At 69.4% G+C, this 55,567-nt stretch carries 55 protein-coding genes and 2 pseudogenes (1 of these 57 only partly in view); 20 read left to right on the top strand and 37 right to left on the bottom strand.

Going from position 1 to position 55,567, the window contains the following annotated elements; all coding sequences use genetic code 11:
* Positions 1 to 186: 186 nt before the first annotated feature.
* A pseudogene (gene aac(6') / locus ACFWZH_RS08385) lies at positions 187 to 654 on the bottom strand (aminoglycoside 6'-N-acetyltransferase); the annotation flags it as partial.
* Positions 655 to 1,456: 802 nt separating this feature from the next.
* On the opposite strand from aac(6'), the gene ACFWZH_RS08380 reads away from it, so the two are divergent.
* The 5 genes from ACFWZH_RS08380 (at position 1,457) to ACFWZH_RS08360 (ending at position 5,887) form a co-directional block, all read left to right on the top strand.
* Positions 1,457 to 2,725, top strand: coding sequence for an ABC transporter substrate-binding protein (locus ACFWZH_RS08380; protein ID WP_384427022.1), 1,269 nt, complete (start codon positions 1,457 to 1,459; stop codon positions 2,723 to 2,725).
* A 5-nt stretch (positions 2,726 to 2,730) separates the two neighbouring features.
* Positions 2,731 to 3,684, top strand: a complete 954-nt coding sequence (locus ACFWZH_RS08375; protein ID WP_384427020.1) for a carbohydrate ABC transporter permease — start codon at positions 2,731 to 2,733, stop codon at positions 3,682 to 3,684.
* Between the two features lie 50 nt (positions 3,685 to 3,734).
* The gene (locus ACFWZH_RS08370) at positions 3,735 to 4,571 is read left to right on the top strand and encodes a carbohydrate ABC transporter permease (RefSeq protein ID WP_384427018.1); all 837 of its coding nucleotides are present in this window, start codon (positions 3,735 to 3,737) and stop codon (positions 4,569 to 4,571) included.
* 37 nt (positions 4,572 to 4,608) lie between these two features.
* The gene (locus ACFWZH_RS08365; RefSeq protein ID WP_384427016.1) at positions 4,609 to 4,749 is read left to right on the top strand and encodes a hypothetical protein; all 141 of its coding nucleotides are present in this window, start codon (positions 4,609 to 4,611) and stop codon (positions 4,747 to 4,749) included.
* A 151-nt stretch (positions 4,750 to 4,900) separates the two neighbouring features.
* The gene (locus tag ACFWZH_RS08360) at positions 4,901 to 5,887 is read left to right on the top strand and encodes a TauD/TfdA dioxygenase family protein (protein WP_384427014.1); all 987 of its coding nucleotides are present in this window, start codon (positions 4,901 to 4,903) and stop codon (positions 5,885 to 5,887) included.
* Positions 5,888 to 5,990: 103 nt separating this feature from the next.
* Here ACFWZH_RS08360 and ACFWZH_RS08355 read toward each other — a convergent pair whose 3' ends face one another.
* Complete coding sequence (locus tag ACFWZH_RS08355; protein ID WP_384427012.1) at positions 5,991 to 6,827, bottom strand: ArsR/SmtB family transcription factor; 837 nt, start codon at positions 6,825 to 6,827, stop codon at positions 5,991 to 5,993.
* Positions 6,828 to 7,573: 746 nt separating this feature from the next.
* Between ACFWZH_RS08355 and ACFWZH_RS08350 the strand changes: the two genes are divergently transcribed.
* Positions 7,574 to 7,855: a DUF6355 family natural product biosynthesis protein gene (locus ACFWZH_RS08350; RefSeq protein WP_384427010.1), complete on the top strand. Its 282-nt coding sequence runs from the start codon at positions 7,574 to 7,576 to the stop codon at positions 7,853 to 7,855.
* A gap of 165 nt (positions 7,856 to 8,020) precedes the next feature.
* On the opposite strand, the gene ACFWZH_RS08345 is transcribed toward ACFWZH_RS08350, so the two are convergent.
* The 20 genes and pseudogenes from ACFWZH_RS08345 to ACFWZH_RS08250 form a co-directional block, all read right to left on the bottom strand.
* Entirely contained in the window at positions 8,021 to 9,256 is a 1,236-nt protein-coding gene (locus tag ACFWZH_RS08345) for a tyrosine-type recombinase/integrase (RefSeq protein WP_384427008.1), read from the bottom strand.
* A 78-nt stretch (positions 9,257 to 9,334) separates the two neighbouring features.
* Positions 9,335 to 9,523, bottom strand: coding sequence for a helix-turn-helix domain-containing protein (locus ACFWZH_RS08340; protein ID WP_384427006.1), 189 nt, complete (start codon positions 9,521 to 9,523; stop codon positions 9,335 to 9,337).
* A 5-nt stretch (positions 9,524 to 9,528) separates the two neighbouring features.
* A pseudogene (locus ACFWZH_RS08335) lies at positions 9,529 to 9,654 on the bottom strand (excisionase); the annotation flags it as partial.
* A gap of 245 nt (positions 9,655 to 9,899) precedes the next feature.
* Positions 9,900 to 11,279 (bottom strand): phage/plasmid primase, P4 family, encoded by a 1,380-nt coding sequence (locus ACFWZH_RS08330; RefSeq protein WP_384427004.1) that lies wholly within the window; start codon positions 11,277 to 11,279, stop codon positions 9,900 to 9,902.
* Positions 11,276 to 11,644 (bottom strand): hypothetical protein, encoded by a 369-nt coding sequence (locus ACFWZH_RS08325; RefSeq protein WP_384427002.1) that lies wholly within the window; start codon positions 11,642 to 11,644, stop codon positions 11,276 to 11,278. Before ACFWZH_RS08325 ends, ACFWZH_RS08330 begins: the two co-directional genes overlap by 4 nt.
* Positions 11,641 to 12,534: a bifunctional DNA primase/polymerase gene (locus ACFWZH_RS08320; protein WP_384427000.1), complete on the bottom strand. Its 894-nt coding sequence runs from the start codon at positions 12,532 to 12,534 to the stop codon at positions 11,641 to 11,643. The genes ACFWZH_RS08325 and ACFWZH_RS08320 overlap by 4 nt, the downstream gene beginning before the upstream one ends.
* Positions 12,531 to 13,691 (bottom strand): DNA cytosine methyltransferase, encoded by a 1,161-nt coding sequence (locus ACFWZH_RS08315; protein WP_384426998.1) that lies wholly within the window; start codon positions 13,689 to 13,691, stop codon positions 12,531 to 12,533. Before ACFWZH_RS08315 ends, ACFWZH_RS08320 begins: the two co-directional genes overlap by 4 nt.
* 85 nt (positions 13,692 to 13,776) lie before the next feature.
* Entirely contained in the window at positions 13,777 to 14,064 is a 288-nt protein-coding gene (locus ACFWZH_RS08310; RefSeq protein WP_384426996.1) for a hypothetical protein, read from the bottom strand.
* Complete coding sequence (locus ACFWZH_RS08305) at positions 14,064 to 14,528, bottom strand: hypothetical protein (RefSeq protein ID WP_384426994.1); 465 nt, start codon at positions 14,526 to 14,528, stop codon at positions 14,064 to 14,066. The genes ACFWZH_RS08310 and ACFWZH_RS08305 overlap by 1 nt, the downstream gene beginning before the upstream one ends.
* Before the next feature lie 13 nt (positions 14,529 to 14,541).
* Positions 14,542 to 14,730 (bottom strand): hypothetical protein, encoded by a 189-nt coding sequence (locus ACFWZH_RS08300; protein WP_384426992.1) that lies wholly within the window; start codon positions 14,728 to 14,730, stop codon positions 14,542 to 14,544.
* Complete coding sequence (locus ACFWZH_RS08295; protein WP_384426990.1) at positions 14,721 to 15,011, bottom strand: hypothetical protein; 291 nt, start codon at positions 15,009 to 15,011, stop codon at positions 14,721 to 14,723. Before ACFWZH_RS08295 ends, ACFWZH_RS08300 begins: the two co-directional genes overlap by 10 nt.
* 149 nt (positions 15,012 to 15,160) lie before the next feature.
* Positions 15,161 to 17,242 carry a cell division protein FtsK gene (locus ACFWZH_RS08290; RefSeq protein WP_384426987.1) on the bottom strand — a complete coding sequence of 694 codons (2,082 nt, stop codon included), beginning with the start codon at positions 17,240 to 17,242 and terminating at the stop codon, positions 15,161 to 15,163.
* 90 nt (positions 17,243 to 17,332) lie between these two features.
* Positions 17,333 to 17,518: a DUF6257 family protein gene (locus tag ACFWZH_RS08285; RefSeq protein WP_384426985.1), complete on the bottom strand. Its 186-nt coding sequence runs from the start codon at positions 17,516 to 17,518 to the stop codon at positions 17,333 to 17,335.
* Between the two features lie 80 nt (positions 17,519 to 17,598).
* Positions 17,599 to 17,988, bottom strand: a complete 390-nt coding sequence (locus ACFWZH_RS08280; RefSeq protein WP_384426983.1) for a DUF6251 family protein — start codon at positions 17,986 to 17,988, stop codon at positions 17,599 to 17,601.
* Between the two features lies 1 nt (position 17,989).
* Positions 17,990 to 18,538: a hypothetical protein gene (locus ACFWZH_RS08275; protein WP_384426981.1), complete on the bottom strand. Its 549-nt coding sequence runs from the start codon at positions 18,536 to 18,538 to the stop codon at positions 17,990 to 17,992.
* 11 nt (positions 18,539 to 18,549) lie between these two features.
* On the bottom strand, positions 18,550 to 18,930 hold the full coding sequence (locus tag ACFWZH_RS08270; protein ID WP_384426979.1) for an RRQRL motif-containing zinc-binding protein: 381 nt from the start codon (positions 18,928 to 18,930) through the stop codon (positions 18,550 to 18,552).
* Complete coding sequence (locus ACFWZH_RS08265; protein ID WP_384426977.1) at positions 18,930 to 20,216, bottom strand: hypothetical protein; 1,287 nt, start codon at positions 20,214 to 20,216, stop codon at positions 18,930 to 18,932. Before ACFWZH_RS08265 ends, ACFWZH_RS08270 begins: the two co-directional genes overlap by 1 nt.
* Positions 20,213 to 20,668: a Pycsar system effector family protein gene (locus ACFWZH_RS08260; RefSeq protein WP_384426975.1), complete on the bottom strand. Its 456-nt coding sequence runs from the start codon at positions 20,666 to 20,668 to the stop codon at positions 20,213 to 20,215. The genes ACFWZH_RS08265 and ACFWZH_RS08260 overlap by 4 nt, the downstream gene beginning before the upstream one ends.
* Positions 20,665 to 20,937, bottom strand: a complete 273-nt coding sequence (locus ACFWZH_RS08255) for a DUF6284 family protein (protein WP_384426973.1) — start codon at positions 20,935 to 20,937, stop codon at positions 20,665 to 20,667. Before ACFWZH_RS08255 ends, ACFWZH_RS08260 begins: the two co-directional genes overlap by 4 nt.
* A 206-nt stretch (positions 20,938 to 21,143) precedes the next feature.
* Positions 21,144 to 21,293 (bottom strand): hypothetical protein, encoded by a 150-nt coding sequence (locus ACFWZH_RS08250; RefSeq protein WP_384426971.1) that lies wholly within the window; start codon positions 21,291 to 21,293, stop codon positions 21,144 to 21,146.
* A 769-nt stretch (positions 21,294 to 22,062) separates the two neighbouring features.
* Between ACFWZH_RS08250 and ACFWZH_RS08245 the strand changes: the two genes are divergently transcribed.
* Positions 22,063 to 23,070, top strand: coding sequence for an XRE family transcriptional regulator (locus tag ACFWZH_RS08245; RefSeq protein WP_384426969.1), 1,008 nt, complete (start codon positions 22,063 to 22,065; stop codon positions 23,068 to 23,070).
* Here ACFWZH_RS08245 and ACFWZH_RS08240 read toward each other — a convergent pair.
* On the bottom strand, positions 23,054 to 23,839 hold the full coding sequence (locus ACFWZH_RS08240; protein ID WP_384427331.1) for a GntR family transcriptional regulator: 786 nt from the start codon (positions 23,837 to 23,839) through the stop codon (positions 23,054 to 23,056). The genes ACFWZH_RS08245 and ACFWZH_RS08240 overlap by 17 nt on opposite strands.
* Before the next feature lie 49 nt (positions 23,840 to 23,888).
* Between ACFWZH_RS08240 and ACFWZH_RS08235 the strand changes: the two genes are divergently transcribed.
* Together ACFWZH_RS08235 and ACFWZH_RS08230 are read left to right on the top strand one after the other, a co-directional pair.
* Positions 23,889 to 24,089 (top strand): DUF6233 domain-containing protein, encoded by a 201-nt coding sequence (locus ACFWZH_RS08235; RefSeq protein ID WP_384427329.1) that lies wholly within the window; start codon positions 23,889 to 23,891, stop codon positions 24,087 to 24,089.
* A gap of 123 nt (positions 24,090 to 24,212) precedes the next feature.
* Positions 24,213 to 24,983, top strand: coding sequence for a Ku protein (locus ACFWZH_RS08230; protein ID WP_384426967.1), 771 nt, complete (start codon positions 24,213 to 24,215; stop codon positions 24,981 to 24,983).
* A gap of 24 nt (positions 24,984 to 25,007) precedes the next feature.
* Here ACFWZH_RS08230 and ACFWZH_RS08225 read toward each other — a convergent pair whose 3' ends face one another.
* From ACFWZH_RS08225 to ACFWZH_RS08215, 3 genes are all read right to left on the bottom strand, one after another.
* Positions 25,008 to 27,452, bottom strand: coding sequence for a restriction endonuclease (locus ACFWZH_RS08225; protein WP_384426964.1), 2,445 nt, complete (start codon positions 27,450 to 27,452; stop codon positions 25,008 to 25,010).
* Positions 27,453 to 27,874: 422 nt separating this feature from the next.
* Complete coding sequence (ppdK, locus tag ACFWZH_RS08220; protein WP_384427327.1) at positions 27,875 to 30,817, bottom strand: pyruvate, phosphate dikinase; 2,943 nt, start codon at positions 30,815 to 30,817, stop codon at positions 27,875 to 27,877.
* A gap of 862 nt (positions 30,818 to 31,679) precedes the next feature.
* Positions 31,680 to 33,215, bottom strand: a complete 1,536-nt coding sequence (locus tag ACFWZH_RS08215; protein ID WP_384426962.1) for an MFS transporter — start codon at positions 33,213 to 33,215, stop codon at positions 31,680 to 31,682.
* A 102-nt stretch (positions 33,216 to 33,317) separates the two neighbouring features.
* On the opposite strand from ACFWZH_RS08215, the gene ACFWZH_RS08210 reads away from it, so the two are divergent.
* On the top strand, positions 33,318 to 34,241 hold the full coding sequence (locus tag ACFWZH_RS08210; RefSeq protein ID WP_384426960.1) for a helix-turn-helix transcriptional regulator: 924 nt from the start codon (positions 33,318 to 33,320) through the stop codon (positions 34,239 to 34,241).
* A 51-nt stretch (positions 34,242 to 34,292) separates the two neighbouring features.
* Here ACFWZH_RS08210 and ACFWZH_RS08205 read toward each other — a convergent pair whose 3' ends face one another.
* A complete protein-coding gene (locus tag ACFWZH_RS08205; RefSeq protein ID WP_384427325.1) occupies positions 34,293 to 34,865 on the bottom strand; it encodes a MarR family winged helix-turn-helix transcriptional regulator in 573 nt (190 codons plus the stop codon).
* 505 nt (positions 34,866 to 35,370) lie between these two features.
* The gene (gene dusB / locus ACFWZH_RS08200) at positions 35,371 to 36,498 is read right to left on the bottom strand and encodes a tRNA dihydrouridine synthase DusB (RefSeq protein WP_384426958.1); all 1,128 of its coding nucleotides are present in this window, start codon (positions 36,496 to 36,498) and stop codon (positions 35,371 to 35,373) included.
* A gap of 154 nt (positions 36,499 to 36,652) precedes the next feature.
* Here dusB and ACFWZH_RS08195 point away from each other — a divergent pair, with 154 nt between their 5' ends.
* The gene (locus ACFWZH_RS08195) at positions 36,653 to 38,107 is read left to right on the top strand and encodes a DHA2 family efflux MFS transporter permease subunit (RefSeq protein WP_384426956.1); all 1,455 of its coding nucleotides are present in this window, start codon (positions 36,653 to 36,655) and stop codon (positions 38,105 to 38,107) included.
* Between the two features lie 476 nt (positions 38,108 to 38,583).
* Here ACFWZH_RS08195 and ACFWZH_RS08190 read toward each other — a convergent pair whose 3' ends face one another.
* Complete coding sequence (locus ACFWZH_RS08190) at positions 38,584 to 39,504, bottom strand: helix-turn-helix transcriptional regulator (RefSeq protein WP_384426954.1); 921 nt, start codon at positions 39,502 to 39,504, stop codon at positions 38,584 to 38,586.
* Between the two features lie 101 nt (positions 39,505 to 39,605).
* On the opposite strand from ACFWZH_RS08190, the gene ACFWZH_RS08185 reads away from it, so the two are divergent.
* The 3 genes from ACFWZH_RS08185 (at position 39,606) to ACFWZH_RS08175 (ending at position 42,889) form a co-directional block, all read left to right on the top strand.
* Entirely contained in the window at positions 39,606 to 41,057 is a 1,452-nt protein-coding gene (locus tag ACFWZH_RS08185) for an MFS transporter (RefSeq protein ID WP_384426952.1), read from the top strand.
* A 153-nt stretch (positions 41,058 to 41,210) separates the two neighbouring features.
* Complete coding sequence (locus ACFWZH_RS08180; protein WP_384426950.1) at positions 41,211 to 42,215, top strand: aldo/keto reductase; 1,005 nt, start codon at positions 41,211 to 41,213, stop codon at positions 42,213 to 42,215.
* 92 nt (positions 42,216 to 42,307) lie between these two features.
* Entirely contained in the window at positions 42,308 to 42,889 is a 582-nt protein-coding gene (locus tag ACFWZH_RS08175) for a TetR family transcriptional regulator (protein ID WP_384426948.1), read from the top strand.
* A gap of 178 nt (positions 42,890 to 43,067) precedes the next feature.
* On the opposite strand, the gene ACFWZH_RS08170 is transcribed toward ACFWZH_RS08175, so the two are convergent.
* The 3 genes from ACFWZH_RS08170 to ACFWZH_RS08160 all read right to left on the bottom strand — a co-directional run bounded on the left by ACFWZH_RS08170 (position 43,068) and on the right by ACFWZH_RS08160 (position 46,034).
* A complete protein-coding gene (locus ACFWZH_RS08170) occupies positions 43,068 to 43,961 on the bottom strand; it encodes a D-alanyl-D-alanine carboxypeptidase family protein (RefSeq protein WP_384426946.1) in 894 nt (297 codons plus the stop codon).
* A gap of 199 nt (positions 43,962 to 44,160) precedes the next feature.
* Complete coding sequence (locus ACFWZH_RS08165) at positions 44,161 to 44,799, bottom strand: response regulator (RefSeq protein WP_384427324.1); 639 nt, start codon at positions 44,797 to 44,799, stop codon at positions 44,161 to 44,163.
* Positions 44,800 to 44,807: 8 nt separating this feature from the next.
* Complete coding sequence (locus ACFWZH_RS08160) at positions 44,808 to 46,034, bottom strand: sensor histidine kinase (RefSeq protein ID WP_384426944.1); 1,227 nt, start codon at positions 46,032 to 46,034, stop codon at positions 44,808 to 44,810.
* 176 nt (positions 46,035 to 46,210) lie between these two features.
* Here ACFWZH_RS08160 and ACFWZH_RS08155 point away from each other — a divergent pair, with 176 nt between their 5' ends.
* Positions 46,211 to 46,660, top strand: coding sequence for a hypothetical protein (locus ACFWZH_RS08155; RefSeq protein WP_384426942.1), 450 nt, complete (start codon positions 46,211 to 46,213; stop codon positions 46,658 to 46,660).
* Between the two features lie 118 nt (positions 46,661 to 46,778).
* Here ACFWZH_RS08155 and ACFWZH_RS08150 read toward each other — a convergent pair whose 3' ends face one another.
* Together ACFWZH_RS08150 and ACFWZH_RS08145 are read right to left on the bottom strand one after the other, a co-directional pair.
* Positions 46,779 to 47,597, bottom strand: a complete 819-nt coding sequence (locus ACFWZH_RS08150) for a hypothetical protein (RefSeq protein WP_384426940.1) — start codon at positions 47,595 to 47,597, stop codon at positions 46,779 to 46,781.
* A 384-nt stretch (positions 47,598 to 47,981) separates the two neighbouring features.
* The gene (locus ACFWZH_RS08145; protein ID WP_384426939.1) at positions 47,982 to 49,364 is read right to left on the bottom strand and encodes a glycine--tRNA ligase; all 1,383 of its coding nucleotides are present in this window, start codon (positions 49,362 to 49,364) and stop codon (positions 47,982 to 47,984) included.
* A gap of 212 nt (positions 49,365 to 49,576) precedes the next feature.
* Here ACFWZH_RS08145 and ACFWZH_RS08140 point away from each other — a divergent pair, with 212 nt between their 5' ends.
* The 4 genes from ACFWZH_RS08140 (at position 49,577) to ACFWZH_RS08125 (ending at position 52,889) form a co-directional block, all read left to right on the top strand.
* A complete protein-coding gene (locus ACFWZH_RS08140) occupies positions 49,577 to 50,542 on the top strand; it encodes a metal ABC transporter substrate-binding protein (protein ID WP_384426937.1) in 966 nt (321 codons plus the stop codon).
* 41 nt (positions 50,543 to 50,583) lie between these two features.
* Positions 50,584 to 51,363: a metal ABC transporter ATP-binding protein gene (locus tag ACFWZH_RS08135; RefSeq protein WP_384426935.1), complete on the top strand. Its 780-nt coding sequence runs from the start codon at positions 50,584 to 50,586 to the stop codon at positions 51,361 to 51,363.
* A 13-nt stretch (positions 51,364 to 51,376) separates the two neighbouring features.
* Positions 51,377 to 52,276 (top strand): metal ABC transporter permease, encoded by a 900-nt coding sequence (locus tag ACFWZH_RS08130; RefSeq protein WP_384426933.1) that lies wholly within the window; start codon positions 51,377 to 51,379, stop codon positions 52,274 to 52,276.
* A 184-nt stretch (positions 52,277 to 52,460) separates the two neighbouring features.
* Complete coding sequence (locus ACFWZH_RS08125; protein ID WP_384426931.1) at positions 52,461 to 52,889, top strand: Fur family transcriptional regulator; 429 nt, start codon at positions 52,461 to 52,463, stop codon at positions 52,887 to 52,889.
* A gap of 127 nt (positions 52,890 to 53,016) precedes the next feature.
* Here the strand turns inward: ACFWZH_RS08125 and ACFWZH_RS08120 are convergent, their stop codons facing one another.
* The 3 genes from ACFWZH_RS08120 to ACFWZH_RS08110 form a co-directional block, all read right to left on the bottom strand.
* Entirely contained in the window at positions 53,017 to 53,835 is an 819-nt protein-coding gene (locus ACFWZH_RS08120; RefSeq protein WP_384426929.1) for an isoprenyl transferase, read from the bottom strand.
* Positions 53,836 to 53,945: 110 nt separating this feature from the next.
* Positions 53,946 to 54,692 (bottom strand): DNA repair protein RecO, encoded by a 747-nt coding sequence (gene recO, locus ACFWZH_RS08115; protein WP_384426927.1) that lies wholly within the window; start codon positions 54,690 to 54,692, stop codon positions 53,946 to 53,948.
* 219 nt (positions 54,693 to 54,911) lie between these two features.
* Complete coding sequence (locus ACFWZH_RS08110) at positions 54,912 to 55,124, bottom strand: hypothetical protein (RefSeq protein ID WP_384426924.1); 213 nt, start codon at positions 55,122 to 55,124, stop codon at positions 54,912 to 54,914.
* A 138-nt stretch (positions 55,125 to 55,262) separates the two neighbouring features.
* On the opposite strand from ACFWZH_RS08110, the gene ACFWZH_RS08105 reads away from it, so the two are divergent.
* On the top strand, positions 55,263 to 55,567 hold the beginning of the coding sequence (locus ACFWZH_RS08105; protein ID WP_384426922.1) for a helix-turn-helix domain-containing protein. 529 nt of this gene lie beyond the right edge of the window; 305 of the gene's 834 nt are visible here — the first part of the coding sequence; its start codon is at positions 55,263 to 55,265; the stop codon falls past the right edge of the window.

Raw genomic sequence — 55,567 nt, 5'->3', positions numbered from 1 at the left:
CACCTGCGTCGTGGTGTGCAAGGAGAGCGGGAGGATCTGCCGGCTCCCGATGCGTCCGCCGAGGGATGCGATGGGGCTGTATCGCAAGTTCTACCGGCCGGACACGCTATAGGCCGAGGCGCCGGCACGCCCGGCCTGATCACGCCATCTGACCGGCCCCCAGGCCCGGCTCAGCTCCGCTCAGGTTCAACTCAGCTCATCCGCGATCAGATCCATCAGCAGCCCGTCCGCCCAGCCGCCCGTCCGGTGGTCGCGGCCGTAGGCGCGCATGATGCCGACTGGCTTGAAACCGACCTTGCGGTAGCTGTGGATGGCGGCGGTGTTGGCGGCGGCCGGGTCGATGGTCAGGCGGTGGTGGCCGCGTTCGTGGATCAGCCAGTGGGCGAGGGTGCGTACGGCGTCCGTGCCGAGGCCGCGGCCGTGCAGGGCGGTGGTGAGGAAGATGTCGATGCTCGCGTGGTGGTATTCGGGGTCGGTCTCCTCGTCGTACTGGATCGCCCCGATGACCTCGTCGTCGAGGACGATGGCGAGCATGTCGTCGTAGTCGTCCGGCGCCGACCACCAGGCCGCGACCGCCGGTTCGCGGACGATTCGGTCGAGGGTGGCGACGTCGGCGTCCGTCGTCGGGCGGAGGAGGATCGAGGCTCCGCGTAGCGCGGTGGGCGGAGCCGGGTCTGGTCGGGGTGGCCCGGGGCAGTTGTCGGGGTCACGGACGGGCTCGGTCGCCGCGCCTCCAGCGGGCGGACCAGACGTCATCGTGCTTCCCACCACCGTGACCAAGCCCGCGGGCGAGGCTTCCTGGTCGGAGAGCTGCGAATGCTTCTCGCGCAGGGCCTCGATTTCGGCGGCCAGCACAGCCAGGTCGCGCACATGCGTGTAGTACCTGGCCGCGTACTCGTCGTCGATCGCCGGGAGAACCTTCGCGAACACCGCCGTCAGTCGGCTCAAGCCGTTGCCGCGCTGTTCGTCGAGCGGGCCTTCGAGAACGCCCTGGGCGTAGCCGTAGGCGTCCGCACCCAGCGTCACCAGGTCCTGGTCCCCGATGTCCAGGCCGCGAAATCCCGGCGGGAACGGCATGGCCATGTGCTCGGCCATCATCTGCGAGAGCATGTCGAGCTTCTCTTCGAACATGCGGGAGATCCTGCCGGATCGCACCCGGCGGGCCAAAGCGGATACCGCGAGGCCGGCCATGACCATCGGACAGGCCCTAGGTGACAGACGTGGGGACGGGGACGTAGGGGCTTAGAGGCCCTGGGACGTGAGTGGTTGGTGGGTGGAGGTGGGCATAGATCGCCGGCGGGGGTGGTTCATGGAGATGCAGAGAGACAGCGACGCCGATGCGTGGCAGTAGGTACGCACGGCCGTAGTGAGGCAGCAGTCAGGCCATAGAGGCAGTAGACAGGCAGCAAGCATCAGGCAGCAGACGGCAGTTGCGAGCGGCAGGGGGCGATGCGTCATGGCGGGGATCGACAGACGGCGGGTGCTGGCGGCCGGGGGTGGGGTGGCTCTCGCTGCCGCTTTGGCCACCGCATGCGGTTCCAACACGGGGCGTGGGGGCGGGGGTTCGGGTTCCGGGATCCGTCAGTGGTACCACCAGTACGGGGAGCCGGGGACCGAGCAGGCCGTGAAGCGGTATGCCGCGGCGTACAAGAAGGCGGAGGTGTCGGTGCAGTGGCGGCCGGGGGACTACGACCGGCAGACCGCGGCCGCCTTGCTGACCGACTCGGGGCCCGATGTGTTCGAGGTCAACGGGCCGTTGCTGGATCAGATACAGGGCGGGCAGGTCGTCGATCTGACCGCCGAGGTCGAGCCGGTGAAGGACGACTTCAACCAGGCAGTGCTCGCTCCGAAGATCTGGCAGGACAAGATCTGGGGCATCCCGCAGGTCATCGACATGCAGCTGCTCTACTACCGCAAGAGTGCGCTCAAGGACGCGGGGGTCGAACCGCCGCGGACGGTCGACGAGTTGGTGGATGCCGCGAAGGAGCTCAACGGTAAGGGCGGCGGCAAGAGCAAGGGGCTGTTCCTGGGGAACGACGGTGGGGTGGGGGTGCTCAGCGGGACACCGCTGTTCGCCGCCGGGCTGAGTCTGATCGACGAGGACGGAAAGGTCGGGTTCGACGATCCGGCCGCGGCCAGGGTGCTGGGGAAGATCCGGCAGTTGTACGCGGACAAGTCGTTGCTGCTGGGGGCGCCTACGGACTGGTCCGATCCGGCCGCCTTCATCCAGGGGCTGACCGCGATGCAGTGGTCGGGACTCTGGGCGCTGCCGCAGATCAAGAAGGCGCTGGGGGACGACTTCGGGGTGCTGCCGTTCCCGAAGGACGGCAGCGGAGGGAGACCGGCCGTTCCTGTGGGGGCGTACGGCTCCGCGGTCAGTGCGCGCAGTGCCCGTAAGGCGGAGGCGAAGGCGTTCGCCAAGTGGCTGTGGGTGGAGCGGACCGACTTCCAGCGGGACTTCGCGCTGTCGTACGGGTTCCACATACCGGCGCGGATCTCGTTGGCGAAGAAGGCCGCGGAGCTGCGGGAGGGTGCGGCCGCGGACGCGGTGCGGTACGCGACGGAGTACGGCCACGCCGAGCCGCTGCTGTGGACGACGGCGGACCGTACGACCTATCAGGACGCGCTGAGCCGGATCGTCAAGGACGGCGCCAACCCGGAGAGCGAGCTCAAGGGTGTGGTGCGGAAGGTGAATGCCGAGCTCCAGCGCGTCAAGAAGAAGTAGGGGACGTGCAGGCAAGGGGCAGCGCGGCGGTGGCATTCGGGGAGCGGCTGCTCGGGCCGCAGCGGCGGAATCTGTGGTTCTGGGTGTTCGTCGGGCCGTTCGCGGTCGGGCTGGGACTGTTCACCTATGTGCCGCTGGCGTGGAGCGTCTACCTCAGCTTCTTCGACGCGCACAACACGGTCAGTCCGGCCGGCTCGGACTTCGTCGGGCTGGGCAACTACGGCGCGATGCTGGGCGATGCCGCGTTCCTCGGCAGCCTGGGCACGTTCGTGCTGTTCACCGCCTTCATCGTGCCCGCCACCTACGTGCTCTCGCTCGCGCTGGCGCTGATGGTCAACCGGCTGCGTATCGCCCAGGCCTTCTTCCGGTCGGTGTTCTTCCTGCCGACGGCGTGCTCCTATGTGGTCGCGGCGCTGATATGGAAGCTGTCGATCTTCAACGGGGTGCGGTTCGGGCTGGCCAACACCGTCCTGGGATGGTTCGGCGCCGATCAGACGGCCTGGCTGTCGACCACCGATCCGCCCTGGTACTGGCTGGTCATCGTGACCGTACGGCTGTGGCTGCAGGCCGGGTTCTACATGATCCTGTTCCTGGCCGGACTGCAGCGGATCTCGCCGGGGCTGTACGAGGCGGCCGCGGTGGACGGGGCGCGGCCCGGCTGGCAGACCTTCCGGCACATCACCTTTCCGCAGCTGCGGGCGACGTCCGTGGCGGTGGTGCTACTGCTGGTGATCAACGCGTTCCAGGCGTTCGACGAGTTCTACAACCTGCTGAGCGACGCGCGCGGCTATCCGCCCTACGCCCGGCCGCCGTTGGTCTACCTCTACTACACGGCGCTGGGGCAGGACCAGAACCTCGGGCTGGGGAGTGCGGGTGCGGTGATCCTGGCGCTGATCATCGCGCTGGCGACGGTGGTGCAGGCCCGCTGGTTCGGCCTCGGCCGCAAGGGTGAGGACTGAAGGGTGAGGGCTGAAAGGTGAGGACTGAAGGGGGAGGAGTGAAATCGGGGATGGGCGATGCACTGACCAGGGTGGGACGGGCGCTACGGGTGGTGCTGCTGATCGCGCTGGCACTGCTGTTCCTGGTCCCGTTCTATCTGCTGGTGCGGAACGGGCTGGCGACCGAGCAGGACATCACCGCTCCGCAGTGGACGTTCTTCCCGCACGATCTGCAGTGGTCGAATCTGACCGAGGTCTTCCGGGATCCGAACCTCCCCATGGGGCGGGCGCTGCTCAACTCCACACTGATCGCGGTGTCGACGACGGTCGGTACGGTCGTGCTGGCCTCGCTCGCGGGGTACGGCCTGGCCCGGATTCCGTACCGGCATGCCAACGTCGTCTTCTACGCGATCCTGGGGACGCTCATGGTGCCGGCGGCGGTGACGTTCGTACCGAGCTTTGTGCTGGTCTCCACGCTGGGGTGGATCTCGACGCTGCGCGGGCTGATCATTCCGACGCTGTTCAGCGCCTTCGCGTGCTTCGTCTTCCGGCAGTACTTCCTGGGCTTCCCCAAGGAGCTGGAGGACGCGGCGCGGGTCGACGGGCTCGGCCACTGGCGGACGTACTGGCGCATCGTGGTGCCCAACGCCCGCCCGGTCTTCGCCGCCGTCGGCACGATCGTCTTCATCGGGGCCTGGAACGCGTTCCTGTGGCCGCTGGTGATCGGGCAGGACCAGGAGGCCTGGACGGTGCAGGTGGCGCTGTCCACGTTCACCACCGCACAGAACCTCAATCTGCATGAGCTGTTCGTGGCCGCGGCGGTGTCGATCGTCCCGCTGGTGGTCGTCTTCCTGCTGCTCCAGCGGTACATCGTGGCGGGGGTGGAGCGCAGTGGGATCGACGACTGAGGCGTGGCCGGGCGGCGTATCGGGTACGGTGCGTGGCATGAGCACGCACCTGGACGTCTGTGAGGCGGAGCCGCGCGAACGCGGTCCCCACGGCGAGTGCGCGCCCCGCGGGCTGAGCTTCCTGCGCCGCCGGGGCCGGGTGGGCTCTCCCCCGGTCTGTTGTTCCCGTACGGCCTGACGGTTCGGTACCACCCGCTCGGGCTCCGCAACGGCAGCTGACGGTCCGCCGCGGCCCGTTCGGCCCGGGTACGGCCGCCTGACGGTTCCCTACGGCCGGTACCGGCACTCCCGCCCCGCCGGCCTCCCCCTCGCACCCTGCCGTGCGTGCGATGCCCCACCCCCTCCCTTCCTCGCGCCCTTCCCTCCAGGAGGCCCCGTTGACGCCCCCAGCCATCTCCACCAACCCCGCCCTCCGCCCGCACCGCATCCCCGCCGACGGGCTGTACGAGGGGCCGCGCCTCCTGCGCCGTACGCCCGACGGCTGGGAGGACCGCCCGTACGAGCGCTTCGAGGTGGTGCCGCAGGCCGCCACCATCGGGGCCGAGATCCGTGGGCTGGACCTGTCCCGGCCGCTGCCCGCGGCGCTGCGTACGGAGCTGAACCGGGCCCTGCTGGAGTGGAAGGTACTGTTCTTCCGCGGGCAGCATCTCAAGCCCGCCGCCCAGCGCGAATTCGCCGCCAATTGGGGAGAGTTGGAGACCAATCCGCTCCTGGCGCAGGGGGATTCGAAGGATGTGGTGCGGTTCGACAAGGCCGCCGGCGGGGTCCCCACGTTCGAGAACGTATGGCACACGGATGTCACGTTCCGGGAGCGGCCGGCGCTCGGGGCGGTGTTGCAGCTGCGCGAGGTCCCACCTGCCGGCGGGGACACGATGTGGGCCGATATGGCCGCGGCATACGACAATTTGCCTTCGAAAATCCGGACGCGGATCAATTCCGCGCGTGCGGTGCACGACTATCTTCCGGGCTTCGCACGCTTCTACTCAGAGGCTCAACTGGCCCCATTCCAGGCCGAGTTCCCGCCAGTCGAGCATCCGGTGGTGCGCAGGCACCCGGAGACCGGGCGACGGATGCTGTTCGTCAACACCTCCTTCACCACCCGGATCGTGGGACTGGCCGAGGCCGAGAGCGACCGGCTGCTGCGGATGCTGTTCCAGCAGGCGCACGTACCGGAGTTCCAGGTGCGGTGGCGCTGGCAGGCGGGGGACGTCGCGTTCTGGGACAACCGGGCCACCCAGCACTACGCGGTGAACGACTACGGGGCGCACCGCAGGGTGGCCGAACGGGTCGCCATCGCCGGCGACCGCCCGTACTGACCCGGTGCGCGCCGCCCCACCGCCCGCCGCGCGCCGCGCACGTCGGCCACCCGTACCCCGGCTCGTATCCGGCTCGTACCCGGCTCGTGCGCCGCGCCCGCCGCTACGCCGCGCCCACCCCCTCCGCCGAGCGCGCCCCGCGCAGCAGGGCCGCGCCCAGCGGGGTGAGGGTGTGCAGCACCGCGTTGCCCTGCCGCAGGGTGGTCAGCAGGCCGGCGTCGCGGAGGACGGTCGCGTGCTGGCTGGCCGACGCCAGCGAGACGTCGGCGCGGCGGGCGAGTTCGCTGGTGGTGCAGCCGACGCCGATGCCCTGGAGTATCGCGGAACGGGTCTGGCCGACGAGCCGCCCGAGGGAACGTTCCTGCGCGGCGTTCGGCGTGAGACGGGGCGACTGGTGCTCCACGGGGTAGACCAGGACGGGCGTCAGGTCCGGGTTGTGGAAGGTGACCGGGGTGCGGCGGCAGAAGTACGACGGCAGCAGAAGCAGGCCCCGGCCGTTGAGATGGAGCTCGCGGTCCACCGGGTAGTCGGCCTCCAGGACCGGTGGGCGCCAGCGCATCATCGGCGGCAGCGAGGCGAGCAGACAGTCCGCACCGCCGTCGAGCAGGGCCCGGCCGCGGGCGGCGCGGTCGGCCTCTATGCGGCCCTGGACGCGCGCCCAGTACGGGGCGACCGCCGCCTCGTAATAGCGCTGCAGTACGCCCGCGAGGCGGCCGAGGGCGCGGGTCTCGCCGTCGGCCATCGCCCGTATCCACGCGGGGAGCGGGCGGGTCGTACTGGAGAGCCGGCCGAGCTCGTCGTGGAGCCGGGCGGCCGGCGTCTCGCGCAGCGCGGCGAGCGCGTCGGCCATCCCCAGGAGCCCCTCGGCGGGCGTCAGGAAATCGGGAAAATAGCCGCGCGTGGGCACCAGCGGCGCCAGCAGACGCGCTTCGCCATTCAACCTTCCGCGCGTTTCCGATCGCCATTTGCCGAACGCCGAATCGTCGCGTCTGTCACGTAGTCGATGAAAGCTTAAGACCGTCTCCCACAGTGCGTCCGGGCGCGCCGCAATGCGCACACGGGCCAGATCGAGTCCACTGAAATGGACGCGTAACACCGAACCCCCACCTCTGGTTTCCTCAGTCGGCCCCCGGCACGCCTGAGTATGCACGCCAACACGCGCGGTCACCATGCCCTTTTGGCCAGACTTGAAAAGTGTCGCGCGACCAGGCGGCCGGGCGGAATGCTGTACTCAATTCGACGGCGGCACGAACGGCCCGGATTGCTCGATCCCGTGGGGGGTGATGGGCAAACAACCGGCCGCTCGACGGCCCCGCCGAAGGCCGCCTTCCCGCGCCGACCGGGGTGGCGGCAGCTCCCGAGGGGGGAGTCCGGAGAAAGCGTGGGCGGCACCTCCGCACAGGTGCCGCCCCCGCCCGGGAGCCCCCGGGCCACCGGCCCCTCGGCAGGGCCCGCTGCGGCCAGGTTGCGGACGTTTCCGCACGTCAAACCCTCCCCACTCGACCGAGTGAACTCCCCCACTCGTCCGAGCGAGTTCCGGTGACCACCCCGCGTGGCTGCTGCGACGCTCTCCGCGTGCAGGAGCCAACGCTGCCCGAGCCAACGCTGCCCGAGCCACCGATGCGCCGGCCACCGTGCACAAGCCAACTCTGCTCGAACATCGCGTCCTCAAGAAGGAGTCGACCCGTGAGCGTTCGCCGTTCCCTGCCGGCCGTCCTCGGCGCCGTGGCACTCGTCCTCGGCCTCTCCACCGCCGCCGCACCGTCCGCCGCCGCCGACCCCTGCGGGTTCTACGAGACCGGCAGCGACGCGTTCTACAACCACTGCACGAGCGACGGCTCGCACGTGGTCATCAAAGTGAGGGTGGCGTTGGCCCCGGACTACGAGCGCTGTGTGGGCCCCGGCAGGTCGTGGCTGGGCTCGTCGAGCAGGATCCAGGGCGCGCACTACGTCAACCGCACCTGCTGACCACGGCATGGACCGCGACATGACCACGGCATGACAGCGGGCCCGGGGGCAGCGCGCCCCGGGCCCGCGACCCAGCGCAAGAGCGAGGGCGGCACCTCCGCACAGGGTGTATGGCTGGCTTCCTGACCTGGGAAGCCAGCCATACGTCACGCCCCCAGGGCACTCTCAGGGCACATCGCTCAGGACTGCTTCCATCATGTCGGCCGTCCGATCCGCCTCCGCCTCCCACAGATGCGTGTACACGTTCAGCGTGATCGATGGCTTCGCGTGGCCGAGGCGCATCTGAACCTGCTTCGGCGTCGCCCCGTTCTTGATCAGCACGGAGGCGTAGAAGTGGCGCAGATCGTGAAGCGTAGCGCCCTCGGGGACACGTACCTTGCTGCCGGACTTCGCCAGGTAGGCGTTCGCCCGCTCGATGTTGCGGGCCCACAGCTTCGCCCAGCTTCCGCGCCGGATCGCTCCACCCGTCTCGCTCGTGTACAGCAGCCGAGCATGGCGCCACACGGGCTTACGCGGGTTCGTCCGGTCCTCGATGTGCACGACCTTGGGCGGGTACTCCTTGCGATGCCGCTCGATCTCGTCGACAACAGACTGCCCCTGGGGAACCCCCCTGTAGCTCTGCTTAGTCTTCGGCTCCCCCAGGTACGGCACCCCCTTGTCGGGGCCGATCAACTGCTGCTTGACCGTGACGGTCTTGGCCGGCTCATCGTCTTCCAGGCCGAACAGCTCGCCCTGGCGGAGTCCAGTGGAAGCCGCCTGCCGCACCAGGGCCCGGTACCTCGGGGACGCGGTGACGATCAGCGCCTTTACGGCCTCAGGGTCGAGCGGGTGGATCTCCGGATAGAACACCTCGGGCGGCTTGAGGCCCTCCCACGGGTACTTCGGGATGATGCCCTCTTGGTGGGCCATCTTCAGGATGCTGGTGCAGACGTTCCAGGGCGTCGCGAACGTCGACGGGGCGATGACCGCGAACCGCTCTTTGATCCACTTCTGTCCGTCTGCCCGCTGGATGCTGCCGATCTGCCGGTTGCCGAAAGTCGGGTAGATGTGCAGCCGTAGGGCCCGCTCGACGTTCGTCTCGGTCCGCTCGCGATGTACGGCCATCTCCTGCCAGCGCTCAGCGACTGCCTTGAACTTCTGCTTGCCAAGTTCCCGGTTCACGAACGTGCCGCCGTCGAGTTCGGTCTTCACCTTGGCGGCCCGGGAGTCCGCGGCCGTCCTCTTCTCGAAGTTCTCCTTACACTGCTTGCCGGACAGATCCCGGTAGCGCACCTGCCAGCGCTTCCCAACTCCGTGCTCCGTGCTCGGGTACACGGGCGCTGTCTTGGTGCTGTGTGCTTCGCACGGCTCGGCATCGGCCGGCGGTCGGGCCAGGTGCCAGCGGTCATACACGTCAGCCATCAGTCCCCTTCCCCCCAGAGCAAGCCGAGTCAGCCATGAAGTGGCGTCCCTTCTGATGTGGTTCATTACCGTTTCGGGTCATGCTGCGCATCGGCCTCCGATCTCTTCAGCGTCGTACCTGTCGAGCGCTTCGGCGTCGTACAGAACATGTCGACCGCGCCTGATGAAGCACTGTGGGCCGGTTCCGGCGTAGCGCCAGTAGCGGACAGTCGCGGGCGACGTGCGGTAGCGCTCGGCGACTTCCGCAGTCGTCAAGTACCTCTTCATGACGCCCTTCCGTTGAGAAGCCTGACGAGCTTGGGTGCCTGACCGCCGGCGCGCATGCGGTAGAAGGCGGCGCGGCTCATGTCGATCTCTCCGAGGACTTCGGGAAGCTTGAGCATCTTGGGCTTGGACACGTCACTGTCTCCTTCGACGAACGCTCGGGGCGCCGCTGCTCTCTTTTGAGTTGGAGTGACATTGCTGTGGGTCGCGGCCCATCGCGACCCAAGGCTGTGACCTGCGGTTTTGCCGGGCCTGTGTGCGGCCCATCGCGGCCAAACTTTGAGCAGGGCGGGCCGCGATGGGCCGCGGTTGTCCTGCGGGGAATCCGCAGGACAGCCGTATTGGGCCGCGATGGGCCGCGACCCGACGGATTGTGGAATCAACAACCGCTGAGGGTGATGCCGCTGTAGGTAGCGATCCGCTCGCCGGAGGCGTCGCGTGGGCGGGTGCGGGTGAGCTGTGGGACGACGGAGAGCAGGTTGCGGCCGAATACCTGTTTGGTGCCGGGGCGAACGTTGTTGTCCTCGGCCCACTCCCGCCAGACGGTCCACAGCGCATCCACGGGCACGCTGCACGCCGGGCCGGTGGCGCACCGTTCACGGACGAACGCGGAGGTGGGGGAGGCGGTGTCCTGCATGGTGGCGACTGCTTCGCGGCTGCATGCGGGTTCGGTGATCCGGCCCTTGGCCTCCAGCCGGGCCAGTCCGTCCAGGGCCCAGTTCAAGATGCCGGGCATCTCGGCGACGAGCCGACTGAACAGGGTCGGGTCTTCCTTGCCGAGCCATGACACGGTCATGTTGAGCAGCACGAACCGGCGGGCGATGACGCCGGAGGAGTCGCCGAAGTGCGGCAGTTCGTTGGAGAGGATCACCAGCCGGGTGGGCAGCTTGCCGGTCCACACTTCGCGGTACTTGCGGTCGATGTCGATGGTGTCTTCACCGGAGATCGTCAGCAGTCGCTCGACCACCTGACTGTTGTCGTTGCCGGCCAGCCGAGCATCGGCGATGACCGCCAGCGGCTTGCCCACCAGCGTCGACAGCCCGAAGTTCGTGCCGAGACCGGCGAGGGTGGGCCCGGCGAGGTTCTCCTTGCCGACCAGCTCCTTCAGCACCCGGGCGATGGTCCCCTTACCGGAACGGGACGGGCCGACCATGAGCAGGATCTTCTGCTGGTCGGTGCGGCCGGAGAGCACATAGCCGAACCACTCCTGAAGTGCCTCGATGGCATCGGGGTCGTTGGGCCAGATCTCGTTCAGGAACCAGTGCCAGGTTGGCGCGGTCGCCTGTGGGTCGTAGTCGAAGGGGACGGAGACCAGGTTGAAGAAGCCGGGGCCGTGCGGCAGCAGCTCACGGTCCCGGATGCGCAGGAGCCCGTTCTGGCACGCCACGATCGGGGTGCCGTCCTGCTCGGCGCCGCCCTTGCCGAGCCAGGCTGGGGCGTCCACCTCGGTGGGCAACAGCGTGATGGCGCCGAGCGCGTCGAGCAGGTTGCCGATCTTCTGCTTCGTCGGTGCCCAGTCCCGCAGCTCGGGCTGTCCGTCCTTGCCCGGGGCGCTGAAGGTGGCGTGCTCCAGCCGCCGGTACATCGACGCGCGCATCTGCTGCTCGTCCAGCTCCCGCCAGCAGGTGCCCGTCCAGCGCATCCACGAGCCGCGCCAACGCCGGCACCGCAACTGTCCGTCCTCGGTCTGCCAGCCCGGCAGCAGCCGCCGGGCAACGGCCATGGGGTGGGAGGGGGCGGGCAGCTCCTCGGCCGTCATGCGACATGCCTCCTTTCGATCATGCCGGTGTGGCGGGTGCAGGCCTTCTTGTGCCGGGCGTAGTCCTCAATCAGAGGCACCACGGCGTCGCGGCTCTTGGCTCGGCGCTGGTAGCCGCACGGGCAGGCCGCGGTCACCGAGATGTGCCATTCCGGCTCGGCGACGATGTGCAGCCCGTAGAACACCGGCTCGGCGCCGCGCTGGGTGGCCTGGCGCGGGTCAGGACGAAGGGCATGAACGGACGCCCTGCGGGCGGCGCCCTCCGGCGCACCACTGCCGGACGGGGTGCGCGCCGGTTCGGCGAAGCTGGGCGTGGTGGGGGTGGTGGAGGGGCTCTTAGTGGGGAGATGTGGGCGGGCGGTCATGCCGTCCTCCGGCCGCTGCTGTTGTGCTGGATGGACCAGTTCAAGGCGCTGGTGAGGGCCGAGCGGTACTCGTACGGCTTCTGACCGGCCACTTCCGCCCCCCTACTAAGAGCCACCTCAACCTCCGCGCGCCCGAGGTCGCCGGACGCGACCAGTCGCCCCAGGGCTCGTGCGGCCCGGACCAGGGCCGCATTGCGTCGACCTTCGGGGGCGGAGGCGACGTTCTCTTCCTCGTAGCGCAGCGCAGCGTCGGCGTAGCGCCCAACTCGGCTCGGCGCCACGGCATTTACGACCTTTGCGGGCTTCTGAGGGGGCTTGAGAGCGTCCAGGAGCCATCCGGGCAACGGAAGTACCGGCGCGGTGTCCACGACCGCGTAGGCGCCGCTGTGGACGGCGCTGCCGGGGGCGACCACATATCCGCCCCATGCCCGGGTGTCGATCAGCGGCCCGAGCATGCCGGCAGTGTTCGTCAGCCGGACTCCGGCGGGCGCGGTGAAGTACAGGTGCTGCCCGCCGCTCGCAGTCCGCACTGTACGGGTGGTGGGGACGGGGTGGTCGGTGCGCTCGCAGAGCGCCTGGAAGGTCGTCACGCCGCAAGGCGTGTCCCCATTGCTGTTCGTCTTGGGCATGTCGAGATCGATGACGACCAGCCCGGACGGGCCGGTGGCGATGCCGACGTTGAACGGGCCGTGCGACCAGGCGGCGCGGATGCGGTCGGGGTCGGTGGTGGCGCGCTGCTCCCACTTGCGGTGACCGCCGGCGCAGTCGCCCATGCCGGGGCAGGACGCCTCACCGTGGAGGGCGGGGCGCTTGTCGCCGGGGCGGAGGGGGAAGACCGCCCAGCCGTTGGCGGCGGCCTCCAGCGCGGCGTTGAGCTGTTTCGTGGTCATGCGGCGGTCCTCCATTCGAGGGGTGCGGGGACGTGGGTGTCGAAGAGGGTGTTGTAGGCGTGGTGGGCCTGTTGGGGGACGACGCCGTTGCCGAGGATCTTGAGTTGTTCCTTGCGGGGGATGTCGGGCACGGCGGTGACCCAGCCGGCGGGCAGTCCCATCAGCCACTCCGCGAAGGCCGGCGACAGGCGACGGTTGCCGCGGGTTCCGGGCTCGGTGGGACAGGGCGCCGGACGGCCGGTGACGTGCTCCCAACGGCGGACGGCGGGGCCGTAATCAGTGCCGTCGGAGGCGACCCAGCGTGCGTCGAGGCGCACGGCCTGGCCGGGCAGGTAGTAACGCCCTGCGGTATCACGCTGGTTGGGCCCGCCGTGCGGGCCGTCGGAGGCTTTCGGGGTGGGCAGCAGATTCACCACCACCTCGTTGAGAGGCTGGGAGTTGCGTCCGAGGAGGTTGGAGGCGCCGGACTTCCAGTCCCGGGCCGCGGGCGTGGGCAGCAGCCTCAGCTGCTCGGCGGTGCCGGCAGGCGGGTCACCGCGGTACGCAGGTTCAACCCACCCTTGGGCTTCGGGCTGATGCCGGGGCCGCCAGTGCCGTCGGAGGTGGTGGGGGTCGGCATCAGCGGGATAGGCGACGGCGAACCAGCGGTCGCGCGGGTGTGGGGCGCCGACCTGGGGGTCACCAGCTCGTAGACATGTCCACCGCGCGTCATACCCGAGCGCGGCCAGGTCCGCGGCGACGACGTCCAGCCCCCGGGAGCGGAGCGCCGCCACGTTTTCCAGGAACACGAGGCGCGGTCGAAGCTCGCCCACAGCCTCAGCAACGTTCGTCCAGATGCGCGAGTACTGCCCACGGATTCCGTCCCTTCGTCCAGCGTTGGAGATGTTGCGGCAGGGGAAGCCGGCCCCGATCACGTCCGGCCGGTACACCTCGCGGACCTGCTGCCAGTCGACGCGGGTGATGTCGCCCAGGTTCGGCGCTCCGGGATGACGTGCGGCGAACACCTTCGCCGCGTGAGGGTCGCTCTCGGCGAAGGCGGCGACCAGGCCGCCGGTGCCGGCGCGGATCGCTGCTTCGAGTCCGCCGTAGCCGGCGCACAACGCCAGCAGGCGGGGCGGCGAGTGGGGGACTCGCCGGATGTGGGTGGGTTGAGTCATGCTGGAGACCTCCACAGGTCTGATCAGGACTGGAGACCAGGGCGGGCCGCCTCACGCCAATGACTGCGGCCCGCCCTAGCCATGGCTAGGAGGGAAGTGCTGTGGCGGCGCTTGCGCCCCAGGTGACGGTCATGGCGCAGGGGCTCATGCGCTTGCCGGCACCGGCGTGGATGTCCTCGTGTGCGGCATCGCGGACGGCGTCGCACACCAGCCGGCCGTCCGGGGCGAGCGTCCAGCCGTCGTCGTCGCTCGCGGTCACGTACTCGACTGCTTCTTGGGGGGTGTCGAAGTGAGGGGTGAATCCGTCGGAGTCGGTGGTGCCGCCGCACAGATCACATGCCGCGACGTAGCAGGCAACAAGGCGAGTGGCCATCAGATGTGCTCCCTGCTTGCCCACATGGCGTACTGCTGACGGACGTAGGCACGCGGGTCGTAGCCGCCGGGCGCCTGGTCCAGGTCGAGCAGGTAGGCGGCCGTGCCTTCGGCTACGTCGGTATCCGTGGCGCAGCCGTCTTCGCACAGTGCGATGCGGTCGAAGGCGGCGGCTTTGCGCAGGTAGTACTCACGGCACAGTTCTTCTTCCCAGCCGGCCTCAGCCGCGGTGCGGTTGAGCCAGTCCAGCTCCTCGTCGATGCTCGGCGCGTCCGCGTACGCCTCGTCGGGCGTGGGCCACGTCTGGGCAAAGCCCGGGGCCGCTTCGTAGGTGTCGGCGGCCATGTCGTCCAGCTTCAGGAGCAGTTCGCCGAGCTGGTGGCGGGTGATGTCGCGTGTGACGGGGACGAGCCAGCCTGGGCAGTCCAGTTCCACGGTCACGATCTCGTGATGGTCGAGGGTCATGGCGATGTCCTCCTTAGTGGCCGGTGATGGCGCGGGCGATGGCGGTGGTGAGCTGGTTGATGGTGTGGCGGGCGTCTGTGTTGGCGAGGTAGAAGCCGAAGAGGACGGCGACGACGGCAGCGCCGATGCCGAGGGACTTGTAACGGAGCAGCAGGGCGAGCAGGACGCCGAGGATGACGACGAGGGAGAGCGTTATTGCCACGGCAGGGCCTCCTTGCGGTTGGTGGAGCGCGTGTGGGTGCGGGTGCCGGCGCTGTGGACGCGGCGGGCGTGGTTGTGCAGGCGGCGGCCGAGGCGGAGGCGCTTGCCGTGGGTGCGGCAGCGGCGGCAGGGCTTGCCGCGCTTGACGGCGCCGGTGCGGGTGCGGCGCAGGCGGTAGCCCACCCCGCGGCACTTGTGGCAGGTGCCGAACGGCTGGATGGCGCACAACGCTGCGTAGCTGCCGAGGGCGATGAGCAGCAGTGCGGAGCTAGCGGTGAGCATGAGCGGTCAACTCCCGTTCCGGGGCGGTCTTCGGGGTTGGGCCAGGTCAGGCGCTAGACGCTAGGTGCCTGATCACAGGCCCTTTGGGGTGCTAGCGGGGGTGCTAGACCTAGCAGCGCGGGCTGCTAGGTCTAGCAGTGCTGCTGGGGTCAGGCCGCGGCCCGATCGGCGTCACGGCGAGTGATGGCGGCGGTGATGTCGGCGCGTTCGATGCCGCGCCGGTTCTTGCCTTCGCCGTCGTCGGTCTGGCCCCAGACCTGCCCCGGCTTGATGCCCCAGGGCTTGAGTGCGGCGGTGACGTTCTCGCCCTTCCAGCCCTCGTACGTCTCGGGCCGCAGGTCGACCAGGCGGGCGGCGATGCGCTCGCACCACACGGCCTTCTCGTCGGCCCGGATCACGGCCAGCACATCAGTGAGGATGTCGGCGCCGGCGGTCTTCTCCGGGCCCTTGCCGAGGGCGTGGCCGGTGACGTTGCCGTAGTCCTCCCGCAGCTTCCTGGCGCGGGCCACGACGGTTTCGGCGCCGACGGCGTCGACGAACGCGGAGGCGACGATGCGGGGCTCGTCGCCTTCGCCTGCCATCCAGCAGATGCCGCGGTCGGAGCGGGAGAACATGGTGGCGCGGTAGCCGGCCTTGTACATCGAGGTGCCCAGCACCATGTCGTTGGCGGGCTGGCCCATCACCTTCAGGCAGAACCGCAGGACGGCGTTGGCGGAGATGCCGGTGGGCAGGGACTTGGCGTCCGGGCGCTGGGTGCCGAACATCGCCACCATGCCCAGCGCCGGGCCGCGCTTGGTGATGTCGACGCAGATCGCTTCGATCTCAGGGCCGTACTTCTCGTGCTCGAAGGGGATTTGGCACTCATCCGCCCCGATCACGATCGGGTGCAGGCCCAGCTTCTTGTCGCTGGCCAGCTCCGGGGTCACCTTCGACTCCGGGCACCGCGACCGGGGCAGGGACTTGATCACCTTCGCCCGCCGGCGCAGCTCCTCCCTTAGCTCCCTCAGCGCCTGGACGACGTAGTCGATGTCCTCGTCCTCCTCCCCGGCCCGGTAGCGGTGGCAGACCGGCTCCAGCGCGCCGAAGTCGCCGGTGCCCTTGAAGTCGAAGGCGTAGATCTCGGAGCGCGGATCGAGCGCCGCGATGAGCAGGAGCAGCCGCATCAGGAATGTCTTGCCCATGCGAGGGATGGAGCCGACGACGACCGAGGCGAACATCAGCGTCACGGCCACGTCGCGCATGCGCTGGTCGTTGCCGAAGGTGACCGGCTTGAACAGGTCGACCTGCCCGGACTTCAGCAGGGGCCAGGCGGGTTTGGTGGTCTCGTTCATCGGCTTGTCCCCCACCCACAGGATCAACCGCCCCTCGTGCTCGGTGGGGTCGGGGGAGGGCCACACACAGCCGACCTTGCGGCGCAGGCCGGACGCGAGCGGCTTGCGGGCCTCCATGATGTCCTCCGGCGTCACGCCGTAGGGCAGGTCGAGATCGGCGCGGTAGCCGGGGCCGTCGCGGACGATTTCGCTGGTGAAGCGCATGCCGTTCATCTCGCCGCCCTTCTTGATGGCGGCGGTGATGCGGGCGTTGCCGATGCTCTCCAGCCCCCGCAGCACGATCGTGCCGGTGAGCTTCTGCACCTCGGTCTTGAGCACGGCCGGGCCGACGACGGGGGAGTCCGGCTGCTGGCCGGCCATGCCGAGCAGCAGGACGCCGCCCGCGCCGAAGGCGTAGAGGAGGGCGGGGGCCATGACGTAGAGCCACAGGGCGAAGCCGGTGCCGAAGACCAGCGCGACCAGGGTCACGATCCCGCGCAGGCGTACGCGTCCGGCCCGGAGGCGGGCCAGGCGCATGTACTCCTCCACGTCCTCGGTCTGCACCGCGTAGGCGCGCAGCGGGGCTGCTTCGCGGTCCCAGATCCATCGGTTGGTGGAGGCGATGAACCGGCAGGTGCCGCGCGGGGCCATCAACGCCCAGCGCGCGGCATACACCGGCACGCGAACCCCGTGGAACAGGGAGGCGTAGCCGAGGTTGGCGCCGGTGTGGCGGGCGGCGGCCAGGAAGTCACGGCGGTTGGTCAGCCATCCGGCCAGGACCGGCTTGCGCTTCTCGCTGACCACGCCCGGCTTGGGCAGGTTGGGGTTGTCAACCGCCGGCGGCGCGGCCGGGGTCTCGTCATCGTCGGGGGTGTCCGGTACGGCGCGCAGGTGCGCCGTGGGGGCGGTGGTGTCCGTCATGCTGTACGTCCTGTCTGCGCATCGTGCGGGGATGGGAAAGGCCCGGGGCGGTCGGTTCGCCTGGCAGCCATCGGCCGCCCCGGGGCGTCGTCACTTCGCGGCAGTGCCGCGCTTCTCGCGCTTGCGGGCGCCCTCCAGGACGCCTTCGACCGCCGCTTCCAAGTCGCGCTGGTAGACGTGGTCACCGGCCAGGCCGCGCTTGGCCATGCGGGTGACGTACCAGGCGACCTTGGTCTTCTCGGCGGGGGTGAGCTTGGGCTCGTCGTGCCGTGCCATCGGAGGCTCCCGTCTGGGCCGGGGCTGTCCCGGCTCCCCTTGCCGCCCAACCAGGGCAGTTGGGGCGGCGCGGGCAGCCGTCAGCCGCGCTTGCGACGAGCCTTGGCGAGGTTCTGAGCTGCCGACTTACCGTCCGGGCCGCCGACGGACTTCACGACCGTGCCAACGCCCCACGCGGCGGAGACCAGGACCAGGGCGAGGAACCCCAGCGGGACCGCCGCGGAGGTGAGCAGGGTGACGACCATTGGCCCGAGGAAGACACCGGCGACCACCGCACCGCCCCCGATCCCGGCGCCGAGGGTGACGCGCTGCAGGGTGCGGTCGGGCGGGGCCTGGTGGATGTGCTGCACCACGATGGGCTGCTGGTCGTAGACGGCCGGCGTGCCGATCGGTTCGGGCCGGTAAACGGGCAGATGAGAATCCCGCGGGACGGGAAGTTCGTTGTCGAACTGGTAGCGGCGCGCGGTCATGTCAGCCCTTCCTGCTGGTGGCGTGGAGTTCGTGCGTGTGGCACAGGGCGGGGTCAGGGGCAGCCGGCCGGGCCGCTGCGGAGGTTGCGCAGTCCCGGCAGGTCGCGGGGGCGTCCTCGGAGCCGAGGCAGACGGACAATTCCAGGTCGTCCCACAGGCGGTGCTCCAGGCGGGCGCCGCAGGTGGTGCAGGGCTGGAGCAGCGTCATGACGTATTCGTCGGTGCGCGTCGCGGTGTAGTGCAGGAACGTGTTGCCTCCGAGGTAGGCGACGGCGGTCGGCTGCAACTCGCCCCACACGGGCCGATCCACGCTCGGGTAGCCCTGCCACATCTGCCGGGTTACGACCTGCGCAAGCGTGCCCATGAAGGCGAAGCCGACCATGTCGTGCGCGTCCCGCTCTACCGCGGTCCGCTCGCCCGCTTCATGCTCCCGGCGGGCCTGCTCGCGGGCCGCTTCCTGCTCGGCGAGGTGACGCTTGTGGGCGGCGCTTCGCTCGGCCGCCAGGACGATCAAGTCGGGCAGGACGTTGGGGTTGTCGGTGCTGGTCACTGTCTCTCCCATCAGGTTGCGGGGATGGAGCTGGAGTCGGTGCAGGGCACGCACAGGCCCAAAGAGGTGGGGATGGTGTAGCCGCGGTCGTGTTGGCACCGTGGGCATGTCCGGCGGGCTGCAAGCGCTTTGGCGAGGGCCGCCCGTTTCGCCGGAGTCATCGGCCGGACCGGCTTGGCCTGGTCGGTGCGGTAGAGGTAGGCCGTCAGCGGCTCCCGGCGACGCCGGGGGCGCAGGAGTTGTGCGGCTACGCCTTGTCCGCCGGGGCGGAGTCCGCGGGCGCGGAGTTGGCGGCGGGTGGCGTAGCCGTCGGGGGCGAGCTTCCACGGGTAGGTGGGGATGCCGAACCGTTCGCCCGTGGGGTCGAAGCAGTCGGCCAGGCTCAGCCGCATCACGCAGCCTCAGCGGCTTCGGTGCGTTCAGCCCGCAGGGTGTCCCGCAGCTCCCGTGCCTTGGCTGGTGCGGTGCGCACCGCCTTGCGGATCGCTTCGGCGGTCAGGTCGTCGGTCGGCCAGTCGGCCGTTGCCGATCGAGCCTCGTCGAGCAGCTGCGCAGCGGTCCGCTTGGGTCGAGGCGATCGGGCTGCCTGCGGTACGCGACCCGTCGCCCTGCGGCGCGGCTGCACATCGGCCGCCGCAACCACCCTGACCGGCGGATCGATCGCCTCACGGATGCCCACAGGATCGGGGGCGGGCACGGTCGATTCCGCCTCGATCGGCGCAGGGGCCGTAGGGGTCGATTCCTCCAGCTCAGCGATAGACCGATTTACAGCACTATCGGGCGATTCATCCGCATTCTCAGTGGCCTTAGGCGGCTGCTGGGCTGCCCGCATGCGCACGGCGGAGGCGGCTGCCCGCTTGTGCAGTTCCGGCGTCATGGTCGGCTCATCGCAGCCATGCACGATCGACCACGCCCGCCCCCACGCGTCCTCGGCCGACAGCGCGCCGAACGGGGCGGCGGAGACGAGTCGATTGGCGACGCGACGCACCTTGCGGTGATGGCGACGACGCCGGGAAGCGTGCCGCCGGCGGTCACGATCCTCACTGCTGGCGACTGCTGCGGCGATCGTCGAGACCCATTGCCGAATCTCGAACACCGCCGGCCCCAGGATCGTCACCGCCGCCAGACCGGCGCCGACCGTGGCAGCGTCGGACCGCGTCAGGCCGTGGCCTGCCAGGGAGAGGCCGTAGCCGTAGTTGATGTACGCGGCGAATCCGGCGCACGCCACGACCAGGCAGCGCAGCGTCCAGCGCACCCAGCCGGGCAGGTTGCGCGCATCGGCGTAGGCGACACCGGCCGCCATCACCCACGCCGCACCCTCCAACGCCAGCGGAAGCGGCAGCAGCATCGGGGAGATGCCGACGAAGTGGAGGATCTGCGCGGGCAGGGACGCCAGCCCGGAGGCGAGGACCAGGCCCAGGGTGCCGCGGCGGTAGATGTTCTCCGGCGTCAGCACCGCCGACCGAGCCTCGGCCCGCTCGCGACGGCGTTCCCGCCGCGCGGCCCGATCGGCCTCCCGGTCCTGCCGGGCCTGCTGCCTCAGCCGCGCCGTGCGCTCGTCCGCCGTGCGCTGCCGATCGGCGCGCCGTTCGTCGGCCGCCGCAGCATTCAGCCTGCGCTGCTCGGCCGCGGCAGCCTGGTCGGCGCGTTGCTCTTGGCGGTAGGTGCTCAGGCTCACGACCCACCACCCCACGCGATCACCGCAGCGACCACCAGCAGTCCGCCGGCAACGCACGTCAGGTCGATCGCGCGCTTGAGCCTGCCGAACTTGACCACGGCGATGCGGGACAGGGTGGCGATGTGCGATGGGCGGTCGTCCTCGCTCAGCGCGTCGCGGATCTCGTCCGGGGTCAGGGTGGCCCAGCGCGGGAAGCCCTGCGGCCGGGCCCCTCCGAGGTTGGGCCGGACCGTGTACAGCAGCAGTCCGGCCGCAGCCAGCAGCACCGCCACCCCGACCGCACCGACTCCGATGGCGACGGTGGGCAGGTGGACGCTGGTCGCGGCCGTCCAGGCCCCGGCGAGCATCGCGCCGATGAACGCCAGCAGCAGCGACGCCTTGGTGTCGGTGCGGGCCAGTTCGGTCTTGACCTCCGCGTGGGCGGCGGTCAGCGCGGTGTCCTGGTAGCTCATGCCCCCACCTCCGGCACGAACGCCGTGGCGGAGGTCAGGTTCGCCAGCTCCCGCCGGGCGGCCAGCACACGGCGCCGGGCCCTGCGCAACCGGCGCTTGTCCAGCTCGGACGGCACCCGGTCCAGCAGGGCGATCTGCACATCCAGCAGTTCGACGCCGGCGGAGATGAGCGGCATCTCAGCCTCGATCGCCTTCAGCTCCGCGTCCGTCGGCTCAAGGTCGGGGTGGAGGGTGGTAACACCGTTCTGAACAGGAACGATGATGTTCATTGGGTCGTGGCTCCTTTGGCGAGGAACGGCCTGTCAGCGGCCCCGGGATTGCGCCCCGGGGCCGCACGCCGTTCGGGGGCGGGTCAGGCGGTGGTGATGAGCAGCGCGGCGACCAGCAGCCACAGGTGGTGGAAGGAACTGGTCCAGCGCGTAGGCGCCAGTCCCAGGTGGGCGGCCGTGCGCCTGACAGTGAACGGCCCCTTTGGTTACTTCGGGCCCGTGGTGTAGATCGGCCGCCCGTCAGGGGTCCGGTCCAGCAGGGTCGGGCTCTCGTCCCCGAGGTACACCTTCTGTCCGGAGGGGGTCTCGTCCAGCAGGGTCGGGCGGTCGTCGTTGTCGTCGTAGTAGCGGGTCATGGTTTTCTCCCTCTCTCGCGATAGCGAGATCGTCTGTGGAACCAGCGGGCTTCCGGCTCCCCTCAACCCCGCCCGTACGAGCAGCCCATGGAGGGCGCCCGGACGGGCGGAGGAGGCAACCGGCCGCGGCAGGGCCGCGGTTGCTCCGGATGAACCACGCGTCACCTCGCGGGTGATGCCGTGGGTGGTGCGGAAGAAGTGACGCGATGGGCGTTGCTGCCTGTGCCGGTCCAGCGCGGCAGCGCCCTCGTACTTCGATGCGTCATAGGTGATCTCCTCTCGTATTCGCGCGTTCTCTGGCCGCTTCTCGCACCCTCCCTGGGGATCGCGCTTAGTCCCCCCACGTCTGAGGGGCGCCAGCGAGGCCGATCGCGCAGGCCTCGTCCACTGTTGAGTTGGGAACCAGATCGAAAGTGACGCTCCATCTGGTGCGCACCAGATTGGCATCTGGTGCGCACCAGAGTCAAGGGCTTCGTTATTCCGAGCGGCGGTTGCCCGCCCTGGCGTGTCTCCAGAAGACCGGTCCGGGGTGGGGGGCCGGTAGCCAACAGGCCTTAACCCCAAGCCTGTTAACCCCTGTTGACCTGCGGTGTTGTGGGGCATGCTGGGGTGGTCAGTGAGCGGACCTATCGCCGGGCGGTGGCCTGTGAGTACAGGACTTCGGAATGCGCGGACAGCGCGAGGCTGGTCTCAAGAGCGCCTGGTTCGCGAGATTGAGCAGTACGCCCGACAGCACGTCACGGATGTTGCCTCGAAGGCGAGTTTGCGTGTGTACGTGTCTGAGTGGGAGAACGGCAAGCGCAACATCTCGGACCGCTATGCGGCGATTTTGCGGAAGCTCCTTGGTGTCACCGACAAGGAATTGAGGGGCGGCACGACCGACGTTGCCCCGTCTGGGGCCGACGGGTACGACGAGCTACTGAGCAGGATCGACGCAGCTAGCAGCGTCAGCCAATCCATGGTGAAGGCGTTCAACGACCAGACCGAGCTACTGCGAACCATGGACCGCCAGTTGGGCGCCTCTGCCCTGGTGGACCAAATGACGGGTCACCTCGCAGCCCTCGAAGATGCGCTGAACTTCGCGGTCCTGCCCAGTGCACGGCGGCCTGTTGCGCTTGCGCTGGCGGGAGCGTCGACGCTGGCCGCATGGCAGGCAATCGATGCCGGGGCAGTCGAGCGGGCTTGGCGGCACTACGAAGTTGCGAAGCGGGCAGCACGCGACGCTGATGATCGCATGTACCTCACGCACGCCATGGCAGAGCAGGCGTACGTGCTCTGCGAGGCCGGCCGGCCAGGACTCGGCCTTGAACTGGTCCGGGACGCGCAGCGCACCCTTGGCCGGGATGGCTCTCCCCGTTTCCGTGCCTGGCTATACGCCGCGGAAGCAGAATTGTGCGTCCATGCAGGACTGCCTGATGACTGCCGACGGGCGCTCGACGCTGCTGCCTCTAGTCTCCCGCCTGGCCAGGAGGCCCGCGATCCCGAGATGCTGAGCATCTTCCTCAACGAGGCTCACCTAGCCCGATGGCGCGGCAACGCACTTGCCCTGCTCGGTGATGAGGATGCTGTGCGTAGCCTGTACGGCGCCCTGGAAGTGGCCGATTCTTCCTTCGTGCGAGCGCAGGCGGGGCTCCATGCCGACCTCGTACAGGCTCACTTGGCGCGAGCCGAGTACGAGGAGGCGAACACCCACCTGAGGCAAGCGAGGCTGTTGGCGAGTCGCACGGGCTCCGTGCGCCAACGTCGTCGCATCGACCTCCTCAGCGCGCGGCTGTAGCTCCCTGCGTGCTGCGGCTGGCCTGGATGTGGAGCAGAGCGACGAGCGTGCCGGAGCCCATCAGCTCGCCACGAGCCATCAGGTTCGGAATGTCGGTCAGAGGTACCCACGCGATGTGGCCGGCTTCTTCAAGATCCGTCGGGTCGCCAACATGCTCAGCTCCCTGTCCCACAAAAATCTCGTGAGGAGAGTCGACCATGCCGACCATGGGCTGATAGGTGACGACGTGCTCGACTGATTTCGGCCGCCAACCCGTTTCCTCCACGACTTCCCGTACCGCCGTTTCCGCGGGGTCTTCTCCGGCATCCACGATGCCGCCCGGCAGCTCCCATCCCCACTGCTGCGGGACGAAGCGGTACCGGTACATCATCAGCACGCGGTCCTGATCGTCCAGAACCGCAGTCACGGCGACATGGTTGAGCTTCACCACGTGATGTTCGAAGCGCTCCATGCCGGGCGGCTCCACATCCCAGAGCTGGAGTTTGACCCAACGATTGTCGTAGACATCGCGCTCACCATGAATACGCCAGGGCTCCAGCCCCTCAGGAGTCTTGATAACGGCACTGGGCACTCGATACGAGCTACGGCCGCGAACCTCCAAGGCGCCCTCTGCCACGAGGCGGGCCAGCACTTGCCGGAGTGCCGTCCGCCCAATGCCGAGTTCATCCACGAGCGTGCGCTCTGACGGCATCTTGTCGCCCGGGGCGTACTCGCCTGAGGCGAGCCGTGCACGAATCGTCTCGTAGACCTTGGCTGTCTTTGGCCCCATCCGCAGAGCACTCTCCCTCGTGAGGTGGTGCGCACCAGCGTAGCGGGCCATCCCCCCTCCCCCACCGGACTGGGTTGTACAGCTCAGCATCGGCGGCGAAGGGCAACCCATCGCTGTACACGTCGGCGGATGCCGAAGCGCCGGCCGACGCGCTCGCCCCATCAGCCGGGACCAAGCCATGCGCGCCGTTACCGAAGGGGGGGAGCCGTGCGCCCTATGTCGTCCTGACACCGAGCTTGGGCTTCTCTGAGCTCGTCGGCTAGCCCGCCTAGAGCAGCGCGCCGCCCGCCCGGCGCATAGTGGCCCGCGCTGCGACAGTGGCGGACCGGCGGGAGGCTGGAGATATGGTCACCAGCTTGCCGCCCAGAGCAGTGTGGACCGGGGCGATCACATTCGGTCTGGTCGTACTGCCCTGCCGCCTCTATGCGGCAACCGAGGAGCACCCGGTCCGGCTCAGGGAGATCCACAAGGCCGACAACGGGCCCATCCGCCACCGGAGAGTGTGCGAGATCGACGGCAGGAGGTTCCCTACGAAGATGTGGGCCGCGGACATGAACTCGCTGGTGCCGGTGTGGTGCCCTTGTCGGAGAGGGACCTGGAGCGGCTGCCACTGCCGACCCGCCACCAAGTCAACGTCCTGGGCTTCGTGCCGGCCGACGACATCAACCCCATCCGGTTCGCCAAGCCCTACTTTGTCGCGCCGGACGGCGAGACCGCCCAACACGCCTACACCCTGCTCGCCGCAGCCCTCACCCGGTCCGAAGCCGTCGCTGTCTGCAAGGTGGCCATCCGCACGCGCGAGCGCCTGGCCGCGCTCCGACCCCGACACAGCACGCTCATCCTGCACACGCTGCTGTGGCCAGACGAGATACGCGAACCCCACGGACTGGCACCCACGACGCCAGTGACCGAGCGGGAACTCCGCCTCGCAGTCCAGCTGATCGGCGAACTAGCCGGAGTGGACACTGACGAACTGCACGACCAGTACCGCGAGGCTCTGGAACAGCTCATCGACGCCAAGACCGCCGGCGGACAGCTTGAGCCCCCGCGCACGCCACAGCCGACCGAGAATCTGCTCGCGGTCCTAGAGGAATCCGTACGGTCGGCACGCCATGGACCGGGCGGCGGCCACAGGACGTCCTGAGAGTCGCGTCGAAGCCCCGATGGTTCACCCGCCAGCCCCCTGCGCACCCCCGCCATCCGTCAACGGATAACCCAAAGAGCGAAAAAGCGCTTCGATCCCCCCTGTTGACATTTTGCGGTCCACTTGCTCATTTCTTTGAATTCCCCTCGGTGAAGCCACTTCATCTTCGAGCGAATCAGGATCACCCTCGTAAATCGATCCATGATTCTTGAGAACTCTCCGCGACTCCAGCAAGGAACATTCGAAGAGATCCTCGAGATCGTCAAGATTTTGCATCCAATTAGAGTTGTACGGGTCATCCTCGATCCGAGAGCTAAATTCCTCATCGAACGCCTCCAGGTGAAAAATGGAAGCGGCTGCCTCATGGAACCCGAGATCCTTAAACAAGTATGGGGACTCTATTATGACACCGACGAGATCGAACCAGTACTCGCTTGGCCCGAATACCCGCAGAGCCTCCGCGTCCCAGGCACCCCATGCCTCTCGGATTGCACCGCGCAATACTTCAATATGCCCAGACCAGGGGCCTGAGAACTCCCTATACCGTGTCAAGCTGCGAAACTTGCCATAAATCTGCTCGACTGCATCCATGGACTCATGGAAAGAACCCATGTCCGTATCCGTTAGCAGTTCCATGAGTTTGCCGATGTTGGACTCAAACCAGCCGTCAAGACCAAAGTCGCCGACCTCTTTAGCAGCATAGCGGTCCGCGTGATAAACAACCATTTCGATGAAGGTCGAAAAAAGGTCAACAAAGGCGTCGGTAGGAAACGTGAGGACACCCCTTGGGACGACATCAACCCCCTCAAGTCGCCTATCCCACATCGCACGCATGGCGATCAAAAGCGGCTGGGCACACTCGTCCATAGAAGTCCGCAATGAATCATCTTCCACGGAAAAAAGAGAAGGTTGGTACTCAAGCTCCGGCGCCCTTCCTCGCTCGCAAAGGATTTTTAGATCCTCGAAGGAACATACGTGTTTAATCAAGTCAAGACAGACGAGTGGTTCGCGCGCAAGCAGCCGGACTAGAAAATCTCGCTGACTTGGGTCAGCAAGCGCCAACACGTCATACCCGTTCGTATATGAGCGCTCAATCCACGTGCCAACGAGCCGCCCAATCGCATTCCCAAATTCGGTGGGCGAGTAGTCCTGGAGACGCTGAGTCAATGTCTCACGCCTCACCCCCTGCGAGTCCGACACAGCAAGGGTAGACAGAAGTAGCTGCTCAAGGGGGGAGAACGTATTGAACGACGTTTGCCAAACCTGTTGCGGGTCGTCCAGTGCTTCGTGGAGTTCATTGATCAACTGACGCCCTGAGGTGAAATGACGCCTAGCTGTAACAAGCTCAACTATGCGGGGTGAATAGTTTTGATGGCCGGATACGCCACTCCACCAGTCACCATTAGCCAGCTCGCGCCTAGCACGCTCATCCACAACCGCGACATTGACGTGATTGAAGAGAATCCTCGACTTCACCTCAGACGTAAGCCGCTCCACAGCGATGACCGAATTCGGCATATGCTCAAGCACCATTTTCGTGGCATCACTGAAGCGCCGCGTGTCGTGCAGCACCTGCGATCGGCTGGTTACCACAGCAACCTTGCCTCTAGTTTGAGCTCCATTCGCGGTGGAGTTCTTTTCCAGAATCGTCGTCAGGAACTCTGCAAAGTCTTTGTCATAGTGACTAGTAGCATGGTCGTGCAGTCGAGTTTGCCCCCACGCGTCATCGAAGAAGAATATAGTAGGAGTATCGTCTTCGAGCCATTCCCACCAACTGTCCACCGTTCGGGGGTCGACGATTACTCGATACCCTCGCCTCCACCACTGCAAAATTAGATATTCTGCGACAGCGGTCTTACCAGCTCCGGGCGAACCGGCAATAAGTACGACACCCCTGGATTCCAGTGCCCTATCAGCCCGGTCGCAGACCTCATGGTGGACGAAGCGAAGGTAATTCTGCTGGATGCGCCGGGCTCTCGACTGCCCTCGAAGGAAAACACCTCCGGCAAGCATTTGCTTAATCGCTAACGAGGACTTGATCCATAGCTTAAAGTGCCGACGCTCTAACTCGGGGTGCAACGCAAGAAGCGCGTTAAGCCACCCCCTACCGTGGACCTCAACCGTCGCGGCACACCCGGAAAATCCGGACCGCAGCTCCTCTTCCACACCTGGGGTGATGTCGGCCGATGTAATGAATATGTACCGCTGAATGGGATCCTTGAATTTTGACAGCTTATCGCGTTCTTTTGCTGCCAAGCTCTTCAGCTTGGCGCGCGAGGCATCTGGCGTATGCTTGCACTGAGCAATGTGAAGCGAGCCGTCTTTACGGGCTTTGAGGTCGATCCCGCCGTCGGGACCTACTCTGTAAGTAGAAAAGGGTGAATTTTCATTCGCAGAGAGCAGGTCACGGATTAGTGCCTCAAAGTCGTAGGGGGAAAGATCTTTGAAGTCGTAGTCAGGTGAGGTCACTCGGCGACTCCCCCTTCCACGCACTGATCCCACACACTGCCGCCCCCCAACGCCCCGAAGCTCATCCCTGTGCCGGCCTGCAAGGACGGGTTGCTGGCCAGCCCCGTCAACGTAACCACAGAGCTCTGACACGCAGCGCGCTCTGTGCTCGCGCGAGCACAGCATGCCCTGTGGAGACCGGGTCCGTGCACGGTACGCGATAGAGAATCAGTCTCGTGAGTGGTAGGTCATGATGACCGCAGAACGCAGAGGCTCCCGCCCTGGGATAAGGACGGGAGCCTCTCCGTATCAGCGCGTGCCAGGCCCAGCCGTGGGCGGAGGGCACAACGAGGGCACAACGGTTCCATACACGCTCAACGGCAACCAGCGCCAGCAAGCACTGTTTTGCATGGTCAGCGACTTGGCTTGACAGCTTCCGCAGATCATGCAAGCGAGGGCGGCACCTCCGCACAAGGTGCCGCCCTCGTTGGGGTGCCGGAGCCTATGGCCGGGTGGATGAGGGTTCGGGGTTCCCGGTCGCCGGCTCCGGTGGGCTGGTTGCCGGGGGCCCCCGGCGCCCTCCGCCGCCCGGGCGGCCGGGGCGGGGCGGCGCGGTGGCGGCCCTTGCTCTCCGCCGCCGCGCGGCCCGCCTCCAGTCGTGCGACCGGGATGCGGAACGGGGAGCAGGAGACGTAGTCCAGGCCCACCTCGTGGAAGAAGTGGACGGACTCCGGGTCGCCGCCGTGCTCGCCGCACACACCGAGCTTGAGGTCCGGGCGGGTGGCCCGGCCGGCCGCGGCGGCGTTGCGGACGAGCGAGCCGACGCCGTCCTTGTCGATGGTCTCGAACGGGCTGACGCCGAAGATGCCCTTCTCCAGGTACGCGGTGAAGAAGCTGGCCTCGACGTCGTCGCGGCTGAAGCCCCAGACCGTCTGCGTGAGGTCGTTGGTACCGAAGGAGAAGAAGTCGGCGGACTCGGCGATCTGACCGGCCGTGAGGGCGGCGCGGGGCAGCTCGATCATCGTGCCGAGGGTGAGCCGGAGGCTGACACCGTGGGTCTGCTCGACCTCGGCGATGACCTGCTCGGCCTCCTCGCGGACGATCTCCAGCTCCTGGACGGTGCCCACCAGCGGAATCATGATCTCCGCACGCGGGTCGCCCTTGGCGTTCTTGCGCTCGGCGGCCGCCTCGGCGATCGCGCGGACCTGCATCGCGAACAGGCCGGGGATGACCAGGCCGAGGCGGACGCCGCGCAGACCCAGCATCGGGTTCTGCTCGTGCAGCTTGTGCACGGCCTGGAGGAGCCGGAGGTCGTTCTCGTTGGCGTCCTTGCGGGCCTCGGCGAGCGCGACCCGGACCGACAGCTCGGTGATGTCGGGCAGGAACTCGTGCAGCGGCGGGTCCAGCAGCCGTACGGTCACCGGCAGGCCGTCCATCGACTCGAACAGCTCGATGAAGTCGGCCTTCTGCAGCGGAAGCAGCTGGGCGAGCGCGGCGTCCCGGTCGGTCTCGGTGTCGGCCAGGATGAGGCGCTCGACCATCTCGCGGCGCTCACCGAGGAACATGTGCTCGGTGCGGCACAGGCCGATGCCCTGGGCGCCGAACCGGCGGGCGCGGGCGGCGTCCTCGGCGTTGTCGGCGTTGGCCCGTACGCGCAGCCGGCGGACCCGGTCCGCGTACGCCATGATCCGGTGGACGGCCTTGACCAGCTCGTCCGCGTCGTCGGCGCCGGCGTGCATCCGGCCCTCGAAGTACTCCACGACCGGGGAGGGCACGACCGGCACCTCGCCGGCGTAGACCTTGCCGGTGGAGCCGTCGATGGAGACGACGTCGCCCTCTTCGATGACGGTGCCGTCGCCGGTCGTCATCCGGCGGGACTTGGTGTCGACCTCCAGCTCCTCGGCGCCGCAGACACAGGTCTTGCCCATGCCGCGGGCGACGACGGCGGCGTGCGAGGTCTTGCCGCCGCGGGAGGTGAGGATGCCCTCGGCGGCGATCATGCCGTTGAGGTCGTCGGGGTTGGTCTCCCGGCGGATCAGGATGACCTTCTCGCCGGAGCGCGACCACTTGACGGCGGTGTACGAGTCGAAGACGGCCTTGCCGACCGCCGCGCCCGGGGAGGCGGCGATGCCGCGGCCGATCATCTCGGACTTCGCACCCAGGTCGAAGCGGGGGAACATCAGCTGGGCGAGCTGCGCGCCGTTGACCCGCTGGAGGGCCTCGGCCTCGTCGATCAGGCCCTGGTCGACGAGCTGGGTGGCGATCCGGAAGGCGGCACCGGCGGTGCGCTTGCCGACCCGGGTCTGCAGCATCCACAGCTTGCCGCGCTCGATGGTGAACTCGATGTCGCACAGGTCCTTGTAGTGCGTTTCGAGCGTCTCCATGATCTGCATCAGCTGGTCGTAGGACGCCTTGTCGATCTGCTCCAGGTCCGCGAGCGGGACCGTGTTGCGGATACCGGCGACGACGTCCTCGCCCTGGGCGTTCTGCAGGTAGTCGCCGTAGACGCCCTGGTGGCCGCTGGCGGGGTCGCGGGTGAAGGCGACGCCGGTGCCGGAGTCGGGGCCGAGGTTGCCGAAGACCATGGAGCAGACGTTGACGGCCGTGCCGAGGTCGCCGGGGATGCGCTCCTGGCGGCGGTAGAGCTTGGCGCGGTCGGTGTTCCAGGAGTCGAAGACCGCGCGGACGGCGAGGTCCATCTGCTCGCGCGGGTCCTGCGGGAAGTCCCGGCCGGTCTCCTTGGCGACGATGTCCTTGAAGTCCGCGACCAGGCCCTTGAGGTCCTTGGCGTCCAGGTCGACGTCGACGCGGACGCCCTTGGCCTGCTTGGCCTCCTCCAGCGCGTCCTCGAAGAGCTCGCCGTCGACGCCCAGCACGGTCTTGCCGAACATCTGGATGAGGCGGCGGTAGGAGTCCCACGCGAACCGCTCGTCGCCGGCCTGCGAGGCGAGGCCGGAAACCGACGCGTCGGAGAGGCCGATGTTGAGGACGGTGTCCATCATGCCGGGCATGGAGAACTTCGCCCCGGAACGCACCGATACGAGCAGCGGGTCGTCGGCCTGGCCGAGCTTCTTGCCCATCTTCTGCTCAAGGGCGTCGAGGTGCTCGGAGACCTCGGCACGCAGTGCCGCGGGCTCGGTGCCGCTCTCCAGGTAGACCTTGCAGGCCTCGGTGGTGATCGTGAAGCCCGGAGGGACGGGAAGCCCCAGGTTGGTCATCTCGGCAAGGTTCGCGCCCTTGCCGCCTAGGAGGTCCTTGAGCTCCTTGTTGCCCTCGGTGAAGTCGTAGACGAACTTCGCGGACGAAGGCTGGGTTACGTGGGGATCTTGTGTTTCCGGCACGGCACTGACTCCTCGCCGACGGGCTGCCCTGACGGCGAGGAACATACCCAGATCGAAGGCGTATGGGTACGTCCACTTGGTCGACATACGCGTGTAACTAGGCGTCCGCCAGCAGATCGAAAGTGATCATGCGTTCTCGGCTGTGTTTACTGCCTGAATGCATCACTCCGCTACGCAATCAGAGCAGGGCAGCTTCGCTACGCAGAGCAATCCATGACTTGATCAGTCGAACACATGACGCGTGGCACCGGGTGCCACCATTGGAGAGGTGGAGCCCGGCGCACTTCGCTCATCTGAGCGCGCCACCTATCAGGGGTGGCGAGAATCACGCGCTCATGTGTGCTGGGGTCCCATCATTTGGACCCTCCACGGCGACCTCCCGAACCAGGAACGCGTCGACGAGGGCGCGTGCCCGCTCCCGTACGGCCAGCAGATCTGCACGCGATTCGGCCACCCGCCGATGCGGGGCCGACCGCAGAGGAAGGCCTACGAGGCGGAGGCGTTGTGTGCCACCTCCCGGGCGCCCGGCGGCAGCGTCCAGCGGTCGCCGTGGAACGGGAACCAGGGGCCGGGCCCGACCAGGCGTTCCGCCGTTCCGCCGTTCCGCCGTTCCGCCGTGCCACCGACCACGGGGAATTGGGCACGGGGCACGGGGCACTGGGCACTGGGCGTCAGGATCAGGCCATAGTTCCCGGCCGGTGGGAAAGCCACGTCGACGTCGGGGTTCGTATACCGCTCGACTACCGCTCGGCTGGCACCACGTGCGGTTCGTCGAGCTCATGGCCCCGCTCGGCCAGCCGCTCGCCGACATGGCCCGCGGTGGACAGTTGGTCGTGCACGATGGCCAAGGCGCGCAGGTCCCCGGGTCCGGTGAGGCGTACCGAAGCAACGCTTTTGGGCGCAAACTTCACTTGTCCCCGGCCCCGTTCACCGCCGCGAGGCCCTTCCCGGCACGGCCGCGGAGCAGCGGGACGAGCGCCAGCGCCCCGAGCAGGGCGCCGACGGCGACCGGCAGGGCGGTGGCGTGCAGGGCTGCGGCGGATGCGGCCGCGGCGGGCACGGATGCGGCGGCCTGGTGCGCGGCCGCCGTCGGCCCGTCGGCGAGGGACAGAAAGACGCTGCCGTACGCGGCGACGCCGACCACTTGGGCGATCTGCGGGACGGTGGTGAGCACCCCGCTGGCATCGGCGGCATCGTCGGGGGCGATGCCGGACAGGGCGAGGGTCAGCAGCGGGCTGGTGGTGTAGCCGAGGCCGAGCCCCCACAGCAGCTGGAGCACCAGGAGTACGAGACCGCCCCGGCCGCCCGCGCGCAGGGTGAGGCCGATGCCGAGGTAGCCGACCGCGGCCAGGACGCAGGCGGCGGCGATCATCCGCAACTGCCAGCGGGCGGGCAGCTTCTGCCAGGTGAGGCTGCCGGTGGCGACGCCGACGGCCAGCGGCGCGAAGGTCAGGCCGGCGCGGATCGCGGACTCGCCGAGCCCCGACTGCAGATGCTGGGAGAAGGAGAAGAGGAAGCCGGCGTAACCGGACATGCTGAAGAAGAGGGCGGCCGCACCGCACACCAGGTCCCGCGACCTCAGCACCCGGCCGGGGACGAGCGGCGCGCCGCCGCGGCGGGCAACCCTCCGCTCGACCAGCACGAACAGCGCGAACGCCGGGACCGCGGCGATCAGGGCGCCGGTGGCCCACCGCGGCCAGTGCTGCTCACGGCCCAGCACCAGCGGTACGACCAGCAGCAGCAGCGCGGTGGTCAGCGTGAGGAGGCCGGGCAGGTCCAGCCCCTTGGGCGACGGGGCCGTCCGGCGGGGCAGCAGCCGCAGCGCCGCGAGCAGCAGCGCCGACCCCACCGGCACATTGATCAGGAAGACCGGGCGCCAGCCGGTGCCGAACAGGTCCGCGCTGACCAGCAGTCCGCCGGCGACCTGGCCGACCACCACGGCGAGGGCGACCACCGTCGCGTACAGGCTCAACGCCCGGGCCCTGGCCCGCCCTTCGAACGTCAGCTGAATCAGGCTGTAGATCTGCGGAACCATCAGCCCCGCGCCGATGCCCTGCACCACACGGGCGCCGATCAGCACCCCGGCCCCCGGTGCCAGTCCGCAGCCGAACGAGGCCAGCGTGAAGGTGGCCAGGCCCAGTAGGAAGACGGTGCGGAATCCGTGCCGGGCACCGAGCCGGGCGCCGGTGATCAGCAGCGCGGCATAGGAAATCGTATAGCCGGCGACAATCAACTGGAGTGCGGAACCGGTGGCATGGAGATCGGTGCGCATGGTCGGGGTGGCGACATTGACGACGGTCGCGTCCAGCAGCGCCATGAATACCGCGCCGAGAACGACGAGGAGAATTCCGTTGGGGTGCGGTCGATTTCTCTTCCGGTGGGGCGGGGTGGCCGGCGTCGGCCGCGTTGTGGGGATATCCGGGTCGTAGGTCAGCTCACTCATGACAGCGATGATCACGACCGCCGTATTCGGGTACCAGAGATCCAGTGATCCTGGTACCGACGGTATCTGGCACGGCGTCGCGGCATCCCGCATGATGGTGCGGTGTCAGCGATCACCACCCGTTCCGCATCCGCCGCGGCCTCCCGGCGCGGTGAACTCGCCGCGTTTTTGCGCCTGCGCCGGGAGCGCATCACACCCGAGGACGTGGGCCTGCCCGGCGGGCCGCGGCGGCGTACCCCGGGGCTGCGCCGCGAGGAGGTCGCCCAGCGCGCCGGTGTCGGGGTGGCCTGGTACACGTGGCTTGAGCAGGGCCGGGCGATCAACCCGAGCGTGCAGGTGCTGGACGCCATCGCCCGTGCGCTGCTGCTCGGTCCGGAGGAGCGCGCCCATCTGCACCGGCTCGCCGGTGTGCCCGGCGCCGTCGGCTGCCCCCCGGCCCGGCATCCGCTGCCGCCCGAGGCGGGGGCCATGCAGACCATTCTGGATTCGCTGAGCCCCTTGCCGGCGGGCGTGGTGTCCGCCGGTTATGACGTACTGGCCTTCAATGACGCATACGCCGCGCTCGACCCGCGGATGGTGCTGCTTTCGCCGCCCGACCGCAATGTGCTGTGGCGGCTCTTCACGGCGGACGAGGTGAGTCAGCCTCTGGTCGACTGGGAGCGTGAGGTCTCTTTCATGGTCGGGCAGTTGCGGGCCGAATTCGGCCGGCGGCTGACCGATCCGCGCTGGCGCGCGTATATCCGGAAACTCTCCGAGGCCAGCCCGCTTTTCGTGGAACTGTGGGCCCGGCACGAAGTCTCGGCACCGGCCACCCACCGCAAGCAATTCCGTACCGCCGACGGCCGCACGGTCACGATCACCGCCACGGGTTTCACGACGACCGACTTCCCCGACGCCAAGTTGTGGGTCTATACGCCCGCCGACCAGGATGCGGTCCGGGTGATCGGTGAACTGCTCGACCGCTACCGCGAGATCGGCGCGGCGGGGCTGGTCGCCGAGGGGGCGGGCCGGCGGACGGAGAGCTGAGGCCGAGCGCTGAGGTGGAGCGCTGAGGTGGAGCGCTGAAAGGCGCCTGGCCTACAGCTTCGCCCGCCGTCCGCTGCGCCGCGGCGGCGGGGCCTGGCCGTCCAGCAGCTCCAGTCGCCGCTGGGCGCCCCGGGTCTCGACCTGCACCACGACCCGGCGCAGCAGATCCGCCAGGTCCAGCGCCTCGTCGTCGCTCAACCCCTCGGTGACGAAGGCCTCTTCGGCGTTGAACTCCGGGAAGACCCGGGTCATCAGCCGCTCGCCCTCGGGCGTCAGGGAGAGCAGGGCGAGCCGCCCGTCGTCCGGGTGCACCCTGCGCTCCAGCAGGCCACGGCCCTGGAGGGTACGGGCGACGCCGGTGAGCGTGCCCTTGGAGATGCCGGCCTCCTCGGCGACCCTGCGGGTCTCCCGCTCGCCCCGGATCCACACCACCCACAGCACGACGAAGGACGTCCAGGTCAGGTCGGCGCCGCGCAGCACGGAGTTCTCGAAGTGCTGGCGCACCACGGCGGCCGCGCGGTAGATGTTCGCCACCGCGGCCATCTGCTCGTAACGGACGGGGGTGTCACCGAGCTTGGCCTGGACCGCCCGCTCGGTGTCCGCGGCGTTGCCGGCCTTCTCCACGTTCCCGGCCTTCTCCACGTCCCCGGCCTGCACGGTGGCCCCGGCGTGCTCGGGGGCCCCGGCCTGCACGGTGGCCGCGCCCTGCTCCGTGGCCCCGAGAACAGCGTCTCCGTTCACCACAGCTTCTCCCTCGGCGTCGTCCCCGGTGCCTGCCCGTGGCCTGCCCGGTGCCTGCCCATGGCCTGCCGGATGCGGTGCGCGGCCGTTCGGTCGGCCGCGCGCCCGTACCCCGTACGGACTCAAACGGTAGCGCGGCGCCCACCGCCCGCCCCGCATCCGTGACGCCGACACGCCCCGGCCCGCCGCGAACCCCCGTACCGCGGCGGGCCGCCGCCCAGGACCCGGACGGGCGTGACGTGAGGGTCAGTCCGGCCCGGTCGGTGCGGCACCGGTCATGCTGCTGCGCCGAGCAGGGAGGCGCCTCACCAGCAGGGGGGAGACGCCGATGTCCGGCTCCCCCGTTCGGGGGAGCCGTCGGACGAGACGCCACCGGGTGCGGCCGTTCTCAGCCGCCCGACGTGTCCAGCTCCGCGTCCGCGTCGACGCCCTTGCAGTCGTACGGGTCGTCCAGCCAGCCGTCCGGCAGGACGACGCGGTTGCGGCCCGAGGTGCGGCCGCGCGGGCCGTCCGCGCCGGCCGGCCACGGCTGGTCGAGGTCCAGCTCCGACAGCAGGGCGTCCAGTTCGTCGAGCGAGGAGGTGACCGCGAGGCTGCGGCGCATCTCGGAGCCGATCGAGAAGCCCTTGGTGTACCAGGCGACGTGCTTACGGAAGTCGATCACGCCGCGGGCCTCGTCGCCGATCCACTCGCCGAGCAGTGTGGCGTGCCGCAGCATCACCGCCGCGACCTCCTTGAGCGTCGGCTGGGCATAGGTGCCGGTGCCTTCGAACGCCGCCACCAGGTCGCCGAACAGCCAGGGCCGCCCCAGGCAGCCGCGGCCCACGACCACCCCGTCGCAGCCGGTCTCCCGCATCATCCGCCGGGCGTCGTCCGCCGACCAGATGTCGCCGTTGCCGAGCACCGGGATCTCGGGGACATGCTCCTTGAGGCGGGCGATGGCGTCCCAGTCGGCGGTGCCGCCGTAGTGCTGGGAGGCGGTCCGTCCGTGCAGGGCGATCGCCGTGACGCCCTCCTCGGCCGCGATCCGCCCCGCGTCCAGGTAGGTGATGTGGTCGTCGTCGATGCCCTTGCGCATCTTCATCGTCACCGGCAGGGCGCCCGCGTTCGCCACCGCCTCGCGCAGGATGGAGCGCAGCAGGTTGCGCTTGTACGGCAGCGCGGAGCCGCCGCCCTTGCGGGTCACCTTCGGGACCGGGCAGCCGAAGTTGAGATCGATGTGGTCGGCGAGGGCCTCCTCCGCGATCATGCGGGCGGCCTTGCCGACGGTCTCCGGGTCGACGCCGTACAGCTGGATCGAGCGCGGCTTCTCGGTCTCGTCGAAGTGGATCAGCTGCATGGTCTTCTCGTTGCGCTCGACCAGCGCCCGCGTCGTGATCATCTCGCTGACGAAGAGGCCCTTGCCGCCGGAGAACTCCCGGCACAGCGTCCGGAACGGGGCGTTGGTGATCCCCGCCATCGGCGCGAGGACCACGGGCGGCTGCACCGCGTGCGGACCGATCTGCAGCAGAGTCATGGCGGCGATACCTTCGGCTTTCTTCGACTTCCGTTGGCGGGGCGGGCGGGCCTCGGCCGTACGGGGCGACCGGCCGCTGCGACCTCCCATTGTCCCGCACCGCGGGAGTGGCCCTGCCAGAGCCGACCGGCCCAGATGGTTGTAGCGTTCAACCATGCCTGATCTCAGCCGCCGGCGTCGACTCCTGGTACTGGCGATCTGCTGTCTGAGCCTGCTGATCGTCAGCCTCGACAACACCGTCCTCAACGTCGCCCTGCCCGCCATGCAGCGCGAGCTGAACGCCTCGGTCGCCGGTCTGCAGTGGACGATCGACGCCTACACGCTGGTGCTGGCGTCGCTGCTGATGCTGGCGGGGTCGACCGCCGACCGCCTCGGGCGGCGGCGGATCTTCCTGGTCGGGCTGGTGGTCTTCGCGATCGGCTCGCTGCTGTGCAGCCTGGCGCCGGACCTGGGGTGGCTGGTGGTCTTCCGGATGGTGCAGGCGGTCGGCGGCTCGATGCTCAACCCCGTCGCGATGTCGATCATCACCAACACCTTCACCGAGCCCCGGGAGCGGGCCCGCGCGATCGGGGTGTGGGGCGGCGTCGTCGGCATCAGCATGGCGGCCGGGCCGGTGATCGGCGGGCTGCTGGTGCAGAGCGTCGGCTGGCGCTCGATCTTCTGGATCAACGTCCCGATCGGCGCCCTGGCGCTCCTGCTGACCCTGCGCTACGTGCCCGAATCGCGCGCCCCCCGGCCGCGCCGGGTCGACCCGGTCGGCCAGCTGCTGGTGATCACACTGCTCGGGTCGCTGACGTACGCGATCATCGAGGCGCCGGACGCCGGCTGGGCGTCCACCGAGATCCTGGCGTGCGTGCTGGTGGCGGTGGTCTCGCTGGCGGCGCTGATCGGCTACGAGCGGCGCCGCGCCGAGCCCCTGCTCGATCTGCGGTTCTTCCACAGCGCGCCGTTCAGCGGCGCCACGGTCGTGGCGGTCTGCGCCTTCGCCGCGCTCGGCGGCTTCCTCTTCATCAACACCCTGTACCTGCAGAACATCCGCGGGCTGTCCGCGCTGTCCGCCGGGCTCTACATGCTTCCGATGGCCGGGATGACGCTGATCTGGGCGCCGGTGTCGGGGCGGCTGGTGGGCGGCCGCGGGCCCCGGCTGCCGCTGCTGCTCGCCGGTACCGCGATGGGCGCCAGCGGAGTGCTCTTCGCCGCCTTCGACGCGCAGTCGTCCGCTGCCCTGATGTTCACCGCCTACGTCCTGTTCGGTATCGGCTTCGGCCTGGTCAACGCGCCGATCACCAACACCGCGGTGTCCGGCATGCCGCGCGCCCAGGCCGGGGTGGCCGCCGCCGTGGCCTCCACCAGCCGGCAGGTGGGGCAGTCCCTCGGCGTCGCGGTGATCGGCGCCGTACTGGCGGGCGGGGCGCACGCCGCCGCCACCGCTGACGAGTTCCTCGCGGCCGGCCGCCCCGCCTGGTGGATCATCACCGGCTGCGGTGCCGCCGTCCTGCTGCTCGGCGCCCTGACGACGGGCCGGTGGGCGAGGGCGACGGCGGCCCGCACGGCAGCACTGTTCGAGGAGGAACGGCGGGGGGAACGGGCGGAGGGGGCACGGTCGTGAGTACCGGGCGGCGGGGCGGGCGCGGGGGACGCGCGGTCGGCCTCGCCCGGGGGACGCCTGATCGTCCTCGTCCGGGGGCCCGGTCGTCCTCGTCCGGGAGACGCCTGATCGTCCTCGTCCGGGGGGCGCGGTCGCCCTCGCCCGGGGGGCGCGCGGTCGCCCTCGCCCGGGAGACGCCTGATCGTCCTCGTCCGGGGGCGCCCGGTCATCCTCGCCCGGGAGACGCCTGATCGTGCTCGTCCGGGCGCGCGGTCGTCCTCGTCCCGAGGGGTCGCGGGGGTCGTCCTCGTCCCTGGCGGCACGCGTGGTCGTCCTCGTCCGGGTATGCCTCTCGGCCCGGGAATGCCTCTCGCGCCCGCCACGTTGTGGCCCGCAGGGGGCGCTCGCATCCCCTACGGGATCTGTTCCCCCACCCCTTACGGCCCACCTCCACACCGGCCCCCCACACCGGCCCACCCCCACACCGACCCGCCCGTTTACGCCACGGCCCGCGCCGCCAGTTCCTCCAGCTGCTGCAGCCGCTCGCGGGACGCCTCGTCCACGGGGGTGTACGACAGCAGCTTGGGCCCGGGGTTGGGCCCCGTCCACAGGCTCGTCGCGGTCAGCTGCAGGACGCCCACCCGCGGATGCCGGAAGAGCTTGACGGAGCTCATCGGGCGGACGACCTCGTGCTGCGCCCAGATCTCCCGGAACTCGGGCGAGGCCTCCGTCAGCCGCGCGACCAGCGCCTTCCAGGCCGGCTCCGCGACATGCTCGGCCATCGAGGCCCGGAACTTGGCGGCCATCACCCGCATCGTGGCGTCCAGATCGACCACGCTCGCCCGCCACTGGGGGTGGGTGAACGCCAGCCACATGCAGTTGCGGTCCTCCTGGGGCAGCGCGTCGAGATCGCACATCAGCTGCCCGTAGGTGCTGTTGTAGGCGAGGATGTCGAACCGGCTGTTCTGTACGACCGCGGGGAACGGGGCGAGCTGCCCCAGGATCTGCCGCAACTCGCGCGGTACGCCCGTGCACTCCCTGCCCGGCAGCGGGTCGACCGCCCCGGCCAGCGCGAAGAGGTGACTGCGCTCGGCGCGGTCGAGCAGCAGCGCGCGGGCCACCGCGTCCAGGACCTGCGGTGATACGTGGATGTCCCGGGCCTGTTCGAGCCAGGTGTACCAGGTGACGCCGACCGCCCCCAGGTGCGCGACCTCCTCGCGGCGCAGTCCCGGGGTGCGCCGACGCCTGCCGCGCGGCAGGCCGACCTGCTCGGGGGTGATCCGCTCGCGGCGGCTGCGCAGGAAGGCGGCCAGCTCGGCCCGGCGGGCGGCGTCGTCGCGCGGGGCGGCGACAGCCGGCGGAACGGCGGCGGCGACGGGACGTGTGGCAGCCTGCGTCAGGGGCGCATCGACGGTCATGCCTCCAGCGTGCCGCAGGCCCCAGCCGGTTGCCAGGTAGCGCGGGTACCAGGATAAAGACACTCTGGTACCCCTCTGAGGGGTCGACGATCGTCGACCCCGTGAGCGATACCGGAACACAGACCACCGTCCTGGAAACCCCGGCGGACGCCCCGCGGCAGCACCCCGCCGCGGCCGCGCTGACCCCCCTCGGCCTGCTGACCGTCCTGCTGGGCGCGGCCCTGCCCCTGATCGACTTCTTCATCGTCAATGTCGCCCTGCCGACCATCGACCACGATCTGCACGCGGGCCCCGCGATGCTGGAGATGGTGGTGGCCGGCTACGGGGTCTCGTACGCGACGCTGCTGGTCCTCGGCGGTCGGCTCGGCGACACCATCGGCCGCCGTCGGCTGTTCCTGTGGGGCCTGGCCGCCTTCGGCCTGACCTCGCTGGCCTGCGGTCTCGCCCCGGACGCGGGAACCCTGGTGGGCGCCCGGGTCGCCCAGGGCGCCGCGGCCGCGCTGCTGCTGCCGCAGGTCCTGGCCACCATCCAGGCCACCACCACCGGCAGGCGGCGCGCCAAGGCCGTCAGCCTGTACGGCGGCACGGCCGGTGTCTCCAGCGCCGTCGGACAGGTGCTCGGCGGTCTGCTGGTCTCCGCCGACCTGGCGGGCACCGGCTGGCGTGCGGTCTTCCTGGTGAACGTCCCGATCGCCGCGGCGGCCTGGCTGCTGGCGGCCCGTACGGTCCCCGAGACCCGCTCCCCGCACCCGACCCGGGCCGACGTCCCCGGCACCGTACTGCTGGCCACCACCCTGATCACCCTGCTGCTGCCGCTGACCGAGGGCCGGGCGGCCGGCTGGCCGCTGTGGTCCTGGGTCCTGCTGGCCGTCTTCCCCTTCGCCGGCGCCGCGTTCCTGCACGTCGAGCGTCGCGCGGAACGCGCCGGCCGTACGCCCCTGGTACCGCCGTCCCTGCTGCGCATCCCCTCCGTGAACAGCGGCCTGGCCATGATCGTCCCGTTCTCGCTGGGCTTCGGGGGATTCATGTTCGTGGTGGCCGTGGCCCTCCAGAACGGTCTGCACTACGGCCCGTTCGCGGCCGGTGTGTCGCTGGCACCGCTCTGCGTCACCTTCTTCCTCGCCTCGCTCGCCGGGCCGCGGCTGGTGCGGCGGTTCGGGCGGCGGGTGGTGATCGCCGGTTCACTGATCCAGGGCGCCGGGCTGATCGCCCTGGCGCTGACCGTGCACGCGAGCTGGCCCGGCACCTCGGTGGCCGGTCTCGCGCCGAGCATGGCGGTGCTCGGCGTCGGCCAGGGCATGGTGCTGCCGGTGCTGCTGCGCATCGTGCTGAGCGAACTGCCGGTGGCGCAGGCCGGCGTGGGCGGCGGCGTCATGGTCACCACCCAGCAGTCCGGCCTCGCCCTGGGGGTGGCGACCCTCGGCACCCTCTTCCTCGCGCTGCTGCCCACCGTCGGCATCCGCGATGCGCTGCTCGCCGCCCTGCTGACGCAGCTGGCGATCGTCGCGGGCACGACGGCTCTGGCCCTGCGACTGCCCCGCACGGTGCGCTGACCTGCGACAAAGCGCGGGGATGCGGCAACCGGGGGAGAGCGCCCCACGTGGCTTCCACCCTCCCCACACATGACGGCTGACAGATATTGAAATCTGTCAGCCGTCATGTCATAGTGAATGCACTCCACCCCCGACCCCTCTCAGGAGTACGCAGTGCAGACCCGCACCCTGGGCACCAGCGGCCCGCAGACCTCCGCCCTCGGCCTCGGCTGCATGGGTATGTCCGCCCTCTACGGCGACAGCGACCGCAGCGAGTCCATCGCCACCCTCCACGCCGCCCTCGACGCCGGCATCACGCTGCTCGACACCGGCGACTTCTACGGCATGGGCCACAACGAACTACTGATCAACGAAGCCCTGCGCACCGCCCCCGCGGCGGCCCGCGAGAAGGCGCAGATCAGCGTCAAATTCGGCGCCCTGCGCACGATCGAGGGCGGCTTCACCGGCTATGACGGCCGGCCCGACGCGGTGAAGAACTTCGCCGCGTACTCCCTCCAGCGCCTGGGCACCGACCACATCGACATCTACCGGATCGCCCGTATCGACCCGGACGTCCCGATCGAGGAGACCGTCGGCGCCATCGCCGAGCTGGTCGAGGCCGGCCATGTGCGGCACATCGGCCTCTCCGAGGTGGGCGCGGAGTCCCTGCGCAGGGCCGCCGCCGTCGCCCCGATCTCCGACCTCCAGATCGAGTACTCCCTCATCTCCCGAGGCATCGAGGACGCGATCCTGCCCACCGCCCGCGAGCTGGGCATCGGCATCACCGCCTACGGCGTGCTCTCCCGCGGCCTGATCAGCGGCCACTTCAGCCGTGACCGCAAGCTCGCCGCGAACGACTTCCGCGGGATGAGCCCGCGCTTCCAGGGCGAGAACCTCGCGCGGAACCTCGATCTGGTGGACGCGCTGCGCAAGGTCGCCGAGCAGAAGGGCGTCTCGGTCGCCCAGACCGCCATCGCCTGGGTGCTCTCCCGCGGCGAGGACATCGTCCCGCTGGTCGGTGCCCGCCGGCGCGACCGTCTGACCGAAGCGCTCGGCGCCCTCGACGTCAGGCTGGACGCCGGGGAGCTGGCCGCGATCGAGCAGGCGGTCCCGGCCGACGCCGCCGCCGGCGAGCGTTACCCGACCGATCAGATGGCTCATCTGGACAGCGAGCGCTGACCGGCGGGCGCACGGGGGCGAGGGCCAGGTACCGTCCGTAGGTACCTGGCGCCCGCCGCCCCGCCCGCCTGCTCCGAAAGGCCTCCCGCCCCATGCCCCCCGAGACGTTGACCCCCGAGCGCATCCTCGAAGCCACCGAGGAGGTGCTGCGCCGCTACGGCCCGGCCAAGGCCACGGTCGTGGACGTGGCACGCGCCCTGGGCGTCAGCCACGGCAGCGTCTACCGCCACTTCCGCACGAAGGCGGCGCTGCGGGAGGCGGTCACCGCGCGCTGGCTGGACCGTACGAGCCAGGAGCTGTCGGTCATCGTCGCCGAGGAGGGCCCGGCCCCCGAGCGCCTGGACCGCTGGCTGACCGCCCTCTTCGAGGCCAAGCGGCACAAGGCCGGCGACGACCCCGAACTGTTCGCCACGTACATGACGTTGATCGGCGAGAGCGGCGGTGTGGTCGACCGCCACGTCACCGACCTGGAGTCCCAGCTCGCCGTCATCATCGAGGCCGGCGTCAGCCAGGGTGCCTTCCAGACCCCCTCCCCCGCCATCGCCGCCCGCGCCGTCTTCGACGCCACCGGCCGCTTCCACGACCCGTGTTACGCCCCCGAGTGGTCCCGACCGGAGATCACCGCCGACTTCGAAGCCGTCCGCGAACTGGTCCTGCGGGGCCTGCGCAGCTGAGGCGCTCCGGGACCCCACAAGGCCCTGCCCCGCGACCGCTACCGAAACCGCCGCCCCAGACGGCCGCCCCAGGCCGCTCCCCAGACCGCCGTCAGAACGGCGAAGGGGCCCGCCCGCGACCGTGCGGTCGCGAACGGGCCCCACGCCCGGCCCGGTTCGGGCCGAAGGCTCGCCCGGGTTACTTCTTGAAGGCGTAGTCCATCAGCTTCTTCGCGTCCGCCGTGCGGTTGGCGACCGAGGTGGAGGCGAGGACCGTGCCGATGACGGTCTTACCGTTCCGGGTGGCGGCGAAGACCAGGCAGTACTTGGCCTCCGGACCCGAGCCGGTCTTGACGCCGATGGTGCCGGAGTAGCTGCCGAGCAGGCCGTTGGTGTTGGTCCACTCCATGTAGCGGTATCCACCGCTCTTGGTGGTGACCTTCTGCTTCGTCGACTTCGTCTTCACGACGGAGCGGAACGTGGAGTACTTCATCGCGCTGCTGGCCAGCTTGGTCAGGTCACGCGGCGTCGAGTAGTTCGCACCGTGCCCGATGCCGTCGAACGAGTCGAAGTGGGTGTTCGTCAGCCCGAGGCTCTTGGCCGTGGAGTTCATCTTGCCGATGAACGACTTCACGCGCGCTTCCCGCGTGGACCCGCTGCCGAACTTGTCCGCCAGCGCGTACGCCGCGTCGCAGCCCGACGGCAGCATCAGCCCGTACAGCAACTGACGGACCGTGACCTTGTCGCCGACGATCAGCCGGGCCGACGAGGCCCAGTCGTTGTCGACGATGTAGTCGCTGTACGCCTTCTGGACCGTGACCTTGGAGTCCAGGTTGAGGTTCGGCTGCGCGAGCACCACCCGGGCCGTCATGATCTTGGTGGTGGAGCCGGTGGAGCGACGGGTGTCCGCGGCCTTGGTGTACAGCGTCTTACCCGTGCCGTTGTTCATCACGAAACCGCCCTTGGCGGCGACCGTGGGCGTCGGGAGCGTGGCGGCCTGCGCCGGGGCGGCGAACACCCCTGCCGTCAGGACGGCTCCCGCGGTGAGGGCAACTGCGGAGATGCGACGAATGCCCTTGATGCCAGTTTTCAAATTGAATACTCCAAATACCCCTGATACCCCTGCAGTGCGGCTCATATGAGAAAGCCGCTCGGTCGTGAGACGCCTGAGACAGACCAATGGATGCGCGCCGACGGCTTTTATTTCCGCCATTTCACGCGGTGGAACCACGGCGGGAACCATGGCGGGCAGCAGCTCACACCACGTCAACGACGGCGCGTCACGCGACGGATCAGGCGCCCACCCCGAGGAAGCGCAGCACCGCCAGCACCCGCCGGTGATCGCCGTCGGCCTTCGGCAGGTCGAGCTTGGCGAGGATGTTGTTGATGTGCTTGGCGACCGCGCTCTCACTCACCACCAACTGGGCGGCGATCCCCGCGTTGGAGCGGCCCTCGGCCATCAGGGCGAGCACGTCCCGTTCACGGGCCGTCAGCCGCTCCAGCGGATCGCTCGCCCGCCGCACCAGCAGCTGGGCGACGACCTGCGGGTCGAGCGCGGTCCCGCCGTCGGCCACCCGCCGCAGCGCCTCGATGAACTCCTCGACATCCGCCACCCGCTGCTTGAGCAGATAGCCCACTCCGCTGGTGTTCGTGGCCAGCAGATCGGCCGCGTAGCGCTCCTCGACGTACTGGGAGAGCATCAGCACCGCCGTGCCGGGCCACTGCCGGCGGATCGACAGCGCCGCCCGCACCCCCTCGTCCGTGAAGTCGGGCGGCATCCGCACGTCCACCACCGCCAGGTCCGGCCGGTGCTCCTCGACCGCCGCCAACAGCCCCTGCGCGTCCCCGGACTCGGCCGCCACCTCGAACCCGGCCATCTCCACCACCTTGACCAGCCCGATCCGCAGCAGGACGGAGTCCTCGGCGATCACGGCACGCCTCACATCGGGCACGGCAGCTCCACGCTCATCATGGTCGGGCCCCCCACGGGGCTGCTCATCCGGAATGTTCCGTCCACGGACCGCACTCGCTGGGCGAGGCCCGTCAGGCCGCTCCCCTTGGACGGATCGGCCCCGCCCATACCGTCATCGGCGATCACCACCCGCAGTATCCCGCCGAGCCGGGTGACCGTCACATCCGCCCTGGTCGCCTGCGGCGCGTGCTTGGCGATGTTCGTCAACGCCTCGGAGACGACGAAGTACGCGACCGCCTCGACCGCCGGCGTCACTCGCTGCGGCAGCTCCGGCGGCAGGTCCACCCGCAGCCGTACGGGCAGCGGCGCACGGGCCGCGAGTCCGGAGAGCGCCGCGTCCAGCCCCAGCTCGTCGAGTACGGAGGGGTGCAGCCCCCGCACCAGACTGCTCAGCTCCTCGATCGCCTCCTTCGCCTCGCGGTGCGCGGTGTCGATGACCTCCCGCACCTCCGGCGGCAGATCCGTCAGCGTGACCTTTGCCAGCCCCAGATTCAGCGCCAGCGACACCAGCCGCTGCTGCGCCCCGTCGTGCAGATCGCGTTCGATGCGCCGCCGTTCGGCATCCGCGGCGTCCACCGCCCCGGCGCGGCTCTCGGTGAGGTCGGCCACCCGCCGCACCAGGTCCGCGCTCGGATCGGGCCCCAGCAGATCGGGCCCGAGGCGCGTTTCGAGGCGCACCAGGGCCGCGGCGAGGGCGGGGACCACGGCGAGCGCGGCGAGGCCGGCGAGGGTGACGTAGAACGCCTGGGTGGTGTAGCCGGGGTGGTCGGCCCGCCAGGTCCAGGGCACCCCCCACACCCATGCGTACACCGTGGCGGCGGCCAGGCCCGAGAGCAGCAGGGACAGCAGCAGCACTTCGAGCCCGCCGAGCAGCGTGCCGACCAGGCAGTGGTAACCGAACTGCCGTTGTGGACGCCGCCATCCGGGACGGGGGATGTCGATCCCGAGCAGCTGCCGGAAGCGCCAGCGCTGGGCGGCGGTCAGCGCCGGCACAGAGAGCACCGTCAGCACCACCGTGAGGCCCAGGACCACCGGCACACTGGCGTCGTGCCCCTCGACGATCTCCCATACGAGACCGAAGATCATGAACAGCAGGAACCCGATGAACAGGTGCAGCGGCGCCCCTAGGGCGAGGAAGGACGTGTCGCGGGTCAGGCGGGTGAGCACGCGCCGCAGCCGGGGCGGGATTTTCATGATCCAACCGTAGATGTCGGGTGCCGCGGGCCGCCATGAAGCCCGTTGCCGTACGAGGGGTGTAGCTGGTGCCACCCCAGGTCGGACAGCGGCGTTACTGACTGGGGCCGGCGAAAACCGGAGTCTTGATCACGAGCCCGACGGCCGGGTTCCAGACACCGGAAGAGACCCCTGCCATGGCTTTCATCGCCCTCAACTCCCCTGCGCACGACGGACGTTACGCGACGCCGCCGGTGGCCTGCCACGGGCCCGCACGGGTCGGCGCCGCCCGCCGGTGGCAGGGCCGCGTCCTGGTGGGCGCCGGTCTGGCCCTGCTCCCCTGGCTCGGCTACCTCGCCGGCACGATGCCGCCCGCCGAGGCGGCCGCCTGGGTCGCCCTCGACGCGCTGGAGGCCGCCGCACTCCTGACCGCCGGCACCCGCCTGCTGCGCGGCGGCCTCCGCCACCGGGCGCCCGCGGCCGCCGCGGCCGTCCTCCTCCTCGCCGACGCCTGCATCGACCTCGCCACCGCCGCCCCCGGCCCGGAACTGGCCACCGCCATAGCCATGGCCGCCGCGGCCGAACTCCCCCTGGCGGCCCTGTGCACCTGGCTCGCGGCGCGGCGGTTGTCCACCCCCCGACATTGAGCCGCTACCACGTGCGGTCGGCCCGCCTCAAGGCGGAAGCGCAGCCTGCAGATGACCGCCAGATGACCGCGCCCGTGCCCCGGCGGACCGCGTGGGCGACGACCGCGCGTAGCTCGCCTCAGCCTCCGCGGACGCCCGTGGCGTTGCCGCCGCCGGGCGTTGTGCCGCTGGTCTGGCTGGTCGTGGCATCACCCGCAGTGCCCGTACCGCCAGTCTGACTGGTCATGGCGTCGCCTGAGGTGGCCGTCCCGCTGGTCTGGCTGGTCGCGGCGTCGCCCGCGGTAGCCGTACCGCCAGTCTGGCTGGTCGTAGCATCACCTGAGGTGGCCGTCCCGCTGGTCTGGCTGGTCATGGCGTCGCCTGAGGTGGCTGTGCCGCTGGTCTGGTTGGTCGTGGCATCACCCGCGGTAGCCGTACCACCGGTCTGGCCGGTCGTAGCATCACCCGCAGTGCCCGTACCGCCAGTCTGACTGGTCATGGCGTCGCCTGAGGTGGCTGTGCCGCTGGTCTGGCTGGTCGTGGCATCACCCGCGGTAGCCGTACCACCGGTCTGACCGGTCGTGGCGTCGCCTGAGGTGCCTCCGGAGCCACCGACAACGCCGCCGCTCGTGCCGGAGCCAACTCCACCGCCGCCGGTAGTGGTGGCCCCGGTCGTGCTGGTGCCGGTGGTGGTGCCACCAGTCGTGGTGGCGCCCGTGATTCGACCGCCTGGCAGCGTGCAGTTCGACGGGAAGGCGACGAGCTTTCCGGTCTGCTTGTCGAGGTAGAACGACGAGCAGGGCACGTCCGGTGCCAGGCTCGACGATTGCGCCGTAGCCTTCGTAGGCGCTGCGTCAGTGGCCACCGCGCTGATCGTGCCCACCGTTCCGGTGAGCGTCACGGCCAGGAACGACACACCGACCACCTGGGGAACGCGCTTCCGGATGTTCGTCGTCATGGTGCCTGCTCTTGGGTGGATGCGATCTGGATACCCCCCACCCATACCCCGACCAGCGTGGCAGGTCGAGCATGACGGCGGCGTTGATCCGGCGTGACCCGCGCGTGACCCGCGCGTGACACGGCCCGGTCCCGGGCGCGGGGAGCCGGCATCTCGTGCAGCCGGCCCGTCCCCGGCGAGCGAGTTGATCCACCACTCGGACCGGTCCGTGCCACACAAAAGCGCCGGTCGGGCCCGGATGACTCCGAGCCCGACCGGCGCTTTGCGGCAGTGCGACGGTGCTACGTCGACACCGTCCGCGGGGGACTGCTCCGGCACCACCCCGTGAGGGCCTCCTCCGACGCCACCCCGCGACGGACTACATCGACGCCATCGCGTCAGGGACTAGCAGCCCAGCAGTCGCCCGCCCAGGTACGACTGGATCTGGTCCAGGGACACCCGCTCCTGCTTCATCGTGTCGCGCTCGCGCACGGTGACCGCGTTGTCGTCGAGGGTGTCGAAGTCGACCGTGACGCAGAACGGCGTGCCGATCTCGTCCTGGCGGCGGTAGCGGCGGCCGATGGCGCCCGCGTCGTCGAACTCGATGTTCCAGTTCTTGCGCAGGTCGGCGGCGAGGCCCTTGGCCTTCGGCGACAGCTGCGGGTTGCGGGACAGCGGCAGGACCGCGACCTTGACCGGCGCCAGGCGCGGGTCGAGCCGCATGACCGTGCGCTTCTCCATCTTGCCCTTGGCGTTGGGCGCCTCGTCCTCGACGTACGCGTCGAGCATGAAGGCCAGCATCGCGCGGTTCACACCGGCCGCCGGCTCGATGACGTACGGAGTCCAGCGCTCGCCGGCCTCCTGGTCGAAGTAGGAGAGGTCCTGGCCGGACGCCTTGGAGTGCGCGCCCAGGTCGTAGTCGGTGCGGTTGGCCACACCCTCCAGCTCGGAGAACTCGGTGCCGCCGAAGTTGAAGCGGTACTCGATGTCAGCCGTGCGCTTGGAGTAGTGCGAGAGCTTCTCGGCCGGGTGCTCGAACCAGCGGATGTTCTCCTCGCGGATACCGAGGTCGACGTACCAGTTCCAGCGCTGCTCCATCCAGTACTCCTGCCACTTCTCGTCCTCGCCCGGCTTGACGAAGAACTCCATCTCCATCTGCTCGAACTCGCGGGTGCGGAAGATGAAGTTGCCCGGAGTGATCTCGTTCCGGAAGGACTTGCCCATCTGCGCGATGCCGAACGGCGGCTTCTTGCGGGAGGTCTGCTGGACCTGGGCGAAGTTGGTGAAGATGCCCTGCGCGGTCTCGGGGCGCAGGTAGGCGACCGAGGCGGTGTCCTGCGACGGGCCGAGGTGGGTGGAGAGCAGGCCGGAGAACTGCTTGGGCTCGGTGAAGCCGCCCTTGTTGCCGCAGTGCGGGCAGTTGATGTCGGCGAGGCCGTTCTCGGGGAGCTTGCCGTGCTTGGCCTCGTACGCCTCCTCCAGGTGGTCCGCGCGGAAGCGCTTGTGGCAGGAGGTGCACTCGGTGAGCGGGTCGGTGAAGGTGGCGACGTGGCCGGACGCCTGCCACACCTCGGGGGCCAGGATCACCGACGAGTCGAGACCGACGACGTCGTCGCGCGAGGTGACCATGGAGCGCCACCACTGACGCTTGATGTTCTCCTTGAGCTCGACGCCCAGCGGACCGTAGTCCCAGGCAGCCCGAGAGCCGCCGTAGATCTCACTGCAGGGGTATACGAAGCCACGGCGCTTGCTCAGGCTGACGATGGTATCGATCTTGTCGGCGGCCACGGTGCTCTCTTCATTACGACGACGAACGATGAATTGGGCAGACGCCCTGACGTCTCGCGCTGGGGGGTGGTCGGGAGACGGATGGACGAATAGTTCAGGGTACCGGCGGGCGCACCCCCCAGACCAAATCGGTTCCGCACCACTGTCGCCCCGCTCACACCCCACCCCCGGTTTGTTGACAACCGTTTCCAAGTTTGTTGAAAATGACTGTCATGAACATACGCCGTCACATATCCACCGCCGCCGTCGCCGGAGCCTCGGTACTCGGCCTCCTGGCCCTCTCCGCCTGCTCCACGGCCGACGCGACGCGCACGGACGACGGCAAGCTGAAGGTGGCGGCGTCCTTCTACCCCATGGAATTCCTCGCCGAGCAGATCGGCGGCGACCACGTCGAGGTGACCGGCCTCACCAAGCCCGGTGTCGAGCCGCACGACCTGACCCTCACCGCGCAGCAGACCGCCCAGCTCAGCACGGTCGGCGCGGTGGTCTACCTCAAGGGCCTGCAGCCCGCCGTGGACGACGCGATCGCCCAGTCCGGCGTCGAGAACGTCGCCGACGCGGCGGCCCTGACCTCCCTCGAAGCCCACGGCACCGAGGTCGACGGCCACGACCACGACCACGCCGGCGGCGAGCACGCGCACTCCGAGTCCGAGGGCGGGAAAGACCCGCACATCTGGCTGGATCCGGTGAAGTACGCCGAGGTCGCCAAGGGCGTCAACAAGACCCTCGCCAAGGCCGACCCGGACCACAAGGCCGACTACCAGAAGAACACCGACGCGCTGGTGAAGAAGCTCCGGGCACTGGACGCCGACTTCAAGGACGGGCTGAAGAAGCGGGCGTCCGACACCTTCATCACCACCCACGCCGCCTTCGGCTACCTCGCCGAGCGCTACGGCCTCACCGAGGAGGCCATCAGCGGACTCGACCCCGAGTCCGAGCCCAGCGCCCACCGCGTCAAGAGCCTGCACACCCTCGCCAAGGAGCACCACGTCTCCACGGTCTTCTTCGAGACGATCGCCAACCCGGCCACCGCCCGGACCCTGGCCGGCGACCTGCACCTGAAGACCGATGTGCTCGACCCGCTGGAGGGCATCACCGCCAAGTCCCGCGGCAAGGACTACTTCGGTGTGCAGCGCGCCAACCTCGCCGCGCTGCAGAAGGCCCTCGGCAGCAAGTGAGCAGTTCCGCCCCGCCGCCCCGACCCGTTACGGAGGACACCGTGAACCAGCCGCACCCCCAGCCGGTCATCGACCTGCGCGGCGCCACCGCCTCCCTGGGCGCCCGCCCCGTGCTGCGCGGCGTCGACCTCACCGTCCGCTCCGGCGAGGTCGTCGCGCTGCTGGGCGCCAACGGGTCGGGCAAGTCCACCGCCGTGCGCTCGGTGATCGGCCAGGTCCCGCTCACCGGCGGCACGCTGTCCCTGTTCGGCACGGAGTTCCGCCGCTTCAAGGACTGGGCCCGGATCGGGTACGTCCCGCAGCGCACCACCGCGGCCGGCGGGGTCCCCGCCACCGTCCGCGAGGTCGTCACCGCCGGCCGCCTGGCCCATACGAAGCTGGGCATCCTGCGCAAGGCCGACCGCACGGCCGTACACCGCGCCCTGGAGCTGGTCGGGATGGCCGACCGCGCCAAGGACGCCGTCGACGCGCTCTCCGGCGGACAGCACCAGCGGGTGCTGATAGCCAGGGCCCTGGCCGGCGAACCGGAACTGCTGATCATGGACGAGCCGATGGCCGGCGTCGACCTGGCCAGCCAGGAGGTGCTCGCCGCCGCCCTGCGCGAGCAGGTCGCCGCCGGCGCCACGGTCCTGCTCGTCCTGCACGAGCTGGGCCCGCTGGAGCCGCTGATCGACCGCGCGGTGGTGCTGCGCGACGGCTGCGTCGTCCACGACGGCCCGCCACCCAAGGCCGTGGGCCAGCACGCCCTGCCCGGCCACGACCACGTCCACCCACACGCCGACGCCGCCGCGGAACCGCTCCGCACCGGCCTGCTGACCTAGGGGCTGTATCGCCATGGAAATCCTCAGCTTCCCCTTCATGCAGCGGGCCCTGATCGCCGCCCTGCTCGTCGGCGTCACCGCCCCCGCCATCGGCATCTACCTCGTCCAGCGCCGCCAGGCCCTGATGGGCGACGGCATCGGCCATGTCGCGCTCACCGGCGTCGGCCTCGGCTTCCTGCTCAACCAGAGCCCCGTCTGGGTCGCCACCGCCGTCGCCGTCACCGGCTCCGTCGTCATGGAGCTGATCCGCTGGTACGGCAAGACCCGCGGCGACCTCGCGCTGGCCATGCTGTTCTACGGCGGCATGGCGGGCGGCGTGATGCTGATGAGCCTGTCGGACGCCGGCTCCAACGCCAACTTCGGCACCTACCTCTTCGGCTCGATCACCACCGTCTCACCGCAGGACATGACGACGATCTGCGTGCTCGCCGCGCTGGTGCTGGCGGTCACCGTCGGCCTGCGCCGCCAGCTGTTCGCCGTCTGCCAGGACGAGGAGTTCGCCCGGGTGACCGGCCTGCCGGTGCGGCTGCTGAACCTCCTGATCGCCGTGACCGCCGCGGTCACCGTCACCGTCGCCATGCGCGTCGTCGGCCTGCTGCTGGTCAGCGCCCTGATGGTGATCCCGGTCGCGGCCGCGCAGCAGATCAGCCGCAGCTTCGCGGTCACCTTCACGGTGGCCGTGGCGATCGGTGTGGCGGTCACTCTTACGGGCACCACCACCTCGTACTACGTGGACGTGCCGTCCGGCGCGACGATCGTGCTGCTCGCCATCGGCCTGTTCGTCGTCTTCACCGCGCTCGCCGGGCCGCTGACGAAAAGGCGCGCCAGGGCTGCCGCACGGCCCGGTACGGGGTGCACCCTGGAGGTACCCGGCAGCCGCACCGCCGCCGACGACGTGAAGGTGGCCGGATAAAGCCGGCTGAGCCCCCACGAATCGGCGCATAGATATACGTGGGTGGGTACGTGCAGACGTACCCACCCGGCAAGGGGAGATGTCCGCGCAGGTGTAAGCGTCCCACCGGGGATCCGGGCATCACCTGGCACAATGGCGGGACGCATGTGCAGGGAGAGGTCCCTGACGTCCTAGGGAGGCAACGGTGGCGACGAGCGCGGGATCTCCGGTACGCGGCCGGTCGACGCGGCAGCGGACCGCGGTGTCCGCCGCACTCGACGAGGTGGACGAGTTCCGCAGTGCCCAGGAACTGCACGACATGCTCAAGCACCGCGGTGACTCGGTCGGGCTGACGACCGTGTACCGCACTCTGCAGTCCCTCGCCGACGCCGGCGAGGTCGATGTGCTGCGCACCAGCGACGGCGAGGCCGTCTACCGCCGGTGCAGCACCGACGATCACCACCACCACCTGGTGTGCCGGTCCTGCGGCAAGGCCGTCGAGGTCGAGGGCCCCGCGGTGGAGAAGTGGGCCGACCAGATCGCCGCGGAGCACGGCTTCCGGGACGTGGCGCACACCATCGAGATCTTCGGGACGTGCGGCGAGTGCGCCGAGCGGGCCGCCGAGGAGAAGTGACACCGGGATCACCGGGAACGCCGGGATCACCGGAAACGCAGTAACACCGGGACCGCAGTAGCACCAGCGCCAACGCACACGGGCCGCCCCCCTTGAGGGGGGCGGCCCGTGTCGTGGTCGCGCTGCCTTACGTGGCCGGGTGGCCGTCCGGCGCCGGCGCCGCCCCGAAGCGGCGGTCCCGCTTGGCGTACTCCAGGCACGCGTCCCACAGGTTCCGGCGGTCGAAGTCCGGCCACAGAATGTCCTGGAACACCATCTCGGCGTACGCGCTCTGCCAGATCAGGTAGTTCGAGGTCCGCTGCTCGCCGGACGGCCGCACGAAGAGGTCCACGTCCGGCATGTCCGGGTAGTACATGTACTTCGCGACGGTCTTCTCGTTGACCTTCGACGGGTCCAGCTTCCCGGCCCGTACATCCGCCGCGATCGCCGCCGCCGCGTCCGCGATCTCCGCCCGACCGCCGTAATTCACGCAAAAATACAGCGTCATCGCGTCATTGTTCTTGGTCTGCTCCTGGGCGATCTGGAGCTCCTGCACCACGGACTTCCACAGCTTCGGCATCCGCCCGACCCAGCGGATGCGGATGCCCAGCGCGTCCATCTCGTCGCGCCGCCGCCGGATCACGTCCCGGTTGAAGTTCATCAGGAACTTGACCTCGTCGGGCGACCGCTTCCAGTTCTCCGTCGAGAAGGCGTAGAGCGAGAGGTTCTTCACGCCCATCTCGATGCAGCCCTTGAGCACGTCCAGGACGACGCCCTCGCCGACCTTGTGGCCCTCGGTGCGCGGCAGCCCGCGCTCCTTGGCCCACCGGCCGTTGCCGTCCATGACGACGGCCACATGGTTCGGGACCAGATCACTGGGGATCTTCGGCGGCCGCGCACCGGAAGGGTGCGGCTCGGGCGTCTCGTACTCGCGCCGATTACGGCCCAGAATCCCGCGTCGTGCCATGCGGCCCACGTCTCCTATGTGTCGCTTCGAGGGGTTCGTTATGTGCTTGTGCGCCATTGCTCTACCTACCGGCCATTGCTCTGCGTACCGGCTATTGCTCTGCGTACCGGCTATTGCTCTACATACCGGAGAGAGCGCAGGCCCCGCTCCAGATGCCAGTGCAGATACGCCGTGACCAGCCCGCTGCCCTCCCGGGCGTGACGGGCCTCGCAGGCGTCCGCGGTCTCCCAGTCGCCGGTCAGCAGCGCGCTGAGGAGCCCGATGGCCTCTGAGGAGGGTACGACGCTTCCGGGGACCCGGCAGTCGCCGCATATCACTCCGCCCGACGCCACGGAGAAGAACCGGTTGGGTCCGGGCAGCCCGCACCGCGCACAGCTGTCGAAACTCGGCGCGTAGCCGTTGACGGCGAGCGAGCGCAGCAGGAAGGCGTCCAGGACGAGGTGCGGGGCGTGCTCGCCGCGTGAGAGCGTCCGCAGGCCGCCGACCAGCAGCAGGTACTGCTGTACGGCGGGCTCGCCCTCGTGGTCGGTGAACCGCTCGGCGGTCTCCAGCATGGCCGTACCGGCGGTGTAGCGGGCGTAGTCGGTGACGATCCCGCCACCGTACGCGGCGATCGTCTCGCTCTGCGTACACAGTGGCAGGCCGCGGCCGATCAGCTCGCTGCCGCGGGCGTAGAACTGCACGTCCACATGCGAGAACGGCTCCAGCCGCGCCCCGAACTTCGACTTCGTGCGCCGTACGCCACGGGCCACCGCCCGGACCCGGCCGTGGCCCCGGGTGAGCAGCGTGATGATCCGGTCCGCCTCACCCAGCTTCTGGGTGCGCAGCACGATGCCGTCGTCGCGGAACAGACTCATGGCGCCATTGTTCCGCATGGCGGGGGTGCCCACGTCGTCGGCTGTCCCGCCGTGGTGGTTGCTCGCCGTTGCGCCTGGCGGCGGGCGGTTGTTTGTCGGGTGCGGTGACAGCCCTACGGACTCCGTCCTACGGTCTGCCCCCTCCCGTGAGTGGGGGGAGGACAGGCCGGTGGGGGCGGGCGTGCACCGTCGACCGACCGCCCGAGCACCTCCGCTCCGCTAGGGCCGCGGCCCCCGTGCCTGCGCTACCAGCGCCGCGGTCAGCTGGCGGGCGACCTCCATCGAGCAGCGGCCCAGCTCGACGAGCGGCGGGTTGTAGCGGTGCGCGATCGAGACGGGGTCGGGGCGCAGCGACGGCAGGACGACCCCCGCCCCGGCGAGGGCCTCGCGCAGTTCCGTCGTCACGGCATCGACTTCCTTGAGGTGGTTCATGATCGTCCGCCTTTTCGCAGGGTTGTTCACGGTTTGCATGCAGAGCGTGACGTTGCGGAACTACGCTGGGCAAGGGGATCGGCACGGGATCGGCACTACAACTGCCGTGCACACAGTGGGAGTTAGAGGGAGTCAGCCATGGCCAACGGCTCACGCATGGCGGCATGGGAGCACTGGGGCGCGGAGCTCAAGTACCGCCGGGAGCTCGCCGGACTGACGCAGGGCGAACTGGGGCGGCGGGTGTTCGTCTCCGGCGGCTACATCGGCCAGTTCGAGCAGGCGATCCGCAAGCCGCAGCTGGACGTGGCGATCCGGATCGACGAGGTGCTACAAACCGACGGCTTTTTCGAGCGGGCCTGGCGCAAGCTGATCGACGACAAGCGGTACGCGGATTACTTCGCGGCTGTGGCGGATCTGGAGACGCTGGCAACGAAGATCTGCGA

The organism is Streptomyces sp. NPDC059008 (assembly GCF_042749045.1).
Classification (GTDB): Bacteria; Actinomycetota; Actinomycetes; order Streptomycetales; family Streptomycetaceae; genus Streptomyces.
Note: the sequence above shows the minus strand (reverse complement) of the source record. Positions and strands in the feature narration are given on the sequence as shown.

Bases quoted from the DNA above. Each gene is read 5' to 3' on its own strand.
- dusB (WP_384426958.1), bottom strand. From the start codon at position 36,498: ATGACTCTGCTGCAGATCGGTCCGCACGCGGTGCAGCCGCCCGTGGTC.
- ACFWZH_RS08295 (WP_384426990.1), bottom strand. From the start codon at position 15,011: ATGCTCACCGCTAGCTCCGCACTGCTGCTCATCGCCCTCGGCAGCTAC.
- ACFWZH_RS08215 (WP_384426962.1), bottom strand. From the start codon at position 33,215: ATGAGTGAGCTGACCTACGACCCGGATATCCCCACAACGCGGCCGACG.
- ACFWZH_RS08130 (WP_384426933.1), top strand. From the start codon at position 51,377: ATGGAAATCCTCAGCTTCCCCTTCATGCAGCGGGCCCTGATCGCCGCC.
- ACFWZH_RS08175 (WP_384426948.1), top strand. From the start codon at position 42,308: ATGCCCCCCGAGACGTTGACCCCCGAGCGCATCCTCGAAGCCACCGAG.
- ACFWZH_RS08365 (WP_384427016.1), top strand. From the start codon at position 4,609: ATGAGCACGCACCTGGACGTCTGTGAGGCGGAGCCGCGCGAACGCGGT.
- ACFWZH_RS08160 (WP_384426944.1), bottom strand. From the start codon at position 46,034: ATGAAAATCCCGCCCCGGCTGCGGCGCGTGCTCACCCGCCTGACCCGC.
- ACFWZH_RS08250 (WP_384426971.1), bottom strand. From the start codon at position 21,293: ATGACCCGCTACTACGACGACAACGACGACCGCCCGACCCTGCTGGAC.
- ACFWZH_RS08305 (WP_384426994.1), bottom strand. From the start codon at position 14,528: ATGACCCTCGACCATCACGAGATCGTGACCGTGGAACTGGACTGCCCA.
- ACFWZH_RS08290 (WP_384426987.1), bottom strand. From the start codon at position 17,242: ATGACGGACACCACCGCCCCCACGGCGCACCTGCGCGCCGTACCGGAC.
- ACFWZH_RS08340 (WP_384427006.1), bottom strand. From the start codon at position 9,523: ATGAAGAGGTACTTGACGACTGCGGAAGTCGCCGAGCGCTACCGCACG.
- ACFWZH_RS08120 (WP_384426929.1), bottom strand. From the start codon at position 53,835: ATGGCACGACGCGGGATTCTGGGCCGTAATCGGCGCGAGTACGAGACG.
- ACFWZH_RS08310 (WP_384426996.1), bottom strand. From the start codon at position 14,064: ATGGCCACTCGCCTTGTTGCCTGCTACGTCGCGGCATGTGATCTGTGC.
- ACFWZH_RS08325 (WP_384427002.1), bottom strand. From the start codon at position 11,644: ATGACCGCCCGCCCACATCTCCCCACTAAGAGCCCCTCCACCACCCCC.
- ACFWZH_RS08260 (WP_384426975.1), bottom strand. From the start codon at position 20,668: ATGAGCTACCAGGACACCGCGCTGACCGCCGCCCACGCGGAGGTCAAG.
- ACFWZH_RS08255 (WP_384426973.1), bottom strand. From the start codon at position 20,937: ATGAACATCATCGTTCCTGTTCAGAACGGTGTTACCACCCTCCACCCC.
- ACFWZH_RS08345 (WP_384427008.1), bottom strand. From the start codon at position 9,256: ATGGCTGACGTGTATGACCGCTGGCACCTGGCCCGACCGCCGGCCGAT.
- ACFWZH_RS08320 (WP_384427000.1), bottom strand. From the start codon at position 12,534: ATGACCACGAAACAGCTCAACGCCGCGCTGGAGGCCGCCGCCAACGGC.
- ACFWZH_RS08195 (WP_384426956.1), top strand. From the start codon at position 36,653: ATGCCTGATCTCAGCCGCCGGCGTCGACTCCTGGTACTGGCGATCTGC.
- ACFWZH_RS08190 (WP_384426954.1), bottom strand. From the start codon at position 39,504: ATGACCGTCGATGCGCCCCTGACGCAGGCTGCCACACGTCCCGTCGCC.
- ACFWZH_RS08240 (WP_384427331.1), bottom strand. From the start codon at position 23,839: ATGGGGCCAAAGACAGCCAAGGTCTACGAGACGATTCGTGCACGGCTC.
- ACFWZH_RS08360 (WP_384427014.1), top strand. From the start codon at position 4,901: ATGCCCCACCCCCTCCCTTCCTCGCGCCCTTCCCTCCAGGAGGCCCCG.
- ACFWZH_RS08370 (WP_384427018.1), top strand. From the start codon at position 3,735: ATGGGCGATGCACTGACCAGGGTGGGACGGGCGCTACGGGTGGTGCTG.
- ACFWZH_RS08330 (WP_384427004.1), bottom strand. From the start codon at position 11,279: ATGACGGCCGAGGAGCTGCCCGCCCCCTCCCACCCCATGGCCGTTGCC.
- ACFWZH_RS08380 (WP_384427022.1), top strand. From the start codon at position 1,457: ATGGCGGGGATCGACAGACGGCGGGTGCTGGCGGCCGGGGGTGGGGTG.
- ppdK (WP_384427327.1), bottom strand. From the start codon at position 30,817: ATGTTCCTCGCCGTCAGGGCAGCCCGTCGGCGAGGAGTCAGTGCCGTG.
- ACFWZH_RS08140 (WP_384426937.1), top strand. From the start codon at position 49,577: ATGAACATACGCCGTCACATATCCACCGCCGCCGTCGCCGGAGCCTCG.
- recO (WP_384426927.1), bottom strand. From the start codon at position 54,692: ATGAGTCTGTTCCGCGACGACGGCATCGTGCTGCGCACCCAGAAGCTG.
- ACFWZH_RS08110 (WP_384426924.1), bottom strand. From the start codon at position 55,124: ATGAACCACCTCAAGGAAGTCGATGCCGTGACGACGGAACTGCGCGAG.
- ACFWZH_RS08280 (WP_384426983.1), bottom strand. From the start codon at position 17,988: ATGACCGCGCGCCGCTACCAGTTCGACAACGAACTTCCCGTCCCGCGG.
- ACFWZH_RS08150 (WP_384426940.1), bottom strand. From the start codon at position 47,597: ATGACGACGAACATCCGGAAGCGCGTTCCCCAGGTGGTCGGTGTGTCG.
- ACFWZH_RS08155 (WP_384426942.1), top strand. From the start codon at position 46,211: ATGGCTTTCATCGCCCTCAACTCCCCTGCGCACGACGGACGTTACGCG.
- ACFWZH_RS08315 (WP_384426998.1), bottom strand. From the start codon at position 13,691: ATGACTCAACCCACCCACATCCGGCGAGTCCCCCACTCGCCGCCCCGC.
- ACFWZH_RS08270 (WP_384426979.1), bottom strand. From the start codon at position 18,930: ATGCGGCTGAGCCTGGCCGACTGCTTCGACCCCACGGGCGAACGGTTC.
- ACFWZH_RS08285 (WP_384426985.1), bottom strand. From the start codon at position 17,518: ATGGCACGGCACGACGAGCCCAAGCTCACCCCCGCCGAGAAGACCAAG.